At 59.8% G+C, this 52,497-nt stretch carries 39 protein-coding genes; 24 read left to right on the top strand and 15 right to left on the bottom strand.

Features of this window, described 5'->3' with window-relative positions; genetic code table 11:
• Positions 1–213: 213 nt before the first annotated feature.
• Positions 214–2,106: a penicillin-binding protein 2 gene (gene mrdA, locus AC4IHP_RS24180; protein ID WP_490832928.1), complete on the top strand. Its 1,893-nt coding sequence runs from the start codon at positions 214–216 to the stop codon at positions 2,104–2,106.
• Between the two features lie 45 nt (positions 2,107–2,151).
• Here mrdA and AC4IHP_RS24175 read toward each other — a convergent pair whose 3' ends face one another.
• A complete protein-coding gene (locus AC4IHP_RS24175; RefSeq protein WP_460120436.1) occupies positions 2,152–2,556 on the bottom strand; it encodes a lysozyme inhibitor LprI family protein in 405 nt (134 codons plus the stop codon).
• Between the two features lie 39 nt (positions 2,557–2,595).
• Entirely contained in the window at positions 2,596–3,510 is a 915-nt protein-coding gene (locus AC4IHP_RS24170; protein ID WP_460120434.1) for an ADP-ribosylglycohydrolase family protein, read from the bottom strand.
• Positions 3,511–3,686: 176 nt separating this feature from the next.
• Here AC4IHP_RS24170 and AC4IHP_RS24165 point away from each other — a divergent pair, with 176 nt between their 5' ends.
• Positions 3,687–4,175 carry an SRPBCC family protein gene (locus tag AC4IHP_RS24165; RefSeq protein ID WP_016775506.1) on the top strand — a complete coding sequence of 163 codons (489 nt, stop codon included), beginning with the start codon at positions 3,687–3,689 and terminating at the stop codon, positions 4,173–4,175.
• A 314-nt stretch (positions 4,176–4,489) separates the two neighbouring features.
• Here the strand turns inward: AC4IHP_RS24165 and acnA are convergent, their stop codons facing one another.
• Positions 4,490–7,231, bottom strand: coding sequence for an aconitate hydratase AcnA (acnA, locus tag AC4IHP_RS24160; RefSeq protein ID WP_490832927.1), 2,742 nt, complete (start codon positions 7,229–7,231; stop codon positions 4,490–4,492).
• Positions 7,232–7,453: 222 nt separating this feature from the next.
• On the opposite strand from acnA, the gene rlmM reads away from it, so the two are divergent.
• Together rlmM and tusA are read left to right on the top strand one after the other, a co-directional pair.
• Entirely contained in the window at positions 7,454–8,527 is a 1,074-nt protein-coding gene (gene rlmM, locus AC4IHP_RS24155) for a 23S rRNA (cytidine(2498)-2'-O)-methyltransferase RlmM (RefSeq protein ID WP_490832926.1), read from the top strand.
• 164 nt (positions 8,528–8,691) lie between these two features.
• Positions 8,692–8,943 carry a sulfurtransferase TusA gene (gene tusA / locus AC4IHP_RS24150; protein ID WP_460120427.1) on the top strand — a complete coding sequence of 84 codons (252 nt, stop codon included), beginning with the start codon at positions 8,692–8,694 and terminating at the stop codon, positions 8,941–8,943.
• A gap of 131 nt (positions 8,944–9,074) precedes the next feature.
• Here tusA and AC4IHP_RS24145 read toward each other — a convergent pair whose 3' ends face one another.
• Positions 9,075–10,484 (bottom strand): MATE family efflux transporter, encoded by a 1,410-nt coding sequence (locus AC4IHP_RS24145; protein ID WP_038862250.1) that lies wholly within the window; start codon positions 10,482–10,484, stop codon positions 9,075–9,077.
• Positions 10,485–10,644: 160 nt separating this feature from the next.
• Between AC4IHP_RS24145 and pdxB the strand changes: the two genes are divergently transcribed.
• On the top strand, positions 10,645–11,790 hold the full coding sequence (gene pdxB, locus AC4IHP_RS24140) for a 4-phosphoerythronate dehydrogenase PdxB (protein WP_460120423.1): 1,146 nt from the start codon (positions 10,645–10,647) through the stop codon (positions 11,788–11,790).
• Positions 11,791–11,944: 154 nt separating this feature from the next.
• Here the strand turns inward: pdxB and AC4IHP_RS24135 are convergent, their stop codons facing one another.
• Positions 11,945–12,124, bottom strand: coding sequence for a PA1571 family protein (locus AC4IHP_RS24135; protein ID WP_024013646.1), 180 nt, complete (start codon positions 12,122–12,124; stop codon positions 11,945–11,947).
• 258 nt (positions 12,125–12,382) lie between these two features.
• Here AC4IHP_RS24135 and AC4IHP_RS24130 point away from each other — a divergent pair, with 258 nt between their 5' ends.
• Entirely contained in the window at positions 12,383–14,155 is a 1,773-nt protein-coding gene (locus AC4IHP_RS24130) for an ABC transporter transmembrane domain-containing protein (RefSeq protein ID WP_490832925.1), read from the top strand.
• A gap of 91 nt (positions 14,156–14,246) precedes the next feature.
• Here the strand turns inward: AC4IHP_RS24130 and AC4IHP_RS24125 are convergent, their stop codons facing one another.
• Positions 14,247–16,175 (bottom strand): transglycosylase SLT domain-containing protein, encoded by a 1,929-nt coding sequence (locus AC4IHP_RS24125; RefSeq protein WP_490832924.1) that lies wholly within the window; start codon positions 16,173–16,175, stop codon positions 14,247–14,249.
• A gap of 214 nt (positions 16,176–16,389) precedes the next feature.
• Between AC4IHP_RS24125 and AC4IHP_RS24120 the strand changes: the two genes are divergently transcribed.
• Positions 16,390–18,312 (top strand): ATP-binding cassette domain-containing protein, encoded by a 1,923-nt coding sequence (locus AC4IHP_RS24120; RefSeq protein ID WP_039760799.1) that lies wholly within the window; start codon positions 16,390–16,392, stop codon positions 18,310–18,312.
• 191 nt (positions 18,313–18,503) lie between these two features.
• Here AC4IHP_RS24120 and AC4IHP_RS24115 read toward each other — a convergent pair whose 3' ends face one another.
• A complete protein-coding gene (locus AC4IHP_RS24115) occupies positions 18,504–18,941 on the bottom strand; it encodes a universal stress protein (RefSeq protein WP_016775498.1) in 438 nt (145 codons plus the stop codon).
• A 103-nt stretch (positions 18,942–19,044) separates the two neighbouring features.
• On the opposite strand from AC4IHP_RS24115, the gene AC4IHP_RS24110 reads away from it, so the two are divergent.
• The 7 genes from AC4IHP_RS24110 to AC4IHP_RS24080 all read left to right on the top strand — a co-directional run bounded on the left by AC4IHP_RS24110 (position 19,045) and on the right by AC4IHP_RS24080 (position 27,447).
• Positions 19,045–19,482 (top strand): hypothetical protein, encoded by a 438-nt coding sequence (locus AC4IHP_RS24110; RefSeq protein WP_460120418.1) that lies wholly within the window; start codon positions 19,045–19,047, stop codon positions 19,480–19,482.
• A 525-nt stretch (positions 19,483–20,007) separates the two neighbouring features.
• On the top strand, positions 20,008–22,155 hold the full coding sequence (gene fadB / locus AC4IHP_RS24105; protein WP_024013640.1) for a fatty acid oxidation complex subunit alpha FadB: 2,148 nt from the start codon (positions 20,008–20,010) through the stop codon (positions 22,153–22,155).
• Between the two features lie 29 nt (positions 22,156–22,184).
• Positions 22,185–23,360, top strand: a complete 1,176-nt coding sequence (fadA, locus tag AC4IHP_RS24100) for an acetyl-CoA C-acyltransferase FadA (RefSeq protein WP_016775495.1) — start codon at positions 22,185–22,187, stop codon at positions 23,358–23,360.
• A 93-nt stretch (positions 23,361–23,453) separates the two neighbouring features.
• Complete coding sequence (locus tag AC4IHP_RS24095) at positions 23,454–23,690, top strand: DUF1653 domain-containing protein (RefSeq protein WP_460120416.1); 237 nt, start codon at positions 23,454–23,456, stop codon at positions 23,688–23,690.
• A 114-nt stretch (positions 23,691–23,804) separates the two neighbouring features.
• Positions 23,805–26,438, top strand: a complete 2,634-nt coding sequence (gene topA, locus AC4IHP_RS24090; RefSeq protein ID WP_129999684.1) for a type I DNA topoisomerase — start codon at positions 23,805–23,807, stop codon at positions 26,436–26,438.
• A 144-nt stretch (positions 26,439–26,582) separates the two neighbouring features.
• A complete protein-coding gene (locus AC4IHP_RS24085; RefSeq protein WP_490832923.1) occupies positions 26,583–27,107 on the top strand; it encodes a DUF6586 family protein in 525 nt (174 codons plus the stop codon).
• Positions 27,108–27,213: 106 nt separating this feature from the next.
• Positions 27,214–27,447: a hypothetical protein gene (locus tag AC4IHP_RS24080; RefSeq protein ID WP_007953047.1), complete on the top strand. Its 234-nt coding sequence runs from the start codon at positions 27,214–27,216 to the stop codon at positions 27,445–27,447.
• 96 nt (positions 27,448–27,543) lie between these two features.
• On the opposite strand, the gene sulA is transcribed toward AC4IHP_RS24080, so the two are convergent.
• Positions 27,544–28,017: an SOS-induced cell division inhibitor SulA gene (gene sulA, locus AC4IHP_RS24075; protein ID WP_460120412.1), complete on the bottom strand. Its 474-nt coding sequence runs from the start codon at positions 28,015–28,017 to the stop codon at positions 27,544–27,546.
• 10 nt (positions 28,018–28,027) lie between these two features.
• Positions 28,028–28,636 (bottom strand): transcriptional repressor LexA, encoded by a 609-nt coding sequence (lexA, locus tag AC4IHP_RS24070; protein WP_016775490.1) that lies wholly within the window; start codon positions 28,634–28,636, stop codon positions 28,028–28,030.
• Between the two features lie 229 nt (positions 28,637–28,865).
• Between lexA and AC4IHP_RS24065 the strand changes: the two genes are divergently transcribed.
• The 4 genes from AC4IHP_RS24065 (at position 28,866) to AC4IHP_RS24050 (ending at position 34,795) form a co-directional block, all read left to right on the top strand.
• Positions 28,866–29,573, top strand: a complete 708-nt coding sequence (locus tag AC4IHP_RS24065) for a TetR/AcrR family transcriptional regulator (protein ID WP_042609037.1) — start codon at positions 28,866–28,868, stop codon at positions 29,571–29,573.
• Between the two features lie 170 nt (positions 29,574–29,743).
• Positions 29,744–30,742, top strand: a complete 999-nt coding sequence (nagZ, locus tag AC4IHP_RS24060; RefSeq protein WP_490832929.1) for a beta-N-acetylhexosaminidase — start codon at positions 29,744–29,746, stop codon at positions 30,740–30,742.
• A 12-nt stretch (positions 30,743–30,754) separates the two neighbouring features.
• A complete protein-coding gene (locus AC4IHP_RS24055; protein WP_490832922.1) occupies positions 30,755–31,492 on the top strand; it encodes an S-methyl-5'-thioinosine phosphorylase in 738 nt (245 codons plus the stop codon).
• Positions 31,493–31,501: 9 nt separating this feature from the next.
• On the top strand, positions 31,502–34,795 hold the full coding sequence (locus tag AC4IHP_RS24050) for a DEAD/DEAH box helicase (RefSeq protein WP_490832921.1): 3,294 nt from the start codon (positions 31,502–31,504) through the stop codon (positions 34,793–34,795).
• 122 nt (positions 34,796–34,917) lie between these two features.
• Here the strand turns inward: AC4IHP_RS24050 and AC4IHP_RS24045 are convergent, their stop codons facing one another.
• Genes AC4IHP_RS24045 through mfd form a run of 3 tightly spaced genes read right to left on the bottom strand, consistent with a single transcriptional unit; the run spans position 34,918 to position 41,661 of the window.
• Complete coding sequence (locus AC4IHP_RS24045) at positions 34,918–37,608, bottom strand: SNF2-related protein (RefSeq protein ID WP_490832920.1); 2,691 nt, start codon at positions 37,606–37,608, stop codon at positions 34,918–34,920.
• Between the two features lie 11 nt (positions 37,609–37,619).
• Positions 37,620–38,201 (bottom strand): CsiV family protein, encoded by a 582-nt coding sequence (locus AC4IHP_RS24040; protein ID WP_490832919.1) that lies wholly within the window; start codon positions 38,199–38,201, stop codon positions 37,620–37,622.
• 10 nt (positions 38,202–38,211) lie between these two features.
• Entirely contained in the window at positions 38,212–41,661 is a 3,450-nt protein-coding gene (gene mfd, locus AC4IHP_RS24035; protein ID WP_024013632.1) for a transcription-repair coupling factor, read from the bottom strand.
• Between the two features lie 354 nt (positions 41,662–42,015).
• Between mfd and AC4IHP_RS24030 the strand changes: the two genes are divergently transcribed.
• Positions 42,016–43,479, top strand: coding sequence for a glyceraldehyde-3-phosphate dehydrogenase (locus tag AC4IHP_RS24030; protein ID WP_016775482.1), 1,464 nt, complete (start codon positions 42,016–42,018; stop codon positions 43,477–43,479).
• A gap of 172 nt (positions 43,480–43,651) precedes the next feature.
• Here the strand turns inward: AC4IHP_RS24030 and AC4IHP_RS24025 are convergent, their stop codons facing one another.
• A complete protein-coding gene (locus tag AC4IHP_RS24025; protein ID WP_490832918.1) occupies positions 43,652–44,950 on the bottom strand; it encodes an MFS transporter in 1,299 nt (432 codons plus the stop codon).
• Between the two features lie 75 nt (positions 44,951–45,025).
• On the opposite strand from AC4IHP_RS24025, the gene AC4IHP_RS24020 reads away from it, so the two are divergent.
• Together AC4IHP_RS24020 and sthA are read left to right on the top strand one after the other, a co-directional pair.
• Positions 45,026–46,072, top strand: a complete 1,047-nt coding sequence (locus AC4IHP_RS24020; RefSeq protein WP_490832917.1) for an FAD:protein FMN transferase — start codon at positions 45,026–45,028, stop codon at positions 46,070–46,072.
• Positions 46,073–46,273: 201 nt separating this feature from the next.
• Positions 46,274–47,668, top strand: a complete 1,395-nt coding sequence (gene sthA, locus AC4IHP_RS24015; RefSeq protein ID WP_016775479.1) for a Si-specific NAD(P)(+) transhydrogenase — start codon at positions 46,274–46,276, stop codon at positions 47,666–47,668.
• 42 nt (positions 47,669–47,710) lie between these two features.
• Here sthA and AC4IHP_RS24010 read toward each other — a convergent pair whose 3' ends face one another.
• Positions 47,711–48,433, bottom strand: coding sequence for a glycerophosphodiester phosphodiesterase (locus AC4IHP_RS24010; protein ID WP_490832916.1), 723 nt, complete (start codon positions 48,431–48,433; stop codon positions 47,711–47,713).
• 15 nt (positions 48,434–48,448) lie between these two features.
• On the bottom strand, positions 48,449–49,030 hold the full coding sequence (locus AC4IHP_RS24005; RefSeq protein WP_350570859.1) for a PilZ domain-containing protein: 582 nt from the start codon (positions 49,028–49,030) through the stop codon (positions 48,449–48,451).
• Positions 49,031–49,124: 94 nt separating this feature from the next.
• Between AC4IHP_RS24005 and AC4IHP_RS24000 the strand changes: the two genes are divergently transcribed.
• The 3 genes from AC4IHP_RS24000 to AC4IHP_RS23990 all read left to right on the top strand — a co-directional run bounded on the left by AC4IHP_RS24000 (position 49,125) and on the right by AC4IHP_RS23990 (position 52,374).
• Positions 49,125–50,375, top strand: coding sequence for a lipoprotein-releasing ABC transporter permease subunit (locus AC4IHP_RS24000; protein ID WP_041477329.1), 1,251 nt, complete (start codon positions 49,125–49,127; stop codon positions 50,373–50,375).
• Complete coding sequence (gene lolD / locus AC4IHP_RS23995) at positions 50,368–51,066, top strand: lipoprotein-releasing ABC transporter ATP-binding protein LolD (RefSeq protein ID WP_485623338.1); 699 nt, start codon at positions 50,368–50,370, stop codon at positions 51,064–51,066. Before AC4IHP_RS24000 ends, lolD begins: the two co-directional genes overlap by 8 nt.
• Before the next feature lie 63 nt (positions 51,067–51,129).
• On the top strand, positions 51,130–52,374 hold the full coding sequence (locus tag AC4IHP_RS23990; RefSeq protein WP_490832915.1) for a lipoprotein-releasing ABC transporter permease subunit: 1,245 nt from the start codon (positions 51,130–51,132) through the stop codon (positions 52,372–52,374).
• Positions 52,375–52,497: the final 123 nt, after the last annotated feature.

The raw sequence follows: 52,497 nt of genomic DNA, 5'->3' as shown, positions 1-52,497 counted from the left end.
AGAGTAGGTCATCGTCAAGATTAAATTCCGAAACCCCAATTGCGAAAGCAGTTGGGGTTTTGTTTTGCCTGCGAGAACGTTTTTCAGGGTGCCATCAGGGAAATTCATCCTGAAGTGCACGGCCAGTTTTGGTATGGTGCAGCTCGTTTTTTAACGGACTGATGTCCTGCCCACGGATCGGCACTCATTTTATGTCAAAGAGTTGCTGTAGAAATGCCTGAACCAATCCCGATCAAGGACCATGAAAAAGAGACGCGGCTGGTCAATAAACGATTGATTGCCTGTGCTCTGTTCGTCTTCGCCATCAGTTGTGCCCTGGTGGTGCGCCTGTACATCCTTCAGGTCGTGGAATTCGACTACCACTCGACCATCTCCGAAAACAATCGCGTCCATGTCCTCCCGATACCGCCAACGCGTGGATTGATCTACGACCGCAACGGTGTGTTGCTCGCCGACAATCGCCCCAGCTACAACCTGACCATCACCCGTGAGCGTGCCACCGACGTCAATCAAGAATTGGACGAAGTCATCAACTTGCTGCACTTGCCTGCTGAAGACCGCACGGTATTCGATAAGGCGATGAAGCAATCCCGGCATCCGTTCACACCGGTCACCCTGTTTTATGAGCTGACGGAGGAGCAAATCGCCGTGTTGGCGGTTAACGAGTTCCGTTTGCCAGGCCTTGATGTCGAACCGCAGTTTGTCCGGCACTATCCCCTTGGTGCACATTTCGCTCATTCGATCGGTTATGTCGGCCGGATCAATGAAAAGGAATCGAAAACCCTCGACTCCGTGGAGTACCGCGGCACGCAATCCATCGGTAAGACCGGTATCGAGCGCTTCTATGAAGCGCAGCTGCATGGCCATGTCGGTTACGAAGAAGTCGAAACCAACGCTCAAGGCCGAGTGCTGCGGGTACTCAAGCACACCGATCCGGTGCCTGGCAAAAACATCGTTCTGAGCCTCGACGTGAAATTGCAGGAAGCCGCCGAAGCCGCGTTGGGCGATCGCCGTGGAACCGTGGTTGCTCTTGATCCATCCACCGGAGAAGTGCTGGCCATGGTCAGCAACCCCAGCTTCGATCCGAATCTGTTCGTCACGGGGATCAGCTCAAAGGAATACTCGGCGCTGCGCGATTCCATCGACCGGCCGCTGTTCAACCGTGTATTGCGCGGCCTGTACGCCCCAGGCTCGACGATCAAACCGGAAGTCGCAATTGCAGGCCTGGACGCTGGCGTGGTGACCCCACAAACCCGGGTCTTCGACCCCGGCTACTACCAACTACCGGATTTCGACCACAAATACCGCAACTGGAACCACAGCGGTGACGGCTGGGTGGATATGGACGCGGCGATCATGCGCTCCAACGACACTTACTTCTACGACCTGGCGCACAAGCTTGGCATCGATCGTCTGCACGATTACATGGCGATGTTCGGCCTCGGTGAAAAAGTCTCGCTGGACATGTTTGAAGAATCCCCCGGTCTGATGCCATCGCAGGCTTGGAAGCGCGCGACGCGGCGGCAGGCCTGGTATCCCGGTGAAACCGTTATTTTGGGCATCGGCCAGGGCTACATGCAGGTCACACCCCTGCAATTGGCCCAAGCTACGGCACTTATCGCCAACAAAGGGATATGGAATCGGCCGCACCTGGCCAAATCGGTCGACGGCGTAGCGCCGGTTGACGAACACCCGATGCCGAACATCCTGCTCAAGGATCCGCGCGATTGGGAGCAGGTCAACCACGGCATGCAGATGGTCATGCACGATGCTCGAGGCATTGCCCGTGCGGCCGCTGCGGGTGCGCAATACCGCATCGCCGGCAAGAGTGGCACGGCGCAAGTGGTGGCGATCAAGCAGGGGGAGCGCTACAACCGCGAGAAAACCCTGGAGCGCCACCGTGACAACGCACTGTTTGTAGGATTCGCACCGGCCGAACATCCGAAGATCGCCATCTCGGTAATGATCGAAAACGGCGAGGCGGGTGGTCGTGTTGCCGGTCCAGTCGTGCGGCAGATCATGGACGCCTGGTTACTCGATCAGGATGGCCACCTCAAGCCGCAATACGCGGCGCCGAGCAAAGCGCCGGGGGATCCTCACGTCTGAGTGTAACGGTTTCACAGCACAGGCTCCCGCAAGCGGAGCCTGTGACTACGAGCCGGGTACCGGGCAACTCATATCACCTTCCTCACATTTCAAATATTGCTTGAGCGACTCGATGCGCGTTTTGGTCATGTCCGTCAGGCAATCGCTGTAAATCAATGGATAAACGCTCCCGCCGTCCACCCCGGATGCCGAAAACTTGCACTCGGCATCCCGAAAGCTGACCCACGCCCGCTGCGCGTTGACCAGCAGCTTCTTTCCGTCCGGGTTGTCTTTAAGGCGCGCGGTGATCTGCTGATAGAGCGTATTCAACTCCTTGTCTGCCGCTTTGAATGCTTGCCCCGCGCACTGATTCATCGTCGCCTGATCGTTGGCGTTGGCGCAATCGACGGCGGCATGGGCGAAAGGGGAAAACAAAAAGGGCGCAGAGGCCAGAAGCAGACGCGCTGACATAAGGTTCTCGCTGTATCCAGTGGAAAAGTGAATCGATAATTATGTACGTAGCCGGGAGGCCTCAAGCAAGCGATCCGCAGTGGCGGTGATTTCCTCGCCTTCATGCAGCCGCTCCAGCCAGTGCTCGGGAATTGCCCGAGCTCCGTAGTAAGCACCTGCCAACTGACCCACAATAGCAGCAGTTGTATCCGCATCATCACCGAGATTGGCCGCTTTCAACACCGCGTCGGCGTACGTCTGCGTCTGGTGAAAGCACCATAAAGCGGCTTCCAGCGATTGCAGGCAATAACCGCTGCCTTTGATTTCGTTTTCCGCTTTGCCCAGGTAGTCACCTCGCGCAAGCGCAACCACCTTGGGCTGGGAAAGCTGGAGCAGCTGCGACCGGCGAAGCTGTGTTTTCGCCGCACCCTCAAGCGCTCTTGCGATCAGATCAGCCAGCAATAGACAGCACTCAATTGCCTCCGGCGCCGCATGGGTTGTGCGGGAACTGTCGGCAGCAAAGGTCTGGATCTTTCGAAGGTCGGGAAAATAGAACAGCACAACGGGCGCCAACCGCATCAGTGACCCGTTACCAGCTGTCAACGGATCAGTCGACCCTGCGAAAGGCTCCCCGGTTCGCTGATACTGTTCCAGCGCTCGGCTGACGGTCATGCCGATGTCGAAACATTCACCGGTGGAGCTCAGGTATCCCCATTTCCACCAATTGAGATAGCGGCCCATCTGATCAGCCGCGTCGAAACCGTTTCTGCTCAGCAGGCTCTCGGCCAGACAGAGTGCCATTGAAGTGTCATCGGTCCATTGCCCTGGCTTGAGCTGGAACGGACCACCGCCGACCATGTCGCTCAGCGGCTGGAATGATCCTCGCGGTTGGAACTCAACTGTTGTGCCGACCGCATCGCCGCAAGCCAGGCCGAGGAGGGCGCCGCGATACCGATCGGCGAGAGAGGGCTGCATGATTCGTCCTTGTTACTGCGGATTCGCTGGAAAGATAACAGGTCAAGCGGCGCCGATCACAGAGCGCAAACTACCGCAGGATGTGTCCGCTCGAATCGATGTTTGCAGCGCCTGGATACAACTTCGTATTGGACATGTGGTCATACAAGCCTAGTGTTCAGAACAGGAGGTGACGTATGAAACCAGTACCTAACAGTTTCGAACGCAAGATCACGCTCAAGGCGTCGCGTTCCCACGTCTGGCGTGCACTGGTCGATGCCGAAGCGTTTGGCCAGTGGTTCGGCGTGGCGCTCGAGGGGAGGCGATTCATCGCCGGCGAATGGACGCAAGGTCAGGTCACGTACCCCGGTTATGAACACGTTTTGTGGAATGTGCTGATCGAGCGGGTCGAGCCGCAGCAGTTATTTTCTTTCCGTTGGCACCCGTATGCGGTCAACCCGAAAATCGACTACTCACAGGAGCCGACCACACTGGTCAAATTCGAATTGCAGGACTTCGAAGACGGCACTCTACTGAAGGTCTCGGAATCCGGCTTCGCGCACATCCCTGATATCCGTCAGAAAGAGGCGTATTACATGGACAGTCGCGGCTGGGAGGAGCAGTTGAGCAGGCTTGAACAGTTTCTCGCCGAGAGCGCCAGGGCTCGTGAAAGCGGCGGTGCCTGACGGGCCTAAGGGTTTTCGGAAGTGTCTGTATGGCGAATGTCTTACACGCATTGGTAGCTTTTACGACTATTGCTGATTGGATCCACTGGGTAATCTACACACATCAACTGAGACACAGGGAGTGTTTCAGGATCATGGACGATCGACCATCGCAAGGATCGCTGCCGACAGGGAGTCGATAATGGTCTTGGGAAAAACCCGCTTCGGCGGGTTTTTTTTCGTCTGAATGTAGGAGCCGCCGAAGGCTGCGATCTTTTGATCCTGCTTTTAAAAGCCAAGTCAAAAAGATCACAGCCTGCGCGAATGTCATCCCGTCACGAAGCAATCAACTGCCGCAACACATAATGCAGGATCCCCCCCGATTTGAAGTACTCGACCTCATTCAGCGTATCAATGCGGCACAGGACTTCGATCTTCTCCTGACGCCCATCCTCGCGAGTGATGATCAACGGCAGGTTCATTCGCGGCGTCAGCTCGACGCCGGTTAATCCCAAAATCTCGAACGTCTCTTTGCCGGTCAGATTGAGACTCTTGCGATTCTGATCAAGCTTGAACTGCAACGGCAGCACACCCATCCCGACCAGATTGGAGCGGTGAATACGTTCGAAGCTCTCCGCAATCACGGCTTTGACACCCAGCAGATTGGTGCCTTTCGCCGCCCAGTCACGGCTCGATCCGGTGCCATACTCCTGACCGGCAACCACTACTAATGGCGTGCCCGACGCCTGGTATTTCATGGCTGCATCGTAGATGGCCATTTTTTCCCCGGTGGGGATGTAAATCGTGTTGCCACCTTCCTCGCCACCCAGCATCTCGTTGCGAATACGGATGTTGGCAAACGTGCCGCGCATCATCACTTCATGGTTACCACGACGTGAACCGTAGGAGTTGAAGTCGCGCGGCTCGACACCTTTCTCCTGCAGATAGCGCCCAGCGGGGCTGTCGACCTTGATATTGCCGGCGGGGGAGATGTGGTCTGTGGTTACCGAATCACCGAGCAAAGCCAATACCCGCGCACCTTTGACGTCTTTCACTTCCGGCAGAGGGCCGGAAATGTCGTCGAAGAAAGGTGGATGCTGAATGTAGGTCGAATCGTCCTGCCAGACGTAAGTCGCCGCTTGCGGCACCTCGATGGCCTGCCATTGCTCATCACCGGCAAATACTTCGGCGTATTCCTTGTGAAACATCGCCGTATTGACCTGATTTACCGCCTCGGCGATTTCCCGGCTGCTCGGCCAGATATCGCGCAGATACACCGGATTGCCCTGTTGATCCTCGCCAAGCGGTTCGCTGCTGATATCGGTGCGCACGCTGCCGGCCAATGCGTAGGCGACAACCAGCGGTGGAGAAGCCAGCCAGTTGGTCTTTACCAGCGGGTGTACGCGACCTTCGAAGTTGCGGTTGCCGGACAGGACTGATGCGACGGTCAGATCGGCCTTCTGAATGGCTTTCTCGATCGGCTCCGGCAGGGGCCCGGAGTTGCCGATGCAGGTGGTGCAGCCATAGCCGACTAATGAAAAACCGAGCTGATCGAGGTACTGCGTCAGGCCGGCAGCCTTGTAATAGTCGGTGACGACTTTCGAACCGGGGGCCAGCGAGCTTTTGACCCACGGCTTGCGTGTGAGACCTTTCTCTACAGCCTTCTTCGCCAGCAACCCCGCCGCCATCATCACGCTCGGGTTGGAGGTATTGGTGCAGGAGGTAATCGCGGCGATGACCACGGCGCCGTTCTTCAGGCGATAGGTCTTGCCCTCGTATTCGTAGTCTGTTTCGCCGACCAGATCGGCGTTACCCACGGCGACGCCGCCACCGCCCTCGCTTTCCAGACGTCCTTCTTCCTTGCTGGTGGGTTTGAATTGCAGGTCGATGAAGTCACTGAAAGCCTGCGCGACGTTCGGCAGTGAGACGCGATCCTGCGGACGTTTCGGCCCGGCCAGACTGGCTTCGACGCTGCCCATGTCCAGCGCCAGGCTGTCGGTGAACACTGGCTCCTGACCCGGCAGCCGCCACAGGCCTTGAGCCTTGGTGTACGCCTCGACCAATTTCACTACTTCCGGCGGCCGGCCAGACAAGCGGAGGTATTCCAGCGTGACATCATCGACCGGGAAGAAGCCGCATGTCGCTCCGTACTCTGGAGCCATATTAGCGATCGTTGCACGGTCGGCCAGAGGCAGGTCGGCGAGGCCGTCGCCGTAGAACTCGACGAATTTGCCGACCACGCCTTTTTTGCGCAGCATCTGCGTCACGGTGAGCACCAGGTCGGTAGCGGTGATGCCTTCCTTGAGTTTGCCGGTCAGTTTGAAGCCGATCACTTCCGGAATCAGCATCGACACCGGTTGCCCGAGCATCGCCGCTTCCGCTTCGATCCCGCCAACGCCCCAGCCGAGCACGCCGAGACCGTTGATCATGGTGGTGTGGGAGTCGGTGCCGACCAGCGTGTCCGGGAAGGCGTAGGTGCGGCCATCCTCTTCTTTGGTCCACACGGTGCGCCCGAGGTATTCAAGGTTGACCTGGTGGCAGATGCCCGTGCCCGGGGGTACCACGCTGAAGTTATCGAACGCACTCTGGCCCCAGCGCAGGAAGGCATAGCGCTCGCCGTTGCGTTGCATTTCGATATCGACGTTCTGTTCAAACGCACTGGCGCTGGCGAACTTGTCGACCATTACCGAGTGGTCAATCACCAGATCCACCGGCGACAACGGGTTGATCCGCTGCGGGTCGCCACCAGCCTTGGCCATTGCCGCGCGCATGGCGGCGAGGTCGACTACGGCGGGGACCCCGGTAAAATCCTGCATCAATACTCGGGCAGGGCGGTACTGGATTTCCCGATCGGAGCGGCGCTCCTTGAGCCACGCGGCGATGGCTTTGAGGTCAGCGCCGGTGACGGTTTTTTCATCTTCCCAGCGCAGCAGATTTTCCAGCAGGACCTTCAACGACATCGGCAGCTTGTCGAGGTCGCCCAGGCTTTTGGCGGCTTCCGGCAGGCTGAAATAGTGGTAGGTCGTGGCGTCGATCTGTAGGGTTTTCAGTGACTTCAGACTATCGAGGGACGGCATTACGATCACTCCTTTGAGTCCGCACGGCAACGGACTGAGGGGACGGGCAGAGCACTAAACCTAGCCCTGTTTTGAGTAGCTGGCTAATAACTGGACTCTATGGACGGAACCAAGGTTCCGACTTCGGCTATCATGCGCCGGTTTTCGTGACAGGCATTGCGGTAACGCAAGGCTTGAGCATCGCGCAGCGGCCGAATGATCGACCGTTGCCCAGGAGTAAGAATGAACACCCTATTCATGCATTGCCGGCCCGGCTTCGAAGGCGAAGTCTGTTCGGAAATTTCCGACCTGGCCGCCCGTCTCAATGTGGCCGGTTACGCCAAAGCCAAAACGGCGGCGGCCTGCGCCGAGTTTGTCTGCACTGAAGCGGACGGCGCCGAACGCCTGATGCGCGGTCAGCGTTTCGCCGAATTGATCTTCCCGCGGCAGTGGGCGCGCGGCTTTTTCATCGATCTGCCGGAAAACGACCGGATCAGCGTGATCCTCGCGCACATGGCCGATTTCCCGGTGTTTGGCAGCCTTTGGCTGGAAGTGGTCGATACCAATGACGGCAAGGAACTGTCGAATTTTTGCAAAAAGTTCGAAGGCCCGCTGCGCAAGGCACTGACCGCCGCCGGCAAACTGGTGGAAGACGCCAGCAAGCCGCGTTTGTTGCTTACCTTCAAAAGTGGCCGCGAGGTGTTTCTCGGCATGGCCGATGCCGGCAATTCGGCGATGTGGCCGATGGGCATTCCGCGCCTGAAGTTTCCTCGCGAGGCGCCCAGCCGGTCGACCTTGAAGCTGGAGGAAGCGTGGCATCACTTCATTCCACGTGATCAGTGGGAAGACCGCCTGCACGGTGACATGACTGGCGTTGACCTCGGCGCCGCGCCGGGCGGCTGGACGTGGCAACTGGTCAACCGGGGCATGCTGGTGACGGCGATCGACAACGGCCCGATGGCTGAAAGCCTGATGGAAACCGGGCTGGTCCAGCATCTGATGGCGGACGGTTTTACCTTCAAGCCGAAGCAGCCGGTGGACTGGATGGTTTGCGACATCGTCGAGAAACCGGCGCGCAACGCGGCGATGCTGGAAGAATGGATCGGCGAGGGGCATTGCCGCGAAGCAGTGGTGAACCTGAAGCTGCCGATGAAACAGCGTTATGCCGAAGTGAAACGTCTGCTCGAGCGCATTGCCGATGGTTTCAAGGCACGTGGGATCAAGGTTGATATCGGCTGCAAGCAGCTGTACCACGACCGCGAGGAAGTGACTTGCCATCTGCGCCGGCACGACAGCAAAAAACCCAAATCCCGCTGAAGCAGAGCGAACTCTTGTGGGAGCGAGCCTGCTCGCGAAAGCGTCTTGTCAGCCGACATCAATGTTGGATGAAACACCGCATTCGCGAGCAGGCTCGCTCCCACATGGGTTGGACGATATCCCGAGCAATGCGCGACAATGCCGGCCAGTTTCTGGAGTGAACCATGAGTGAAATGATCGATACCCCGGTCGATGGCACCCTCGACGCCACCGGCCTCAATTGCCCGGAACCGGTGATGATGCTGCACCAGCACATTCGCGACCTGGTGCCCGGCGGCCTGCTCAAGGTGATCGCCACCGATCCCTCGACCAAGCGCGATATCCCCAAGTTCTGCGTGTTTCTTGACCACGAACTGGTCAGCCAGCAGGAAGAGGCCGGTACTTATCTGTACTGGATTCGCAAGAAGCACGCCTAGCAGTAGCTAGACATAAAACAACTGTGGGAGCGAGCCTGCTCGCGAAAGCGGAGTGTCAGTCGACATTAGCTCTGACTGGCACAGCGCATTCGCGAGCAGGTTCGCTCCCACATTTTTGTTCTGAGTAAGTCTTAGCCCGCCGAACGGCTGATCCGAATCCGCTTGCGCGCGCTGCGTGTCAGCCGGATTGACAGCATCAGCGCCGCGCAGCTCAAGCCGACGATCAAACCCTGCCACAAACCGCTCGGACCGCGTGGCTCGCCGAGCCAATCGGTCAGGCCCAGCGCATAACCGACCGGCAGACCGATGCCCCAGTAGGCGAAGAGAGTCAGGATCATCGTCACACGAGTGTCCTGATAGCCACGCAGTGCGCCGGCGGCGGTCACCTGGATCGCATCGGAAAACTGGAACAGCGCCGAATAGACAATCAGCATCGCGGCAATGTGAATCACCGTTGGATCAGCGGTATAGATCGCCGCAATCGGCTCGCGCAGCGCCAGCATCAGGCTCGCCGACAGGCAGGCGTAGGCCAGCGCCGTGCCCATGCCAACTCCAGCGGCAAAACGCGCTTCACGCGGTTCCTCGCGGCCCAGCGCCTGGCCGACACGCACAGTGACCGCCATGCCCAGCGAATAGGGAATCATGAACACCAGCGAGCTGACGTTCAGCGCGATCTGATGCCCGGCCACTACCGTCGCGCCGAGGCTGCCGATCAGCAGCGCAATCACTGCGAAAATGCTCGACTCGGCAAACACCGCGATGCCGATCGGCAAACCAATCGACAGCAGACGCTTGATCACCGCCCACTGCGGCCAGTCGAAACGGCTGAACAATTCGCTCGAGCGATAGGCCGGTGCCCAGCGTTCGTACCCGGCCAGGCCCAGCGCCATTACCCACATCACGATCGCCGTGGCCCAACCGCAGCCGACGCCGCCCATGGCCGGTACGCCGAAGTGGCCATAGATGAAGATGTAGTTCAGCGGGATGTTCAATGCCAGACCGCACAGGCCCAGCACCATGGCCGGGCGGGTGCGGCCGATGCCGTCGCTGGTGCAGCGCAGCACGTGATAGAAGGCCACCGCCGGCAAGCCGCTGGCGATGCCGTGCAGATATTGCATGCACGGGCCGATCAATTCGGGATCGACCTTCATCAGATGCAGCACCGGCTCGGCGGCGACCAGCATCGAGGTGGCGATCAATCCGACTACCAATGCCAGCCACAACGCCTGACGCACAATCGGGCCAATTTCGCTGTGCTTGCCTGCGCCGAAGCGCTGCGCGACTTTTGGCGTGGTGGCCAACAGGGTGCCGGTCATCAACAAAAACACCGGAACCCAGATCGAGTTGCCCAGCGCCACTGCCGCCAGGTCCTTGGGCCCGACGCGTCCGGCCATTACCGCATCGACGAAGCCCATGGCCGTGGTCGCCAGTTGCGCGATGATGATCGGCAGGGCCAGAGCGAGCAGATTTTTCAGCTCCAGACGAATCCGCGCAGGGCGGCTCAGCGAGACGGCGACAGGTTGGTCAGTTACAGGGTTCACAGGCAAAGCGTCCAGAAAGTATTGATGCGCAACGCGGCGCATTCTACGCCGCTGACGCCTCGGTCAGGAAAAATCCTCTGTTACGTATTTGTAAGCGCAAACCCTGCTGGCTGATCGGCGCGTCTGCACCTAAACTGCCGATCCGCCCAAGGAGCCCGCCATGCTGATTGTTGCCGACGAAAATATCCCGCTGCTCGATGCCTTTTTTGCCGGTTTTGGCGACATCCGCCGAGTGCCGGGCCGCTCCATTGACCGTGCAACGGTCGAGCAGGCCGATGTGTTGCTGGTGCGTTCGGTGACCAACGTCAATCGTGCGCTGCTTGAAGGCAGCAAGGTGCGCTTTGTCGGCACCTGCACCATCGGCACCGATCATCTGGATCTGGATTATTTCAACGAGGCCGGGATCTGCTGGTCGAGCGCGCCGGGTTGCAATGCCCGTGGCGTGGTCGATTACGTTCTGGGCAGTCTGATGACGCTGGCCGAAATCGAAGGCGCGGATCTGACTCAGCGTACTTACGGCGTCGTCGGCGCCGGTGAAGTGGGGGGGCGTTTGATCAAGGTCCTGAAGGGCCTGGGCTGGAACGTCAAGGTTTGCGATCCGCCACGTCAGGCTGCCGAGGGCGGCGATTATCTCAGCCTTGAGCAGATCATCGAGCAGTGCGACGTGATCAGTCTGCATACGCCATTGACCCGCAGCGGCGACTCTGCAACCTGGCACCTGTTCGATCAACAGCGTTTGCAGCAACTCAAGCAGGGTGCCTGGCTGATCAATGCGGCGCGCGGCCCTGTGGTGGATAACGTTGCGCTGCGTGAGGTGCTGCTGGAGCGCGAGGACCTGCAGGCAGTGCTCGATGTCTGGGAAAAAGAACCCGAAGTTGATGTTGCGCTGGCCGAGCTCTGCGTATTGGCCACGCCACATATTGCCGGTTACAGCCTCGACGGCAAGCAACGCGGGACCGCGCAGATCTATCAGGCCTACTGTGCTTTCAGCGGCCAACCTGCGGTTATCCAGTTGAGTGATCTGTTGCCAGCGCCGTGGTTGTCGGAAATTTCCTTGCACGGTGACAGCGATCCGGCGTGGGCGCTGGCGATGCTGTGCCGGGGTGTGTACGACCCGCGCCGGGATGATGCGGATTTTCGCCGCAGCCTGGTGGGAAATGTCGCTGAACAGCGTACGGCGTTTGATGTGTTGCGCAAGCAGTATCCGGTGCGACGCGAGATCGAAGGGCTGAAGGTGCGGATTGAAGGGGAGTCGCCGGTGTTGCGGCAGATTGTGGCGGCGCTTGGGGCAATCCGTGTCTTGTAGGAGCTGTCGAGTGAAACGAGGCTGCGATCTCTTGATCTTGCTTTTTGAAGATCAAAAGATCGCAGCCTTCGGCAGCTCCTACACGATTTGCAGCTAAATCAGGAGCATAAAAAACCCGGCCAATCAGGGCCGGGTCAGGAAGACGGTGGCTACATCATTCTTGTTCGGCAGGCTTGACCAATCGCTTCTCCAGCTCGCGGCAAGCGTCCTGGATCATGTCTTCAGTGATCGGTACTTCGCGGCCCTGCTCATCGATAATCGAGCAACCCAGAGACTGGTCGGGTTTGGTGCGGATCACTTCAATCTTGTCTTCGCTGCTGTGTTGCAAGGACATGGCCTGTCTCCTCTTCAGGTTGTGTGCCTAAGTTAAAACCGCCACGTGACCAGGCTGTGACAACTCCCTGCGGTCTGTCGGCGGGCGGCATCTCTACTCAAACAGAATTGACCGCCGGTCTCAACCGCAACCTTAGACCAATCGTTTCTAGCATCCGGACATCCCGGGCATATTTAACCTGACTCATTGTGATTTACAGAGTTCCACCCCATCTGAACCTGTAGGCTGGCCCGATCCATCTGCGCAGACGTGAACTCCATGATCTCCATGCTTTCTTCCCGACACCGGCGCGCCCTGCGCCTGACCAGTCATTTTCTCCTGCCGTACCGCTGGCATGCCTTCGGCGCTTTACTCGCGCTGATCGTCACCGCCGGCATTACCCTGTCGATGGGGCAGGGCATCAAGTTGTTGGTCGATCAGGGTTTCATGACCCGGTCGCCACATCTGCTCAATCAGTCCATCGGCATTTTCATGCTGCTGGTGCTCGGGCTGGCACTGGGCACTTTTGCGCGGTTCTATCTTGTTTCGTGGATTGGCGAGCGCGTGGTCGCCGACATTCGCCGTCAGGTGTTCAATCACTTGGTGTATCTGCATCCGGGCTTTTATGAGGACAACCGCAGCTCGGAAATCCAGTCGCGCCTGACCGCTGATACCACGCTGCTGCAATCGGTGATCGGCTCGTCGCTCTCGCTGTTCCTGCGCAACCTGCTGATGGTCATCGGTGGTGTGGTTTTGCTGTTCATTACAAATCCCAAACTCACCAGCATCGTTGTGATTGCGTTACCGCTGGTGATCGCGCCGATCCTGATTTTCGGCCGCCGCGTGCGCAATCTGTCGCGCCAGAGCCAGGACCGCATCGCCGACATTGGCAGCTATGTGTCGGAAACCCTCGGCCAGATCAAAACTGTGCAGGCCTACAACCACCAGGTGCAGGACGAGCAGCGTTTCGCCTCGACCGTCGAGCAAGCGTTCGAAACCGCGCGTAAAAGGATCTTCCAGAGGGCGTGGTTGATCACCCTAGTGATCGTGCTCGTGCTGGGCGCGGTGGCGGTGATGTTGTGGGTCGGCGGCATGGATGTGATGGCGGGGCGGATATCAGCCGGTGAGTTGGCGGCATTCGTTTTCTACAGCCTGATCGTCGGCAGCGCGTTCGGCACGCTGAGCGAAGTGATCGGCGAACTGCAGCGTGCTGCTGGCGCAGCAGAACGCATCGCAGAGTTGCTGCGTTCGGAAAACATCATCCAGCCACCGTTGACCGGACTGGTCACTTTGCCAGCGCGAGTCAAAGGTGAACTTGAACTGCGCGACGTGCGCTTTTCCTACCCCTCGCGTCCGGAAAGCTACGCCGTCGATGGCTTGAATCTGACAGTGAGGGCGGGCGAAACCCTGGCGTTGGTGGGGCCCTCGGGCGCGGGTAAGTCCACGGTCTACGACCTGTTGCTGCGCTTTTACGATCCGCGCGAGGGTCAGATCCTGCTCGATGGCGTGCCGCTTACCAGCCTTGACCCGCTTGATCTGCGCCGCTGTTTCGCGCTGGTCTCGCAAACCCCGGCGCTGTTTTTCGGCAGTGTGGAGGAGAACATTCGCTATGGCTGCCCGACCGCCACGCTTGCGCAAGTCAAGGAAGCTGCGCGAATTGCCCACGCCCACGACTTCATCGAACAAATGCCGGACGGCTATCAAACTCATCTGGGAGATGGCGGCCTCGGGTTGTCCGGCGGTCAGCGCCAGCGCTTGGCCATTGCCCGCGCCTTGCTGGTGGACGCGCCGATCCTGTTGCTGGACGAAGCCACCAGCGCCCTCGACGCACAGAGCGAACATCTGATCCAGCAGGCCCTGCCAACGCTGATGGAGAACCGCACCACGCTGGTGATCGCTCACAGGTTGGCCACGGTGAAGAACGCTGATCGGATTGCGGTGATGGATCAAGGCAAGCTGGTAGCGGTGGGGACACATCAGCAATTGATCGCCAGTAATCCGCTGTACGCGCGGCTGGCGGCGTTGCAGTTTAATGATGGTCAGCCTGATTAACCGACCCAGTAAACGACCCAGTAATCCGCCATAAAAAATGCCCGTATCTCACGATACGGGCATTTTTCATTCTCCGGCGGTCGCTGCCTGCTCATTGATCATCAAAATACCGCTCATGCCAATCCACCAAAGGTTGCGGCGAGTTTAGCTTTTGCCCGTAGATCACCGAGTACGACAACACGTTCTGCACATACTGGCGGGTTTCATCGAACGGGATGCTTTCCACCCAGACGTCAAAGCTCAGGTGATCGGCGCCGCGCAGCCACTGACGCACGCGGCCGGGGCCGGCGTTGTAAGCGGCGGAGGCGAGCACGCGGTTGCCGTTGAACTGGCTGTGTACCTGGCTGAGGTAAGCAGCGCCGAGCTGGATGTTCTTGTCCGGATCGAGCACTTGCTGCGGTGAGGCCAGGGGGATGCTGAACTTGCGCGCGGTTTCCTTGGCCGTGCCAGGCATCAATTGCATCAGACCGCTGGCGCCGACGCCGGAGCGCGCGTCGTCCATGAAGGCGCTTTCCTGCCGGGTGATGGCGAACACCCAGCTCGAATGCAGGCCGCGAACCTTGGCTTCACGCACGAGTGTATCGCGATGAGCCATCGGGAAGCGGATGTCCAGATCGTCCCAGTACTGCGCCTGACTGATCGTGCGGATCGCCGGGAAGTACCATTTCAGGTCGTAGGCCAGTTTGGCCTGGGCGACCATTTCATCGCGGTTGAAATGACGGCTGACGTGATACCACTCGCGGCGCCCATCGACGATCTGCCCGCGTGCATGGAACTCCAGCGCGCGGCGCACGCCGGGGGTGTTACGAACCTTGTTGATCAACGCTTGGCTGAGCACCAGCGGCTTGTTGTTCAGCGAGTAAGGCGATTGCGAGCGATCAGCCGCGAGGAAGCCGTAGAAGTCACGTTCCCGCGCCAGATTCTTGTACAGGGTCAGCGCTTGCGGATTCTGCGGCTGGGCCAGTTCCAGGCTGCGCGCCTGCCAGTAGCGCCAACGGTTGGTGGTGGCAAGGTCTTGCGGCAGGCGTTTGGTCAGCTCGTAGGCATCATTCCAGCGTGCCAGACGCAGCAGCAGGCGCATGCGCCATTCCGAGACGGTGTTGTCGCGCAGCTCCGGATCGTATTTGGTCATGACATCCAGCGCGCGGCTGTCGAAACGGCGCGCCAGGGTCAAGCCGATCTCGCGGGCGATCGCGACTTTTTCATCGCGAGAGAAATGCATGCTGCTGGCGTAACCGTCGAGCAGAGCCATGGCCTTGTCCGGGTCCTGCCGAGCAAGGCGTCGCAGGCCGAGGCTGACGACGCCGGACATCGGCTCATCGGCCGGGGTGAAGCGCGACGGCTGGTTGAGCAGTTCGGGTTTCTGCGCCACGTCGACCAGCAAACGACCGCGTGGGGCGAGGGTGGTCAGGCCGTTGATCAGGCTGTTGGCCAGCGGATAGTTGCGGGCCTGCGCGGCAAGTTTGGTGCGCTCCCAGCGTTTCTGCTCGGTTAGCTGGCCATCGGCGGCCCAGATGCCGAATAGGGCGTCACACGCAGCCGGTTGCGATTTGCCGGTCAGCCAGAGTTTTTCCGCACTGGCATAGCCTTCGGCTTTCTTGTCGTGGCTGATCTGGTACTGCGCGTTGAGGCAGTCGAGTTCGGTGAAATTCAGTTTCGGATCGTAATACTTGACGAAGGTCGCCCAGTCGCCGCGGTCGGCGAGCCAGCGCAACCAGCGCAGCTTCATCCAGTTGGCTTGCGGCAAATCACCGTGTTCGGCGAGGAACTTCTCGATCTCCGCGTTGCTCGCGGTTTTCAGCCGCGCGGTCAGTTCGTCGTAGGCCAGGTATGGTTCCAGCGGATAATCGGCCAGCGCCTGGCTGTAGCGGAAATACGGGCCGGTATCGCCTTTGGCCAAGGCGCGCTTGGCTTCATCGTAATATTGGCGCTGGGTAGAAAGGTCCACCGCCTGGACGGATTGAGCGGCAGTGGCGGTGAGAAACAAGCAGGACAAAACACTGAAAAGGCGACTGCGCATGAGACATCCGGGCAGAGAAATCATGACAAGTGCCGATCGGAATCCGCACTGAATTGCCTGTAGCTTAGCCTTTTGCCAGCAAGCGGCGAAAGCTTTGCGCGCCTCGCTGCACAAGTTCGCAACAATTGTTGTGCAGAGTGCTTCGACAGACAAATTGCCGGCCTGCTGGAGCCTCAAGTCAGGTAGAATGCGCGCCCGGTTTTTGGAGAAGCTCATGACCCTGCTCAAATTCAGCGATGTGTCCCTTGCGTTCGGCGCTATGCCGTTGTTGGACAAGGTGTCCTGGCAGATCGCCCGTGGTGAGCGGGTGTGCATCATCGGCCGCAACGGCACTGGCAAGTCCAGCATGATGAAACTGGTCAAGGGCGACCAGAAGCCTGATGACGGCTCGGTGTGGCGTGCCCCCGGTCTGAAAATCGGCGAATTGCCGCAAGAATTGCCGGTGGCCGACGACCGGACGGTATTCGATGTGGTGGCTGAAGGCCTCGACGGTGTTGGCGCCTTGCTCGCCGAATACCACCATCTGAGCCAGAACATCGTCACCGACGCTGATCTGGACAAGCTGATGCACGTCCAGCACGATCTCGAAGCCCGTGACGGCTGGCGCTTGCAGACGCTGGTCGACAGCACCCTCAGCCGCCTGCAACTGCCGGCCGACAAGACCCTCGCCGAGCTGTCCGGTGGCTGGCGTCGTCGCGTGCTGCTGGCGCAGGCGCTGGTGTCCGAACCGGATCTGCTGCTGCTCGACGAACCGACCAACCACCTGGACATCGGTGCGATTGCCTGGCTCGAAGAGGCGTTGAAAGATTTCCAGGGCGCCGTGCTGTTCATCACGCACGACCGTTCCTTCCTGCAAAACCTCGCCACGCGCATTCTTGAACTGGATCGCGGTGGACTGATCGACTGGAACGGCGACTACGCCAGTTTCCTCGTGCACAAAGAAGCTGCGCTGGCCGCTGAAGAAACCGCCAACGCGCTGTTCGACAAGCGTCTTGCTCAGGAAGAAGTGTGGATCCGTCAGGGCATCAAGGCCCGGCGTACCCGTAATGAAGGTCGCGTCCGCGCGCTGAAAGCCCTGCGTGTTGAGCGCAGTGAGCGTCGCGAGCGTACCGGCAAAGCCAACATCCAGCTGGAAACCGCGGACAAGTCCGGCAAACAGGTGATGGTGCTCGAGAATGTCAGCTTTGCGCATCCGGGCGGGCCTTTCCTGATCAAGGATTTCTCCATGGTCCTGCAGCGCGGCGACCGTATCGGCCTGCTCGGCGCCAACGGTACCGGCAAGACCACGCTGTTGAAACTGATGCTCAGCGGTTTGCAACCGACCAGCGGTAAAGTGGAAGAGGGCACGCGCATCGACGTGGCGTACTTCGATCAGTTGCGCCATCAGCTGGATCTGGAAAAAACCGTGATCGACAACGTCGCCGAAGGTCGCGACTTTATCGATATCGACGGTCAGAGCCGCCATGTGCTGAGTTACCTCGGTGACTTCCTGTTCAGCCCGCAGCGTGCGCGTACGCCGGTCAAGGCATTGTCCGGTGGTGAGCGTGCGCGTCTGTTGCTGGCGAAGCTGTTCAGCAAACCGGCGAACTTGCTGGTCCTCGACGAACCGACCAACGACCTCGATGTGGAAACCCTCGAGCTGCTCGAAGAAGTGCTGCTGACCTTCAACGGCACCGTGCTGATGGTCAGCCACGACCGGGCATTCCTCGATAACGTGGTGACCAGCACCCTGGTCTTCGAAGGTGAAGGCAAGGTTCGTGAATACGTCGGTGGCTATCAGGACTGGATCCGCCAAGGCGGCTCGCCGCGTCTGCTGGGCGTGACTGAAAGCAAATCGGGCAAGGCTGACCTGAATTCGGCGGTGGTTACCGCGGAGCCGGCTCCAGTGGCTGCGCCTGCCGCTGCCGCTCCGGTTGCCAAGAAGAAACTGAGCTACAAGCTGCAGCGCGAACTGGAAGCCTTGCCGGGCGACATCGACGCCAAGGAGCAGCAGATCGCCGCGGTTGAAGCGGAAATGGCTGAAGCCGGTTTCTACCAGCGTCCGCCGGCGGAAACGGCCAAGGTGATTGCTTCGCTGGAGCAATTGCAGGCCGAGCTGGATGCGTTGGTGGAGCGTTGGGCCGAGCTGGATGCCTGATTGCTGCTGATGTGAAAAAGCCCGGCGCTCAGTGATGAGCGCCGGGCTTTTCATATGTAATGCGATCTACAGGCGGGAGCAGGTCAACTGTGGGAGCGAGCTTGCTCGCGAAAGCGGTGTGTCAGGCAGCACTCATATTGATGTGCCGACGTATTCGCGAGCAGGCTCGCTCCCACAAAGAGCAAGACAGATCAGCGTTTGACCAGGTGCACCGCCAATACATCGCATGGCGCGCCATGTAGCACATCATTCGCGGTCGAGCCGAGCAGCAGCGCCAGGCCATGACGGCCATGGCTTCCGACCACGATCAGATCGCACGCTTGTTCCTTGGCGAAATGATGGATTTCCTGGCGTGGCTGGCCGTAGGTCAGATGGCAATTGGCGCCTTCGAGCTCGGGGTATTTCGATTTGAGTTTTTCAAGACGCTCCTTGGCCTGATCAAACTGCTGTTGTTGCAGTTGTGACAGGTCCATTGGCACGTCGCCACCGAAGGCCATGGCCATAGGTTCAACGATATGCACCAGCGACAACTTCGCAGCGTTGCTCACCGACAGCTCGCGGGCGCGGTGGATCACAGGGTCGCACTCTTCGGTCAGATCTACGGCGACCAGTATGTGGTGGTAGGGCATGAGGTGCTCCTCCTGAGGGTTCGATATTGGTAAGTATGGCTGGTTTCAAGCGCATTGGTTCGCTAGTGACACAATGGGCTCATCAAAAATCGGGAGTACAGATATGACGGTCTGGCTGGTGGTGTCAATCCTGCTGGTAGTTTTAAGTCCATTGGCTTGGTTACGCCCATCGCGCACGCAGAGCGGGCGCATGGCCTTGCGCATGGAGGCGCGACGCATCGGCCTGGCCATGCAGCTGGCGCCGCAGGAGTGGCCGCATTGGCTGCTGCCGGAGCCGCCGAATCCCTGCGCCCAGTACCACCGGCCGCGGCGTGGCAGTCAACCTGCGTGCTGGACCTACTGGCAGAAAACCCCGGGCGTTTGGGTCAATCAATGGCAGGAAGTCTGCGATGAGCGGGCGCTGCTCGATTATTTCGAAAAATTGCCGGGTAATGTTTTCAAAATCGAAGCGGACAAGCAGATGATCGCGTTGTATTGGGGCGAGAAGGGCGAGGCGACGGTTCTGCAGGATATCGACACGACGTTGAAAGCGCTGGCGTGAAGCGGCGATTTTTCTCACTGCAACGGTGCGGAGCGTCTGGCAGACGCGCAATAAAAAGCCCGACATGATTCGTCGGGCGGGTTGGCCAGGCAGGCCGGTAATCTTTTTTGCCGCAGGCGCTTTGATTGCCTCGGCAAATTTCCTCGCTGTCCACCCAGCGTAGCCTTCTGCACAGGGCTCGGCGGAAATTAGGGCGACTTTTCTAACTATTGATTCTATGAATGGTTGAACATCGGGGCGAGTGTTGCTGCTCATTATGGTGCAGAAATGACTGCAAAGTCGCGTTTCAGCCCGAATTTAGGGCGATTGACAATTGTCGGAAATTCCGTGAAGGTGACGTACCCGAATCAAACGGGCGTATGAATTGAGCGTTTGTCTTACAGACTGCTCCTACAGAATCCCGACTATCGCGTTGGCGGGTGTGCCAGGCGGACGGTGTCAGCATCGACGAACAAAGCGTCCTTCTGAGCCATAAGCCTGCGTCCGACGTGTACTGTTCAGCTTCCATATCGTGGAGATCAGTTGATGATTTACGAAGGTAAAGCCATCACGGTTAAAGCTCTTGAAAGTGGTATCGTCGAATTGAAATTCGACCTCAAGGGTGAGTCCGTCAACAAGTTCAACCGTCTAACCCTGAACGAACTGCGTCAGGCCGTAGACACCATCAAGGCAGATGCTTCGATCAAGGGTGTGATCGTCAGCAGCGGCAAGGACGTATTCATCGTCGGCGCCGACATCACCGAATTTGTCGACAACTTCAAGCTGCCGGATGCCGAGCTGGTTGCTGGCAATCTCGAAGCCAACAAGATCTTCAGCGATTTCGAAGACCTCAACGTGCCAACTGTCGCGGCCATCAACGGCATCGCCCTCGGTGGCGGTCTGGAAATGTGCCTGGCGGCCGACTATCGCGTCATGTCCACCAAGGCCAAGATCGGTCTGCCGGAAGTCAAACTGGGCATCTACCCAGGCTTCGGCGGTACCGTACGTCTGCCACGCCTGATCGGTGTCGACAACGCCATCGAGTGGATTGCCGCCGGCAAGGAAAACCGTCCTGAAGACGCGCTGAAAGTCAGCGCCGTCGACGCTGTGGTCGCCCCTGAGAAGCTGCAGGAAGCTGCCCTTGAGCTGATCAAGCGCGCCATCTCTGGCGAGTTCGATTACAAAGCCAAGCGTCAGCCGAAACTTGAAAAACTCAAGTTGAACGCCATTGAGCAAATGATGGCTTTCGAAACCGCCAAAGGTTTTGTAGCTGGTCAGGCCGGTCCGAACTACCCGGCGCCGGTCGAAGCGATCAAGACTATCCAGAAGGCCGCGAACTTCGGTCGCGACAAAGCGCTGGAAGTGGAAGCAGCAGGCTTCGTCAAACTGGCGAAAACCTCTGCCGCGCAGAGCCTGATCGGCCTGTTCCTGAACGATCAGGAACTGAAGAAAAAGGCCAAGGCCTACGACGAAATCGCCAAAGACGTGAAGCAGGCCGCTGTACTGGGCGCCGGTATCATGGGTGGCGGTATCGCCTACCAGTCGGCTTCCAAAGGCACGCCGATCCTGATGAAGGACATCAACGAGCACGGTATCGAGCAGGGTCTGGCTGAAGCCGCCAAGCTGCTGGTCGGCCGCGTTGACAAGGGTCGCATGACCGCCGCGAAAATGGCTGAAGTGCTCAACGGCATTCGTCCGACGCTGTCGTACGGTGACTTCGGTCACGTCGATCTGGTTGTCGAAGCTGTGGTCGAGAACCCGAAGGTCAAGCAAGCGGTACTGGCTGAAGTCGAAGACAAGGTCAAAGAGGACACCATCCTCGCGTCCAACACCTCGACCATTTCCATCAGCCTGCTGGCCAAAGCCCTCAAGCGTCCGGAAAACTTCGTCGGCATGCACTTCTTCAACCCGGTGCACATGATGCCGCTGGTGGAAGTGATCCGTGGCGAGAAGTCCAGCGAGCTGGCGATCGCGACAACCGTTGCCTATGCGAAGAAAATGGGCAAGAACCCGATCGTCGTCAACGACTGCCCGGGCTTCCTGGTCAACCGCGTGCTGTTCCCGTACTTCGGCGGTTTCGCCAAACTGGTCAGCGCCGGTGTCGACTTCGTGCGTATCGACAAGGTCATGGAGAAATTCGGCTGGCCAATGGGTCCTGCGTACCTGATGGACGTGGTCGGCATCGACACCGGCCACCACGGTCGTGACGTGATGGCTGAAGGTTTCCCGGACCGCATGAAGGATGACCGTCGCTCGGCCATCGACGTGCTGTACGAAGCCAAGCGCCTGGGCCAGAAGAACGGCAAGGGCTTCTACGCCTACGAGGCCGACAAGAAAGGCAAGCAGAAGAAAGTCGCCGATCCGTCGGTACTCGAAGTGCTCAAGCCGATCGTTTACGAGCAGCGCGAAGTCACTGACGAAGACATCATCAACTGGATGATGATCCCGCTGTGCCTGGAAACCGTGCGTTGCCTGGAAGACGGCATCGTTGAAACCGCCGCCGAAGCCGACATGGGTCTGGTCTACGGTATCGGTTTCCCTCCATTCCGTGGCGGTGCGCTGCGCTACATCGATTCGATCGGTGTTGCCGAGTTCGTTGCCCTGGCTGACCAGTACGCTGATTTGGGCGCGCTGTACCACCCGACCGCGAAGCTGCGCGAAATGGCCAAAAACGGCCAGAGCTTCTTCGGTTAAGCGCCCCCAACTAGAGTGAGAGTGAACTTATGAGCTTGAATCCTAGAGACGTCGTGATTGTCGACTTCGGTCGTACTCCGATGGGCCGCTCCAAGGGCGGCATGCACCGCAATACCCGCGCCGAAGACATGTCGGCGCACCTGATCAGCAAACTGCTGGAACGCAACAGCAAGGTCGACCCGGCGGAAGTCGAGGACGTGATCTGGGGTTGCGTCAACCAGACCCTGGAGCAGGGCTGGAACATCGCACGCATGGCGTCGCTGATGACTCAGATCCCGCACACCTCCGCAGGCCAGACCGTCAGCCGTCTGTGCGGTTCGTCGATGAGCGCGCTGCACACTGCTGCGCAAGCGATCATGACCGGCAACGGTGACGTGTTCGTGGTCGGCGGCGTCGAGCACATGGGCCACGTGAGCATGATGCACGGTGTCGATCCGAACCCGCACATGTCGCTGTACGCGGCGAAAGCCTCGGGCATGATGGGTCTGACCGCTGAAATGCTCGGCAAGATGCACGGCATCACCCGCGAGCAGCAGGATGCCTTTGGCGTGCGTTCCCACCAGTTGGCTCACAAGGCAACCGTGGAAGGCAAGTTCAAGGACGAAATCATCCCGATGCAGGGTTACGACGAGAACGGTTTCCTGAAACTGTACGACTACGACGAAACCATTCGTCCGGAAACCACCCTGGAAAGTCTGGCGGCGCTCAAGCCGGCTTTCAATCCGAAGGGCGGCACCGTGACTGCCGGTACTTCGTCGCAGATCACTGACGGTGCTTCGTGCATGATCGTGATGTCGGCGCAGCGCGCCCAGGACCTGGGTATCCAGCCTATGGCAGTAATCCGTTCGATGGCGGTGGCGGGTGTGGATCCGGCAATCATGGGCTATGGTCCAGTGCCGGCGACACAAAAAGCCTTGAAGCGTGCGGGCCTCGGCATCAACGATATCGACTTCTTCGAGCTCAACGAAGCTTTCGCCGCACAGGCTCTGCCAGTGCTGAAAGATCTGAAAGTGCTCGACAAGATGAACGAGAAGGTTAACCTGCACGGCGGCGCAATCGCCCTGGGTCACCCGTTCGGTTGCTCCGGTGCGCGTATTTCCGGCACCCTGTTGAACGTGATGAAGCAGAATAGCGGCACCTTCGGGGTGGCCACTATGTGCATTGGTCTCGGCCAAGGCATCTCCACCGTCTTCGAACGCGTTTAAGCGTCTCGTCGATGGAAGCCGGGGCCCAGTGCCCCGGTTTTTGTTTTTGGGTTTTTTATTTATTTTTGAAAAGATTTCAGTGAGGGCCGAAGCATGCCGATACAACCTGGGCTCTACCAACATTACAAAGGTCCGCAATACCGTGTATTCAGTGTTGCGCGGCATTCCGAAACCGAAGAAGAAGTGGTCTTTTACCAAGCCCTGTATGGCGATTACGGCTTTTGGGTGCGCCCGTTGAGCATGTTCGCCGAGTCGGTCGAGGTTGACGGCGAGCAGGTGCCGCGCTTTGCTTTGGTGCAAGCCGAACCGAGCCTTTTTGACAAGGTTTGAGGCAACTGCGCAAAGAACCCTGCGCTTGACCTCACCTTGTATCAACTATATATAGCGGTGCCGCGTCAGGCGCCAACCGCCTTTCACTTCTAGAATTCAGGAATTTTCTGATCCATGGGCAAATCGCTGGTCATTGTGGAATCCCCGGCTAAGGCCAAGACCATCAACAAGTATCTGGGTAACCAATACGTGGTGAAGTCGAGTATCGGCCATATCCGAGACCTGCCCACCAGCGGTTCGGCTAGCGCCAGCAAAGAGCCAGCCGCCAAGCGTGGCAAGGCTGCTGCGGGCGAAGGTCCGGTGCTCTCGCCGAAAGACAAAGCGCGCAAGCAGCTGGTCTCGCGTATGGGCGTCGATCCCGAACACGGCTGGAAGGCCAAGTACGAGATCCTTCCCGGCAAAGAGAAAGTCATCGAAGAGCTGCGCCGGCTCGCCAAGGATGCTGACACCATCTATCTCGCAACCGACTTGGATCGCGAGGGGGAAGCCATTGCCTGGCACCTGCGCGAAGCCATCGGTGGTGACGACAGCCGCTACAAGCGCGTGGTGTTCAACGAGATCACCAAAAAGGCGATCCAGGAAGCCTTCTCCGAGCCGGGCGAACTGGACATTGATCGTGTCAACGCCCAGCAGGCGCGTCGCTTCCTCGACCGCGTGGTTGGCTACATGGTGTCGCCGTTGCTGTGGGCCAAAATCGCCCGTGGGCTGTCCGCCGGTCGCGTGCAATCGGTTGCCGTGAAGCTGGTGGTCGAGCGTGAGCGAGAAATCCGTGCGTTCATTCCTGAAGAATACTGGGAAGTGCACGCTGATCTCGGCACTGCCAAAGGCTCGACCGTGCGTTTCGAAGTGGCTCGCGAAAAAGGCGAAGCCTTCAAGCCGCTGAACGAAGCCCAGGCCATGGCCGCGCTGGAGAAACTCAAGTCTTCCAGCTACAGCATCGTCAAGCGTGAAGACAAGCCGACCAGCAGCAAACCCTCGGCGCCGTTCATCACGTCGACCTTGCAGCAGGCTGCGAGCAACCGCCTCGGTTTCGGCGTGAAGAAAACCATGATGATGGCCCAGCGTCTGTACGAAGCCGGCTACATCACTTATATGCGTACCGACTCGACCAATCTCTCGGCCGACGCCGTGGCGATGGCGCGCACTTACATCGAGGACGAATTCGGCAAGAAGTACCTGCCGGAAACGCCGAACGTTTATAGCAGCAAGGAAGGCGCGCAGGAGGCCCACGAAGCGATTCGTCCGTCCGACGCCAATACCACGCCAAGCAAGCTGGCGGGCATGGAGCGCGATGCTGAGCGTCTGTACGAGCTGATCTGGCGTCAGTTCCTCGCCTGCCAGATGCTGCCGGCGCAATACCTGTCGACCACCGTCAGCGTCGGTGCTGGCGACTTCGAGCTGCGCGCCAAGGGCCGTATCCTCAAGTTTGACGGTTACACCCGTGTGATGCCGCAAATTGCCAAGCCCGGCGATGACGACGTGCTGCCGGACATGGCCCAGGGCGATGTGATGAAGCTGATCAAGCTCGATCCGTCGCAACACTTCACCAAGCCACCGGCGCGTTACTCCGAAGCCAGTCTGGTCAAGGAAATGGAAAAACGCGGCATCGGTCGTCCTTCGACTTACGCTGCAATCATTTCGACCATTCAGGATCGCGGTTATGTGACCTTGCACAACCGTCGTTTCTACTCGGAAAAGATGGGTGACATCGTCACCGAACGTCTGTCCGAGAGCTTCTCCAATCTCATGGACTACGGCTTCACCGCCGGCATGGAGGAGAATCTCGATGACGTGGCGCAGGGCGAACGCGACTGGAAAAACGTGCTCGACGAGTTCTACGGCGACTTCAAAAAGAAACTCGAAGTAGCGGAAAACCCGGACAGCGGCATGCGCGCCAACCAGCCGGTCATGACTGACATTCCGTGCACCACCTGCGGTCGTCCGATGCAGATTCGTACCGCATCGACTGGCGTGTTCCTCGGCTGCTCGGGCTACAGCCTGCCGCCGAAAGAACGTTGCAAGGCCACGGTCAACCTGGTGCCAGGCGATGAAATCGCCGCGGACGACGAGGGAGAATCGGAGTCGCTGGTACTGCGTGGCAAGCATCGCTGCCCGATCTGCAGCACGGCGATGGACGCTTACCTGCTGGACGAAAAGCGCAAGTTGCACATCTGCGGCAACAACCCGGATTGCGCCGGTTACGAAATCGAAGAGGGCAGCTATCGCATCAAGGGCTACGAAGGTCCGAGTCTTGAGTGCGACAAGTGCGGCAGCGAGATGCAGCTCAAGACCGGCCGTTTCGGCAAGTTCTTCGGTTGCACCAACCCTGAGTGCAAGAACACGCGCAAACTGCTGAAGAGCGGTGATGCAGCGCCGCCGAAGATGGATCCGGTGAAGATGCCTGAGCTGAAATGCGAAAAGGTCAACGACACCTACATCCTGCGGGACGGTGCCTCCGGGCTGTTCCTGGCCGCCAGTCAGTTTCCGAAAAACCGCGAGACCCGCGCCCCGCTGGTGATCGAGATTCTGCCGCACAAGGACGAGATTGATCCGAAATATCACTTCCTGTGCGAGGCTCCGCAAAAGGATCCTGACGGCCTTCCAGCGGTCATCCGCTACAGCCGCAAGACCAAGGAGCAATACGTGCAGACCGAAGTCGACGGCAAGCCTACGGGCTGGAAGGCGTACTACGATGGCGGCAAGTGGACAGTTGAAGACAAGCGCAGCGCAAAGGCCAAGGCTGAGTAAGCGTTAGTCTCAACAACAAAAAGGCCGCATGAAACCTTCGGGATTTCATGCGGCCTTTTTGTTTTGTGCTTGCGCTGGCATCGGCTGATCCATGACACTGCCGGGCCTGTGTGAAGCAATTATTTCGTTGTGGAGGCTGCCGTCATGGCCCACGAACTCTATACCCGCACCAACCAGAAGATCTATTTCGCCGGCCTGTCACTCGAAGCTCTGGCTCGTGCTGAAGAGGGGCGGGCGATGAATTCTCTGGCGCTGATCCAGGCCGGGCGTGAGTCGGCGTTGTTCCACTTATACGGCGCACTGCTGGGTTTGTGCCATGAGATTGCTGGCTTCTATCGTCTGCCGCAGGCCCAATCGCCGCGGGCAGAGGAGTTGTTGAAGCGCGAAGTGCTGGAATCGATAGCGATCCCGGAGCTGGCCGAAATGGTCGAGCTGGCCGGTAATCCGGAAACCTGGCTGGCGAAACTGCTGGCGGCGCACGCAGCACTGTTTCAGCCACCGAGGGCACCACGCAAGCCGAAAGGCGACGTAACGCAGCCGCTGATTCAAGCGATTAATCTTGATGAAGAAGAGCCGCCAGAAGAGCTAAGTCGAGAGGAGTTGGAGAGCTGGCGGCAGAACCTCAAAGGTCTGGCCCTGCGTTTCCGGGAAGGCTTGAACGAGTGCTGAGGTAGTTTGGCGCAGTGGCAATCTGAAACATGCTGCTGGTCAAGATCCCGAGCGAAGCTCGAATGATGTCTATATAATCGCTGCCTTTCGTGGAGAACAGACCTATATGCCAACGTCCTTTCTAGAGATTGTCGAGTTACCAGACGGCCGAATCGAACTGCGCAGGGCTGAGGACGAAGGTTCTCTGGTGACGCTGGATTTCTCCGAGGACGCCAAAGCGTTCCTGCAAGGCCAGCACGTTGAAATCGCCAAAGCGATGTTGAGCGTTGGCGTGCAGATGGCAGGTCGCATGGTTGAAGGTGAGTTTGATAAGGATGAGGGGCCGCGGGTTCTTCATTGATCGCGCCTTGGCCGTTTCTCGGTCGTTTGCGCTACAGATCGGCTTCTCTGTCCCTGGAGAAGCCCTGCGCTTCACACAGCGCGCATTATCCAGCAATCAACCCAAACGAATATTCAGACTCTGAGCTTCGCCCGTCCGCGCGGCGCTGATCAGTTGTTGCCGTGAATTGGCATTCAGCGGGTTGAGCCAGGTGACTACGGTATGGCTGCGACCCAGGCGCAACGCTTCGCAGGCCAGTTGCTGGGCACTTTGAGTGCCGCGCGGTTGCAGCAGCAGGATGCGCTCGCGGTTCAGGCCGGCATCGCGTAGCCATGCTTGTGTAAGGCTGGCGGGTGGAGCGATCAGCGTCAGCCAGCGCGCATCCTGATCTTCGCTGAGCTCACGCAGGATCGGCGCGAGCAGGTTCAGGCAGTTCCCGGCCGCACCCCGCAGTGACAGCTCACTGAAGGCGTCAGGTTTGGCATTCCAGTCACGCTCGACCACGTCTTTCAGAATCGGCGCTATCGGCTGCGCCAGAAACGCTTCGAATAAAGGCAGTTGTGTTTGCTGAGGTGTGTGTGGGAACTGCATGGAGCCTCCTTTAGCGGCGAATGACGCCGACACTCAAGCCTTCGATCACCAGTTCCTGATCTTTCAGGTCGACTTCGATAGGGGCGAACTCGGGGTTCTCGGCGATCAGCCAGACTTTGCTGCCTTCGCGCTTGAAGCGTTTGACCGTCACTTCGTCGCCGATACGGGCGACCACAACCTGGCCGTTACGCGCTTCGCGAGTGGTGTGCACTGCCAGCAGGTCACCATCGAAAATACCGATGTCCTTCATGCTCATGCCGTGCACGCGCAACAGGTAGTCGGCGCGAGGATGGAAGAAGGTCGGATTGATGTTGCAGGATTCTTCGATGTGCTGCTGGGCGAGGATCGGCGCGCCGGCAGCCACTCGACCAATGATTGGCAGGGTGGAGTCATCGGCCTTGGCTTCGAAGCCGGGAATACGGATGCCGCGGGAAGCGCCCGGGGTCATCTCGATCGCGCCTTTGCGGGCGAGGGCCTTGAGATGTTCTTCCGCCGCGTTTGGCGATTTGAAACCCAGTTCCTGAGCGATTTCCGCACGGGTGGGCGGATAGCCGTTGTCTTCGAGGCAACGTTTGATAAAGGCCAGAATCTCGGCTTGGCGTGGCGTCAGCTTTAGCATATTGATCGCTCTGTCTTTTTATACAGTGACTGGGATTATATACAGTGAAGCAATCTTGGCAATGGGCGTTTTTTTGCCGCCCGCCGAGCGGTCACGATGAGCGTTTATTAATGCCAGCGCGTTGTATGGTTAAATAGCTGACCGACCATTCCCAAAACGAACCGGCAGGCTTGACAAGGCACAGGCTGAAACGTATGTTTCAAACAAGTGTTTGTCAGGCGGAGTAGCCATGGCCCAGTCGGAAACCGTTGAACGCATTCTTGATGCTGCCGAGCAGTTGTTCGCGGAGAAAGGATTCGCTGAAACCTCATTGCGTTTGATCACCAGCAAGGCTGGCGTCAATCTGGCTGCGGTGAATTATCACTTCGGCTCGAAGAAGGCGCTGATCCAAGCGGTGTTTTCGCGTTTCCTCGGACCGTTCTGCGTCAGCCTCGACAAAGAGCTGGAGCGCCGTCAGGCCAAACCGGAAAACAAGCCGACGCTCGAAGAGCTGCTGGAAATACTCGTCGAGCAAGCACTCGTCGTGCAGCCTCGCAGCGGTAACGATCTGTCGATCTTTATGCGCTTGCTTGGCCTCGCGTTCAGTCAGAGCCAGGGCCACTTGCGACGTTATCTGGAAGACATGTACGGCAAGGTGTTTCGCCGCTACATGCTGCTGGTCAACGAAGCGGCGCCACGCATTCCGCCGATCGAGCTGTTCTGGCGCGTGCACTTCATGCTCGGCGCCGCAGCGTTCAGCATGTCCGGGATCAAGGCCCTGCGCGCGATTGCCGAAACTGATTTCGGCGTCAATACCTCCATTGAGCAAGTCATGCGCCTGATGGTGCCGTTCCTCGCGGCCGGCATGCGCGCCGAAACCGGCGTTACCGATACAGCCATGGCCAGCGCGCAATTGCGTCCGCGCAGCAAGTCCACGCCGGTCGCCGCCAAGGTTTGACCGCGCACGGGTGGGCGCGGCAGCTGCTATCCGCTAAGCTAGCCGGCCATGCCGACTCTCGTACTGAACCCGATCTGCATGAATTCTGCTGACCGTCCGGGCACTGCCCAGGGAAGCAGGTGCATGCCGATCGGGTTTTTCGTTTTCAAGGAATCTCTATGACTGCTGGCCTGCAAGGCTCGTTGATGGTGGACGTCGCCGGTACCTGGCTGACGGCCGAAGATCGCCAATTGTTGCGTCAGCCCGAAGTGGGCGGCCTGATCATTTTCGCCCGCAACATTGAGCATCCACGTCAGGTGCGTGAACTCAGCGCCGCGATCCGCGCGATTCGCCCGGATCTGCTGCTGGCGGTGGATCAGGAAGGCGGGCGCGTGCAGCGCTTGCGTCAGGGTTTCGTCCGTCTGCCAGCGATGCGCGCCATCGCAGATAACCCGAATGCAGAGTATCTCGCCGAGCAATGCGGCTGGATCATGGCCACCGAAGTGCTGGCCGTCGGGCTCGACTTGAGTTTCGCCCCTGTATTGGACCTGGACTATCAGCGCAGCGCCGTGGTCGGCACCCGTTCCTTCGAAGGGGATCCCGAGCGCGCAGCCTTGCTCGCCGGTGCATTCATTCGCGGCATGAACAGCGCCGGCATGGCCGCTACCGGCAAACATTTCCCGGGCCATGGCTGGGCCGAAGCCGACTCCCACGTGGCGATCCCGAACGACGAGCGCAGTCTTGACGAGATCCGCGCCAACGATCTGGTGCCCTTCGCCCGTTTGAGCAAGCAACTGGCCGCCGTGATGCCGGCCCACGTCATCTATCCGCAAGTCGATTCACAACCCGCCGGTTTCTCCCGACGCTGGCTGCAGGACATCCTGCGCGGCGAATTACAGTTCGATGGCGTGATCTTCAGCGATGATCTGTCGATGGCCGGCGCCCACGTGGTCGGCGACGCTGCCAGCCGCATCGAAGCCGCGCTCACTGCTGGCTGCGACATGGGCCTGGTATGCAACGACCGCGCCGCTGCCGAACTGGCGCTCAGCGCGGCGCAGCGCATGAAGGTCAAGCCTTCGGCACGTATTGCCAGGATGCGCGGTCAGGCCTTCGCCAGCACCGATTATCGTCAGGACCCGCGTTGGCTCACCGCCCTCGGCGCGCTCAAAGACGCTCAACTGATCGATTAAGGATTTTTCGTTATGACCGTTTACGCAATCATCGGTGGCACCGGCCTGACTCAGCTCGAAGGCCTGAGCATTCGCCAGTCGCTGGCAGTCGACACCCCGTACGGCGTGCCTTCGGCCGAGGTGCAGATTGGTGAGTACGCCGGCAAGGAAGTGTTGTTCCTCGCCCGTCACGGTCACCCGCATCGCTTCCCTCCGCATAAGGTCAACTACCGCGCCAACCTCTGGGCGCTGAAGCAGGCCGGTGCCGAAGCGATCATCGCCGTTAACGCGGTGGGCGGGATCCACCCGGCCATGGGTACCGGGCATTTCTGCGTGCCGCACCAGATCGTCGACTACACCAGCGGGCGCGAGCACACCTATTTCGCCGATGATCTGGAACACGTCACGCACATCGATTTCAGCTTTCCCTACAGCGAGCCGTTGCGTCAGCAATTGATTGCCGCAGTCGCCGCCGAAGGCTGCGAATACAGCGATCAAGGCGTGTACGCCTGCACTCAGGGTCCGCGTCTGGAAACGGTGGCCGAGATCGTTCGACTGGAACGTGACGGCTGCGACATCGTCGGTATGACCGGCATGCCGGAAGCGGCGCTGGCCCGTGAGCTGGATCTGGATTACGCCTGCCTGGCGCTGGTGGTGAATCCGGCTGCGGGCAAGACCACCGAAGTCATCACCATGGCCGAAATCGAGCAGGCCCTGCACGACGGCATGGGCAAGGTGAAATCAACGTTGGCCCGGGTGCTGGCCAGCTAAGTACTGTCCATGAGCATTTTCATCGAGCGGCTCAAAGGGCTGACATGGACCCACGCATTCAGTAGCAAGGCGTTGGCCAAGGCCCGGGCTTATGTCGCCGATGACCGGGTCGAGATCCTCGAGATCGATGACAAGAAGATAGAGGCGTTCTGCGTCGGATCGCAACTTCAGGCGTATGAGCAAACCATTTACCTGTCAGAAGATCGGTTGGGATCGGTTAGCTTGCGATGTCTGTGCAGCTGTCCGGTTGCACTGGACTGCAAGCACAGCGCGGCGGTGCTCTATCACCTGCTGGGCACGGGTGAGGATGCGTCTGGAAGTGATGCGCAGACCCCGTTGGGACGAGCGCTGGAGCATTGGCTTTCAACAATTCCCGTGCCGGCCAAGCCCGCTGAACAAAGTGCGCAAACCGCAGGCACGCGTCTGTTTTACAAGCTCAAAGCCACGTCTGCGAACGGCAAGTGGCTGCTCGATATTTTCAAGGTCAATCAGCTCAAGAGCGGGGTCTTACGCGAAGTCAAACCGATGTACTCGCTCTCGGAAATGCTCATGCGCCAGCCGGGCTACCTGTCCGAACTGGATCTGCGCATCGCCAGGCTGTTGGTCGCGATGCATTCCCATCACGCCTATTACAGCGGCTATCCGCTGGAAGGCAGCAGCGGCGCCGAACTGCTGGACATGCTCCTGCGTACTTCGCGTCTCTTCCTCGACTTCGAAGACCTGCGGGCGCTGACACCGGGCGCGAAACGCGTGGGCCGGTTCTCTTGGGCTGAGCAGGCCGATGGCGGATTCCGCGCGCAATGGAGCAGTGCCGAAGCCGCGCAGGAAACCGTGCTGGCGCTGGAGCCGCTTTTTTACCTCGATCGTGAGCTGCGACAGGTTGGCCCTCTGTTCACTGAACTGGAAGAAAAGCTCGCCTGCCACTTGACCCTGGCGCCAGACATTTCGGCGCGGCAAGCCATGCAGTTCAGTCATCGCATGAGCGCGGCGACCAACATTGCGCCACCGCACAAACTCACCGAACGGATCATCGATGACGTGCTGCCGCAGCCACAACTGACCCTGGTCAGTGGTCGCGAGCGCTCGCGCTGGGAATACGTGCTGGAGCACCGCGCCGCTCTGCTGTTTACCTACAACGGTCATCCGGCGGTGGATCGCAACCCGGAAGTGATGATCCTCAACGGCAGCGAAACCCAGCGCATTCAGCGTCAGCCTGCGCTGGAAAAGAAGCTGCGCCAGAACCTGCAAAAACATGGCTTCAAGAAAGCCACGCGCAAGAGTGCAATGGACCGTCCTGGCGAGATGTTTACCTTGCCGGATGATTCCGCCTGGCTCGGATTCATGCATGAAGGGCTGGCTACACTGCGCGCCGCGAACTGGGAAATCGACATCAGTCCCGGCTTTCATTTCAATGTGCAGCCGGTTGAGCAGTGGTACGCCGAGGTTGAAGAAGAGGCCGGGCATCAGTGGTTTGATCTGCAGTTGGGCATCGTCGTCAACGGCGAGCGCTACAGCTTGTTGCCGATTCTTCTGCACCTGTTGCGGACCCAGCCGCGCTTGCTCGACCCGGTCAATCTGGCGGAGCGCAGCGATGATGAAAAACTCCTGATCGAGCTCAAGCCCAGCGGTTTTGGCGACCCGGCGGGCGCCAAAGTCGCGTTGCCGCTGAGTCGGGTCAAACCGCTGATGGCAACGCTGGGTGAGCTGTACCTGGGCGGCCATCAGGGCGACACGCTGCGCTTGACCGCTCCAGACGCCGCGCGTCTGAGTATGCTCGATGGCGTGCCGTTGGACTGGCAGGGTGGCGAACGCCTGCGCACTTTTGCCAAGCGTCTGCAGAATTCCAGTCACGCACAGGTTGCTGCGCCGGCCGGCCTCAATGCGCAGCTGCGCCCGTATCAGCTCGAAGGCCTGAACTGGATGCAGACTCTGCGCGAGCTGGAGGTCGGCGGCATTCTGGGCGATGACATGGGCCTGGGCAAAACCCTGCAAACCCTGGCTCATCTGCTCACTGAAAAACACGCCGGGCGTCTCGATTGCCCCGCACTGGCGGTGATGCCGACCAGTCTGATTCCCAACTGGCTCGACGAGGCCGAGCGCTTCACGCCGCAGTTGAAGGTCCTGGCGCTGCACGGCACCGGGCGGCACAAAGACTTTGCCAATCTGGGCGAATACGACTTGGTGCTGACCACTTATGCATTGCTGCCCAGAGATCTGGAGATTTTGCAGCCGCAGTCATGGAGCGTGCTGATTCTCGACGAAGCGCAGAACATCAAGAACCCGCTGAGCAAAGCCGCGCAGGCCGCCCGTGATCTGCAGGCCCGTCAGCGCTTGTGTCTGAGCGGCACGCCACTGGAAAACCACCTTGGCGAGCTGTGGTCGCAGTTCCATTTCCTGATGCCCGGCTGGCTCGGCGACAGCAAATCCTTCAACCGCGATTACCACACGCCGATCGAGAAGCACGGCAATGTGCAGCGCATGCAACACCTGACCGCGCGCATCAAGCCGTTTTTGCTGCGGCGCAAGAAGGATCATGTCGCCACCGAGTTGCCGCCGAAAACCGAGATTATCCACTGGGTCGAACTCAGCGATGGTCAGCGCGACGTCTATGAGACGGTGCGCGTGGCGATGGATAAAAAGGTCCGCGACGAAATCGCCCGCAGTGGCGTGGCGCGCAGTCAGATCATCATCCTCGATGCGTTGCTCAAGCTGCGCCAGGTCTGCTGCGATCTGCGCCTGGTCAATATGCCGCTCACGGCGAAGGCGTTGCGCTCGGGCAGCGGCAAGTTGATCAGCTTGATGGAGATGCTCGAGGAATTGCTCGGCGAAGGTCGGCGCATCCTGCTGTTCTCTCAGTTCACCTCGATGCTGGCGCTGATCGAGCAGGAGTTGCAGCAGCGCGGGCTCGGTTATTCGCTGCTGACCGGCGACACCACCGACCGGCGCACGCCGGTCAAGGACTTCCAGGGTGGCAAGGTGCCGTTGTTCCTGATCAGCCTCAAGGCCGGCGGTACCGGTCTGAACCTGACGGCGGCGGACACGGTGATCCACTTTGACCCGTGGTGGAACCCGGCAGTGGAGAATCAGGCGACCGATCGGGCTTATCGGATCGGGCAGAACAATCCGGTGTTCGTCTACAAGTTGATTGCCAAGGGTACCGTGGAGGAGAAGATCCAGGCGTTGCAGCAGGAGAAGGCTGCGCTGGCGGGGGCGGTACTGGAAGGTGGCACGACGGGGGGATTCAAACTGGAACAGGGTGATATCGAGGCGCTGTTTGCGCCGTTGCCGGTTTCCAGGGGTTGAAGGGTTTGAATCGCGGTGTGGCCATTCGCGAGCAGGCTCGCTCCCACAATTGATCTTCAGTGAATCTGGATCGTGTGGCAGCGAGCCTGCTCGCGAAAGCTATCTAACCAGCAACGCCGATTTCAGCGCTTATCGCTCTTGTCCGGCAACGGCGCAAACAGCGCTTCAATATCATCGCTCTGCAACTTCCAGTCCCCGGCCTTGCGCCCATCGAGCACGCCCGCCGCCAGGTCGGACTTTTCCTTTTGCAGGTGCTGAATTTTCTCTTCCACCGTGCCCCGGGCAATCATCTTGTAGACGAACACCGGTTTTTCCTGACCGATCCGGTACGCGCGGTCGGTGGCCTGATTCTCGGTCGCCGGGTTCCACCATGGGTCGTAGTGAATCACCGTATCGGCTTCGGTCAGGTTCAAGCCGACACCGCCGGCCTTCAGGCTGATCAGAAAAATCTGACGCGTGCCGCTCTGGAATTCCTTCACTGGTGTGCGTCGATCGCGGGTCTGGCCGGTGAGGAGGGCGTAAGCGATCTTGCGTTTTTTCAGTTCCTCTTCAATCAATGACAGCATCGAAGTGAATTGCGAGAACAGCAGAATCCGCCGGCCTTCCTCGAACAACTCCTCCAGCATTTCCATCAGGCTGTCGAGCTTGCCCGAAGTGCTGCCGCGCGCGGGCAGGGTGGCGTCGTTGACCAGGCGCAGATCGCAGCAGACCTGGCGCAGCTTGAGCAGCGCTTCGAGAATGATGATCTGGCTGCGCGCCACGCCTTTGCGGGTGATCTCGTCGCGGACCTTCTTGTCCATCGCCAGGCGCATGGTTTCGTACACGTCGCGCTGCGCTTCGTTGAGTTCGACCCAGTGAATGATTTCGGTTTTCGGCGGCAGCTCAGTGGCGACCTGCTCTTTGGTGCGGCGCAGCAGAAACGGTTTTATCCGACCGTTGAGGTGCTGCAATCTGACTTCACTGCCGCGCTTTTCGATCGGCACGCGGTAGTCGGCATTGAAGCTTTTCACGTCGCCGAGCCAGCCGGGCAGCAGGAAGTGGAACAGCGACCACAGCTCGCCCAAGTGGTTTTCCAGTGGCGTGCCGCTAAGGCACAGGCGCTGGCGCGCATTCAGCTCGCGCGCGGCCTGGGCGGCTTTGCTATTGGGGTTCTTGATGTATTGGGCTTCGTCCAGCACCAGCACGTGCAGCGGCTGTTTGGCCAGGCGCTCAACGTCCTTGGACAGCAGGGCGTAGGTGGTGAGGATCAGATCGAAGTCGGCCAGATGGTCGAAGTGCTTTTTGCGCGTGGCGCCATACAGTGCGAGCACTTTCAGCTGCGGGGTGAAGTGTGCCGCTTCATCGAGCCAGTTCGGAATCAGGCTGGTCGGCATCACTACCATGCACGGACGATCGAGGCGTCCGGCGTTCTTCTCGCTGAGAATATGCGCCAGGGTCTGTAGGGTTTTGCCCAGGCCCATGTCATCCGCAAGAATCCCGCCGACTTCCAATTGCCGCAGCGATTGCATCCAGCTCAAGCCTTCGAGCTGATACGGGCGCAGCGTCGCGTTCAAACCTTGCGGCGCTTCGGCGCTGAAATCGCGGATGTCGCGCAGGCGCTGCGCGAAGGTGCGGATCTGCTCGCCGCCTTCCCACAACAGCGGCAGGCCTTCCAGTGAATTGAGCCTGGTCGCGTCAGCCTTGCTCAGGCGCAGCGTTGTTTCGCCCGGCTCCTGCAAATAGAACTCGCCCAGCGTCATCAATACCGGCTTCAAGCGGCCGAGCGGCAGCGCCACTTGCAGCGGCCCGTGCTCGCTGGTGCGTTGCGGAATGTTCACCAGAATCAGCTCGTCATCGCGACGGCGGGCGAGGCGTTCCGGGTTGAGGATCTCGGTGTGCGAGCGCATCAGATTGAGCAGGATCGGCAGCAGGCTGAGGCGTTCGCCGTTGACGATGATGCCCAGCTCCAGATCGAACCAGTCGCGCTCCGGCGCCTGTTCGACCGTGGCGTACCAATCGTCGACGGCGGTCAGGTCGAAGCCGAATTCCTCATCGATCTGCAACTCCCAGCCTTGGCTGCGCAACTTCGGCAAATCATTCAGAGTGAAGGTCAGCCAGGCGCTGTCGTTGACCATTTCATACAGTTCGCCGGCGCTTTCCGGCAGCGCTTTGCTCTGCCGGGTGGCGATGCGGAAACCGAGGATACGTAACTGTTCGCGGTACGACTGTTCGACATCCGGGTGACGTTTTATCCGCAGGGTCTGGGCTTCCTGACGGATCAGGATATCGCTGTTTTTTTGCCCGCTGACGTATTCGTCCAGATAGCTGAACGACAGCGCCGCGCGATGCTGAATGTAGCGCTGCATCTTGCCGTTGCGCGGCTCGAAGGCGCTGAACTCGACGCTCGCCAGCCATAGGCGCGGCACCGGCTGCACATTGTCCACCAGCACTTGCGGTGGCGCTTTCGGGCTGCGGTTTTCCAGCACGGCCTGGAGCTTTTCCAGCAGCTCGGCATCTTTCGCGGCGGCGGGGTAGTCGAGGGTCTCCTGGATTTTCAGCAGCACCGCAGCACAGTGTTTGCAGTTGCTGCGCACCGGGCAGGTGCAAGTGGCGTCGACCAGCAGCAGGGTGGCTTTGGCTGACTCACGCAGATGGATGGTCTGCCGGTAAACGCTACCGCCGGAGCCTTCGCAACTGGCGGTGATGGTCGCATCGCCGACCTGGGCGATGCGCACCCGATTCTCCAAAGCGTAGCGGCGGCCGCGCTCCAGGCTCTGTTCTTTGAATCGGCTGACCCACGACGGGGCCAGCGGTTTGCTCAGGGGTGGCGGCATAAGGACTTCGGTCAGTCCGGCACGACTTCAGGCGCTTCACGCGGCGCTGGTGCGGTGAGGGAAGTGATCTTGATCAGCAGGGCCAAGTGGCCGTTGTCGAGGTAGTTGAGCTGGCCGTTCTTGGTGTGGCTGTCCTGGCGCAGGCGCTCGCTGGCGGTGACCAGACCGTTGGCGTCGATCTGATTGACCCAGAAATCGGCGGTCACGTCGGTGAAGCGGCCGAGTTTCATTTCCAGCGTGCCCTCGATCGGGAACTGGCCGAACTGTTCCTGACCTTCGCTCACAGCGACTTTCGCCGGCGCTTCGCCGAGGCTCTGCTGCCAGGCTTTGTGCATCAGCACGGTGTACTCGCCGCTGGCGGTGAGTTTGCTCACTACATCATTCAGCGCTGGGGTGCGCTGACTGTCGTTGCCCAAACGCTGGGCGCCCGCCGCCCAGTCTTCCGGGGCGGCGCGGCTGACGATTGCTGGCACGGCATTCTGGCGCACCAGAATCATTTCGACCTGATAGGTGTCATCGGCAAACGCCACTGGTGCTGCCACTGTCATCAAGAGCGGAGTGAGCAACAAAGTCAGAGAGCGGAACAGGCGCATTGGGCGTCCTTCAAGCGGATTTCGGGATGAGACGCTCAAACAGCGCCTCGACAGTATTGAAACGTTCTTCCGGGCGCTCCATCGGCACCTGGAATTTGAACATCGTCGCGCCTTCGAACTTGTAGCGCTTGGGCTGCGTCTGGATCAGCTTGATCAGGGTCATCGGGTCAACCGGCGTCTGCGCCTCGAATTCGATACGTCCGCCTTGCGGCCCGCCGTCGACCTTCTTGATGCCGAGCTTTTCCGCTTGCAGTTTCAATGCGGTGATCCGCACCAGGTTCTTGGTTGGCTCCGGCAACAGGCCGAAACGGTCGATCATCTCGACCTGCAGATCCTTGAGGCCTTCCTCGTCGGTGGCCGAGGCGATGCGTTTATACAGAATCAGCCGAGCATGCACATCCGGCAGATAATCTTCCGGAATCAGCGCCGGCACCCGCAGGTTGACTTCCGGGCCGCCGCCCAGCGGTTGATCGAGGTTTGGCTGCTCGCCCTTGCGGATCGACTTCACCGCGCGCTCGAGCATTTCCATGTACAGGGTGAAGCCGACGGCCTGAATCTGCCCGCTCTGACCGTCGCCGAGCAGTTCGCCAGCGCCACGGATTTCCAGGTCGTTGGTGGCCAGCACAAAACCTGCGCCGAGGTCCTGGGTATTGGCGATTGCCTCCAGACGCTTTTCCGCGTCCGAGGTGATCTGCTGGCGCGGCGGCGTCAGCAGGTAGGCGTAAGCCTGGTGGTGACTGCGGCCGACGCGGCCACGCAATTGGTGCAGCTGCGCCAGGCCGAACTTGTCGGCGCGTTCGATGATGATGGTGTTGGCGCTCGGCACGTCGATGCCGGTCTCGATGATGGTCGAGGCGATCAGCACGTTGAAGCGCTTGTGGTAGAAGTCGCTCATCACCTGTTCGAGTTCACGTTCGCGCATCTGCCCGTGGCCGATACCGATGCGCGCTTCCGGCACCAGTTCGGCGAGGTCGGCGGCGCACTTTTCGATGGTCTTCACATCGTTGTGCAGGTAGTAAACCTGACCGCCGCGCAGCAGTTCACGCAGCAGGGCCTCTTTGACCGTGCTCTTGTTCTGCTCCATAACGAAAGTGCGCACCGACAGGCGTCGCGCCGGCGGCGTGGCGATGATCGACAGGTCGCGCATGCCCGACACTGCCATGTTCAGCGTGCGCGGAATCGGCGTCGCGGTCAGGGTCAGGATGTCGACCTCGCTGCGCAGGGCCTTGAGTTGTTCTTTCTGGCGTACGCCAAAACGGTGTTCTTCATCGATGATCACCAGCCCGAGGTTTTTGATCTTCACATCGTCGGACAGCAGCTTGTGCGTGCCGATGACAATGTCGATCTTGCCTTCCGCCAGATCGGCGATCGCCGCGTTGACTTCCTTGGCCGACTTGAAGCGACTCATCACTTCCACCGTCACCGGCCAGTCGGCGAAGCGGTCGCGGAAACTGTTGTAGTGCTGCTGGGCGAGCAGGGTGGTCGGCACCAGAATCGCCACCTGACGACCGCCGTGCACGGCGATGAACGCGGCGCGCATGGCCACTTCGGTCTTGCCGAAGCCAACGTCGCCGCAGACCAGGCGATCCATCGGTTTCGGCGCGAGCATGTCTTCGCGCACGGCCTCGATGGTCGCTTGCTGATCCGGCGTTTCTTCGAACGGGAAACCGGCGCTGAAGGTGGCGTAATCGGCCTTCGGGTCGGCGAAGGCATAGCCTTCACGGGCGGCGCGACGGGCATAAATATCGAGCAATTCGGCGGCGACGTCACGCACCTGCTCGGCGGCTTTGCGCTTGGCTTTCTGCCAGGTTTCCGAGCCGAGGCGGTGCAGCGGCGCGAGCGAGTCGTCGCTGCCGGTATAGCGCGCGATCAGGTGCAGGTTGGCCACCGGCACGTAGAGCTTGGCATTCTCGGCGTATTCGAGGGTGAGGAATTCGGCGGCCTGATTATCGATTTCCAGAATCGTCAGGCCCAGATAGCGCCCGACCCCGTGGTCGATATGCACCACCGGCGCGCCCTCGCGCAGCTCGGTGAGGTTCTTGATTACCGCATCGTTGCTGACGTCGCTGCGCTTCTCGCGACGACGACGTTGCATGACTCGTTGGCCGAACAGCGGACTTTCCGCCACCAGCGCCAGCGCCGGGTCGTCAAGCAGCAGACCTTCGTCGAGCGGGGCAATGGTGATCGCCAGACGATCCTTGCTGGCGACGAAATCCGGCCAGCTGTCGACGGTTTTCGGCCGCAGCTTCAGGCGTTCCAACAGTTCCAGCAGGACTTCGCGACGGCCCGCCGATTCGGCGGTGAACAGCACGCGCCCAGGGAACTCTTCGAGGAAGCCGGCCAGCGCCGCCAGCGGTTGCGTGGCCTTGGCTTCGATGGCCAGATCCGGCAGCGCATGTGCCGGGAAGCGTTCACGGCCGACGCCGGATTCAACGTCCTGTTGACTGGCAACGACCCGTGGCCAGTTCTTCAGGCGCGCGAAGCAGTCTTCCACCGGCAGGAACAGTTCGGCCGGTGGTAATAAAGGACGCGATGGATCGACCCGGCGTTCTTCGTAACGATTGCGCACGTCGTTCCAGAAGTTTTCCGCCGCCTGCTCGATGCCCGGCAGCGAGAACACCTGGGTGTCCTGGGGCAGGTAATCGAACAGCGTCGAGGTTTCGTCGAAGAACAGTGGCAGGTAGTACTCGATGCCGGCCGGAGTGATACCGCTGCTCAAATCCTGAAAGATCGGGCAACGGCGAAAATCGACGTCGAAGCGTTCACGGAAGCGCGCCTTGAAGCGGGTCACTGCGTCTTTCTGCAGCGGGAACTCGCGGGCCGGCAGCAGCTTGACCGACTCGACCTTGTCGATCGAACGCTGGGTTTCCGGATCGAAGGTGCGCAGGGTTTCGATCTCGTCATCGAACAGGTCGATGCGATATGGCAGCTTGCTGCCCATCGGGAACAGGTCGATCAACGCGCCGCGTACGGTGAACTCGCCGTGCTCGTAAACAGTGTCGACATAGCGATAGCCGCTGGCTTCGAGCCGTGCGCGCATCTGTTCGACGTCGAGTTTCTGGCCGATATCCAGCACCAGGCTGCTGCCGAGGAGGAATTTGGTCGGCGCCAGGCGATGCAGGGCAGTGGTGATTGGTACCACCAGCACGCCGTGGGCCAGTTCCGGCAGGCGATAGAGGCTGGCGATGCGCTGGGAGATGATGTCCTGATGCGGCGAGAACAGGTCGTAGGGCAGGGTTTCCCAGTCGGGGAAATGCAGCACGGGCAAATCCGGGGCGAAGAAACTCAGCTCCTGTTCCAGCCGTTCGGCGCTTTGGCTGTCGGCGGTCAGCAGCAGGGTAAAGCGCTTGGCAGCGCTGGCAGCCTCGGCAATCGCCAGGCTGAGGGCGGCACCGGGCAGATTGCCCCAGTGCTGTTTACCTGCCTCGGCAGGGAGTAGCGGTAGACGCAGAACAGGCACGGAAGGTTGAGCTCCAGGCGTTGCGACAAAGTCGGTAATTGTAGCGGCCTCCGGTGCCGCCTGTCAGTTGCAGACTGCGTCTATCTTCACGGTTTGGACGAAATGTAGTGGTAACCATAAAAACGGGCACTTTTTTCAGGGTTATGTAGTGCCGAAACCGGGTGGTGTTACGGAGGGTTACAGACATCGTCTAACAGTCGTCGAAAAATTGACTGCGCTGAAAGCCCCGGTTTTACTGGGCTGGAGAAAGGCGTAAATTTTTTGAACGGAATTTTGTTACCGATTGCGCGACAAGCGCGCATTGCTGAAAGGGCTTCTCGGCGGCATAATGTAGCCCCTTTTTTCTGCCCCTACATGTGGAAGGTTACCGTGACTCAGAAGCCCGACCAGTGTCTTGGTGAATGGATCGACCGTGAAGCACTCGCAGAAGCGATGATCCCGCTTATCGGTCAGCTCTACCGCAATAACAACGTGGTTAGCTCGATCTATGGCCGCAGCCTGATCAACCAGTCTGTCATCGCGATTCTCAAAGCTCACCGCTTTGCTCGCCACCGTTCTTCCGACGACAGCGAACTCTCCGTCCACGAAACATTCCCACTGCTCAAGGCCATGAGCGAGCTCAAGCTCGGCGCGGCGTCGGTGGATCTGGGCAAGCTGGCGTTCAAATTCCGCAATGAAGGCAACGGCCGCAGCGCCGAGCAGTTCGTGCGTGAAGAGATGGCTGACGTGGTTGGCCAGCAGAACGCCTCGGCCCGCAAGGGCACCGACGTTGTTCTTTATGGCTTCGGTCGTATCGGCCGTCTGCTGGCGCGCATCCTGATCGAGAAAACCGGTGGTGGCGACGGCCTGCGTCTGCGTGCCATCGTCGTGCGCAAAGGTGCCGAGAACGACCTGACCAAACGCGCCAGCCTGCTGCGCCGCGATTCGGTACACGGTTCGTTCAACGGCACCATTACCATCGACGAAGAAAACAACACCATCACCGCCAACGGTAACCTGATCCAGGTGATCTACGCGAAGAACCCGACCGAGGTGGATTACACCCAGTACGGCATCAAAGACGCGCTGCTGGTGGACAACACCGGTGTATGGCGTGACGCCGATGGCCTGGGTCAGCACCTGGCCTGCCCAGGCATCGACCGCGTTGTTCTGACCGCGCCTGGCAAGGGCAAGCTGAAGAACATCGTTCACGGCATCAACCACGGTGAAATCACCGCTGACGACAAGATCGTCTCGGCAGCTTCCTGCACCACCAACGCCATCGTGCCGGTGCTCAAAGCGGTCAACGACAAGTTCGGCATCATCAACGGTCACGTCGAAACCGTTCACTCGTACACCAACGACCAGAACCTGATCGACAACTTCCACAAGGGCGATCGCCGTGGCCGCAGCGCCGCGCTGAACATGGTGATCACCGAGACCGGCGCCGCTACCGCTGCTGCCAAGGCTCTGCCTGAGCTGGCCGGCAAGCTGACCGGTAACGCGATCCGCGTTCCGACGCCAAACGTGTCGATGGCCATTCTCAACCTCAACCTTGAGAAAGCCGCCACTCGCGAAGAGATGAACGAATACCTGCGCTACATGGCGCTGCACTCCGAGCTGCACAAGCAGATCGACTTCGTTAATTCGCAGGAAGTGGTGTCGACCGACTTCGTTGGCTCGCGTCACGCTGGTGTGGTCGACGCTGAAGCGACCATCGTGCAGGATAACCGCGTCGTTCTGTACGTTTGGTACGACAACGAGTTCGGCTACAGCTGCCAAGTGGTTCGCGTGATGGAAGACATGGCTGATGTGAATCCGCCAGCGTTCCCGCGCTAAGCTTCAGGCTTGAATGAAAACGCCCCGGCATTTTGTCGGGGCGTTTTTGTTTATGGGCCTGTTGGATCTTCGGTGTCCTTGCCGGCCTCTTCGCGAGCAGGCTCGCTCCCACACTGGATCAGTGTCGTTCACAATCTTCTGTGGGAGCGAGCCTGCTCGCGAAAGCATTCTGTCAGGCGCCGCTGGCTAGCGAAGCCTGCGCCGTGCGCAACTCATGCCGGTTGCCACGGAACAACACCAGTGTCGCAATCAATCCCAACAACGCCGCGCCGCTGAGCCAGATCCCTGGTGCAGCCTTGTTGTCCAGCACATGAATCAGATAGGTACACGCCGCCGGCGTAAAGCCGCCGAACGTCGCTGTCGCCAGGCTGTAGGCCAGAGAGAAACCGGTCGTGCGCACTTCCACCGGCATGATCTCGGTCAGTGCCACCACCATCGCGCCGTTGTACGAGCCATAGAGGAACGACAGCCACAGTTCGACAATCAGTAAATGGCTGAAGCTCGGATTCGCTACCAGCCACGACAGCGCCGGATAGGCCGTCAGGATTGCCAGAATCGTTGCCGTCAGCAGTAAGGGTTTTCTCCCGATCTTGTCGGATACGGCGCCCATCACCGGCAGCCAGAAGAAATTCGACAGGCCGATGCACACCGTCACCAGCAGCGCATCCAGATCAGACAGATGCAGCTCGGCCTTGCCGAACGTCGGCGTGTAAGCGGTGATCAGGTAGAACGACACCGTGGTCATCACCACCAGCGCCATGCCGGCAATGACGATGCCGAAGTTCTGACCGATCGAGCGGACGATCTCGCCGAGGGTAGGGCGGTGGGTCCGCGCCTGGAATTCCGGAGTTTCTTCCAGCGAGCGCCGGATGAAAAAAATCACCGGCACGATCATGCAGCCAATCAGAAACGGCACGCGCCAGCCCCATTCGCCCATTTGCTCCGGACTCAGCCAGTGATTCAGAGCAACACCGAGCAAGCCGGCGAAGACCACCGCAGCCTGTTGGCTGGCCGACTGCCAACTGACAAAGAACCCTTTGCGGCCGGGCGTTGAAATTTCCGCCAGATACACCGACACGCCGCCCAGTTCCACGCCCGCCGAGAAGCCTTGCAGCAGGCGGCCGAACAACACCAGTAGCGGTGCTGCTACACCGAGCGTCGCGTAGCCGGGCACGCAGGCAATCAGCACCGTACCCGCAGCCATCATCGCCAAGGTGATGATCAAGCCTTTGCGCCGTCCGTGACGGTCGATATAGGCACCGAGGAAAATTGCCCCGAGTGGGCGCATCAGGAAGCCGGCACCGAAGGTCGCCAGCGAGAGCATCAGCGAAGCGAACGCGCTGTCGGTGGGAAAGAAGGTTTTGGCGATGGCCGTGGCATAGAAGCCGTAGACCATAAAGTCGAACATTTCGAGGAAGTTGCCGCTGACAACGCGAAAGATCGCTTTGCCTTTGCCCGTGGTGGAGGACATGGGAGGTACTCACTGTTCAATTTTGTATAAAGGCGTTGCAGCCATGGGGAAGCGAGCGGGCGCTTGTAGTTCATAATGGCCGCCGTGGTTTTGCGGGGAGATGAAGAATTGTTAACTGGACGCTGGTGGGGGCCTGTGGTGTTGGCGGTGGCGATCGGCGGCTGCGGCAACGGCGATCCCCTGGAACAGGTCGGCGGCTCGACCATGGGCAGCACCTGGTCGGTCAAGTACGTACGCCATGCCGGGGTCGCCGATCCTGCACGAGTGCGCGGTGAAGTGGAGGCCATCCTCGGCGAAGTTGATCAACAGCTGTCGACTTACCGCAGTGACGCCGCCATCGAACGTTTCAACGCGTTGCCCGCCGATAGCTGCCAAGCCATGCCGGCAGCGGTGCTCGAATTGGTCCGCATCGGCGAACAGCTTTCAACGCAAAGCGAAGGCTCCTACGACCTGACCGTAGAGCCGCTGCTGGACCTCTGGGGGTTTGGCCCGCAAGGACGCGAAGAAAAGGTCCCGGATGCGGCCGCTCTGGCCGAGGTCATGCAGCGGGTCGGTCATCAGCACCTGCGCATCGACGGCGAGCAGTTGTGCAAGGATGCCGCCGTCGAAGTCGACTTCAACAGCATTGCCGCCGGTTACGCCGTGGATACCATCGCCGCCAGATTGCAGGACATGGGCATCGACAATTATCTGGTCGAAGCCACTGGCGAACTCAAAGCCCGGGGCAAGAAGCCGGATGGTTCCGCGTGGCGCATCGCTCTCGAAGAGCCTCGCGATGACCAGCAAGTGGCCGAGCGGATTATTGGTGTCGACGGCTATGGCGTATCCACCTCCGGCGACTACCGCCATTATTTTCTGCAGGACGGTCGGCGTTATTCCCACACCTTCGATGTACGCAGCGGGCGACCGGTCCTACACGACCTGGCGTCAGTCACGGTGATTCATCCTTCAGCGTTGATGGCCGATGGACTATCGACGCTGTTGCTGATTCTGGGGCCGGAAAGGGCGCGGGACTATGCCCAAAAGCATGACATTGCTGCATTCTTTGTCTTGCGTGCCGATACAGGTTTCGTCACCCGCAGCAGTCCGGCATTTGCGCAGCTTGTCGGTGAAAAAAACTGACTGAGGACAATACGAAAGCTGGCGTTGTAGTGCAGGCAAAAGTAGCCTACGACGCGACCAAGGGTTAATGTGCGCGGCGTTGACGCTTCTATAGACTGTGTCCGGGTTCTTAACTGGCCCCCAATTGTTCCTTCGCGCCGCCGTTCGGCGTGATTTAGCCGCCGGTGCTGCTGGCACCGCGGCCTGTTCTGAGGAGTACGCATGGCTGTCTACAACTACGACGTGGTGGTACTGGGTTCCGGCCCGGCGGGAGAAGGCGCGGCAATGAACGCCGCCAAAGCGGGGCGCAAGGTCGCGATGGTCGACAGCCGTCGCCAGGTCGGCGGCAACTGCACCCACCTCGGCACCATCCCGTCCAAGGCACTGCGTCACTCGGTGCGGCAGATCATGCAGTTCAACACCAACCCGATGTTCCGCGCGATCGGCGAGCCACGCTGGTTTTCCTTCCCGGACGTGTTGAAAAGCGCCGAAAAAGTCATTTCCAAACAAGTCGCCTCGCGCACCGGCTACTACGCCCGTAACCGCGTCGACGTGTTCTTCGGGACCGGCAGCTTCGCCGACGAGCAAACCATCGAAGTGGTCTGCGGCAACGGCGTGGTCGAGAAGCTGGTGGCCAAGCACATCATCATCGCCACCGGTTCGCGTCCGTATCGCCCGGCGGACATCGATTTCCACCACCCGCGCATCTACGATAGCGACACCATCCTCAGCCTCGGTCACACCCCGCGCAAACTGATCGTTTACGGCGCTGGTGTGATCGGCTGCGAATACGCATCGATCTTCAGTGGTCTGGGTGTGCTGGTCGAACTGGTCGACAACCGTGGCCAGTTGCTGAGCTTCCTCGACTCGGAAATTTCCCAGGCGTTGAGCTACCACTTCAGCAACAACAACATCACCGTGCGTCACAACGAAGAGTACGACCGTGTCGAAGGCGTGGACAACGGCGTGATCCTGCACCTTAAATCCGGCAAGAAGATCAAGGCCGACGCCTTGCTCTGGTGCAACGGCCGTACCGGCAACACCGACACGCTGGGTCTGGAAAACATCGGGGTCAAGGTCAACAGCCGTGGCCAGATCGAAGTTGACCAGAACTACCGCACCTGCGTGGAGAACATCTACGGCGCCGGTGACGTGATCGGCTGGCCAAGCCTGGCCAGTGCCGCCCACGACCAGGGTCGTTCGGCCGCTGGCAGCATCGTCGACAATGGCAGCTGGCGCTTCGTCAATGACGTACCGACCGGCATCTACACCATTCCGGAGATCAGCTCGATCGGCAAGAACGAGCAGGAGCTGACCCAGGCGAAAGTGCCGTACGAAGTCGGCAAGGCCTTCTTCAAGAGCATGGCGCGGGCGCAGATTGCCGGCGAGCCGCAGGGCATGCTGAAGATCCTCTTTCATCGCGAAACGCTGGAAGTGCTCGGCGTGCACTGCTTCGGTTATCAGGCGTCGGAGATCGTTCACATCGGTCAGGCGATCATGAACCAGCCGGGCGAGCTGAACACCCTGAAGTATTTCGTCAACACCACGTTCAACTACCCGACCATGGCCGAAGCCTATCGGGTAGCGGCGTACGACGGCCTCAACCGGCTTTTTTGACGGGCTCCGGCCGGTGGCCTGAGCCGGCCGGGGAGACCGATTTCAGCAATTCTCAAGGGTGGCAGTGGCCAAACCGGGAAAGTCTGTAATCAGGCTGTCAACGCCGAAGTCGGCGAGTCTGCGCATCAGTGCAGGCTCGTTGACGGTCCACACCGACACATGCAGGCCCTGACGCTGCGCCTTCTGCAGGCGTTCCGGCGTACACAGCGTCCAGTTCAAGGCGAGAATCTCGCAGCCGTAGCTCGCCGCCACCTTCAGCGGATCGAGCCAAGCGTATTCGGCCACCAGGCCACGGGATACGTCCGGTACCAGATCCTGCGCTGCCTTCAAGACTTCCCGCGAACTCGAGGTGATCGTCACTTTGTCGAGCAGGCCGTGGCGCTGAGCCATTTCTCGAATCGCCAGCACGGTAGTCGCCGCGCGGGTGCGTGATGCGCTTTTGACTTCCAACTGCCAGTGCTCGAAATCACATTGCTCGAACAGCTCTTCCAGTGTCGGAATCGGGCACGGCTTGATCCAGCCCGGGCCACCCTTGCGCGCGTCGTAGGTGATCAGTTCGGCGGCGGTGTGCTCGACGACCTTGCCGCGACGCTCGGTGGTGCGCTTGAGGGTCGGGTCATGAATGACCATCAGCTCGCCGTCCTTGGACAGGTGCAGATCCAGTTCGCAGCGGCGCACGCCGTGCTTGAGGCATTCCTGAAAGCTGCTCAGGGTGTTTTCCGGTGCTTCGCCCTTGGCGCCGCGGTGGCCGTAGATGAGGGTCACGGTGCTTCCTTAAAGTTAAATGCCGGATTCGTTCTGTTCGCGGGCCAGACGGCGTTCCTGAGCCTGCTTCTGCAAAATGTAGCGAGCGAGCAATTGGCGCTGGGCATCGGTCGGACGCTCGAACTCGGTGCCGACGTCATAGCCATCGCCCTTGGGGTCGCAATGGGTGACCCGGGCGCGCAGCAGCAGGCCCAGCGCCTGCGGCATCAGCACCAGCTTCACCGACAGGTGTGCGCCAGTGGCAATCGGGGTCGGGTACTGAAAGTCGATCCCACCCTCGGAGATAATCACCGGCTGCGGCTCGCCGATTTGGCCGAGCACGGTCAGGGCGATCACCTGGCTGAGCAGGTCGATGCGTTTGTTCTGCGATTTGAGGAAGGCCGCGATGGCGCGGTCGCGCTCGCTGATCTGCCGCAACAGGTGCTGCGACTCGAATTCGCTCAGGTGCAGTTCGCTGAGCAGGTTGAAGAGCGGGGAAGCATCCTGCAACACTTCCTGGCCTGCGGCTTCGGGAGCGGACAGGGGCCGAATTTCCAGTGCGATCGTGTCCTCGATACGGTAGTATTCGCGGCGATCTTCTTCATCTAATGTCGACATGGCGAACCCATGGTAGCGGCGGTGGTCTGAGTGTAAAGCTGGTTTTCGACCCCCGCCACAAGGACGTTCCTTTTCCCTCCGAACAAGCCCCGACATGTTCAGACCTCTCTTCGTATTTATCGGCACGCGTTATACCCGTGCAAAGCGTCGCAATCATTTTGTGTCATTCATTTCCCTGACTTCGATGATCGGGCTCGCCCTTGGCGTGGTCGTGATGATCGTTGTGCTGTCGGTGATGAACGGCTTCGACCATGAGATGCGCACCCGCGTGCTGGGCATGGTGCCCCACGCTACTCTCGAGACCGGCGAGCCGATCAATGACTGGCAAAGCCTGGCCGACAAGGTCAGGCAGAACCGGCAGGTGACGGCGGTGGCGCCGTTCACCCAGATGCAGGGCCTGCTGACCAACAACGGTCAGGTTTCCAAGGTGCTGCTCAATGCCATTGATCCTGCGCTCGAGCGCAATGTGTCGATCATCGACAACTTCATGAAGCAGGGCAAACTCGATGACCTGACGCCGGGCAGCTTCGGCATCGTCATCGGCGACAAGGCGGCGACCAAGCTCGGCGTCGGCATCGGTGACAAGGTCACCTTCGTCGCGCCGGAGGTCAGCGTGACCCCGGCCGGGATGTTCCCGCGCATGAAGCGCTTCACCGTGGTCGGGATTTTCCATGTCGGCGCCGGTGAGCTCGACGGCTACCTCGGCGTGACCAATCTGCAGGATCTGGCGAAAATGCACCGCTGGAAAGCCGATCAGGTGCAGGGCCTGCGGCTGAAGTTCGACGACCTGTTCCAGGCCCCGCGCGAGGCGTGGAACATCGCCCAGCAGCTCGGCGAGGATCGTTACTACGCCCGCGACTGGACCCGCACCCACGGCAACCTGTATCAGGCGATCCGCATGGAAAAAGCCATGATCGGCTTGCTGTTGCTGCTGATCGTCGCCGTCGCCGCGTTCAACATCATTTCCACGCTGGTGATGGTGGTCAACGACAAGAAGGGCGACATCGCCATTCTGCGCACCCTCGGCGCGACACCGGGCACGATCATGCGCACGTTCATGGTGCAGGGCACGGTGATCGGCGTGGTCGGCACGGCCATTGGCGCGGTAGTCGGGATCCTCGCGGCGCTGAATGTCAGTGCGGCCATTTCGGCGCTTGAAGGGCTGATCGGCCACAAGTTCCTTAATGCTGACGTGTATTTCATTGATTATCTTCCTTCGCAGGTACAGAGCCAGGACGTCGTCATGGTCTGCGCCGCTGCGTTGGTCCTGAGTTTCCTCGCCACCCTGTATCCCGCCTGGCGTGCCGCGCGCACCCAGCCGGCGGAGGCGTTACGTTATGAGTGAGTCGGGCATGAGTGAACAAGCAATTCTGAGCTGCCGTAACCTGGGCAAGTCCTATGAGGAGGGCCCGGAGTCGGTACAAGTGCTGGCCGGCCTGCAACTGGAGCTGCACCCGGGCGAACGTGTAGCGATCGTGGGCAAATCCGGTTCCGGCAAGAGTACTTTGCTCAACTTGCTCGGCGGTCTCGATACGCCGAGCAGAGGCAGTGTCTGGCTCGACGGCGAAGAGCTGTCGGCATTAAGCGAGAAAAAGCGTGGCCTGCTGCGCAATCGCGCGCTTGGTTTCGTTTATCAGTTTCACCATTTGCTGCCGGAATTCACCGCGCTGGAAAACGTCTGTATGCCGCTGCTGATCGGCAAGACCGCCATCCCGGAGGCGCGTCAGCGTGCCACGGCATTGCTGGAGCGCGTCGGTCTCGGCCATCGTCTGGAACACAAACCGGCCGAGCTGTCCGGTGGTGAACGTCAGCGCGTGGCCATCGCCCGCGCCCTGGTCAACAACCCGGGGCTGGTGATGCTCGATGAGCCAACCGGCAACCTCGACCTGCACACCGCCGAAGGCATTCAGGATCTGATGCTGGAGCTGAGCACTTCGATGCGCACGGCGTTCCTGGTGGTGACGCACGACATGAACCTGGCTCGCCAGATGGACCGCGTCCTGCAATTGCAGGAAGGTTGCCTCACTCCCATCTGACTGGCTGAAACCCGGCGCCCGTAACGGCGCCGGGTCTTTTATTTCTATACGGTGCCCCAGCGAATGTTCAGACCGTTATCGATCTTTATCGGCACGCGCTATACCCGCGCCAAGCGCCGCAATCGCTTTGTTTCGTTCATTTCGATGACCTCGATGATCGGCCTCGCCCTCGGCGTGCTGGCGATGATCGTGGTGCTGTCGGTGATGAATGGCTTCCAGCGCGAGATGAGCTCGCGCATCCTCGGCATGGTCCCTCACGCCACCATCGTCGGCGTCAAGCCGATCGACGACTGGAAGCCAGTGGCCGCCGCTGCGATGAAAAATCCCGAAGTGACGGCCGCCGTGCCGTTCACCGAGATGGAAGGCATGCTGTCCTACAAGGGTTCGATGCAGCCGATTCAGATCAGCGGCGTTGATCCGGCCCAGGAAGGCAAGGTGTCCATCGTTGCCCAGCACATCGTCCAGGGGCGTCTCGATGCCTTGAAGCCGGGCGAATTCGGTGTGGTGATCGGTGAGATCACCGCACGGCGTTTCCGCCTCAATGTCGGCGACAAGATCACCCTGATCGTTCCGGAAGTCAGCACCGCGCCGGGCGGGATCACTCCGCGCATGCAGCGCCTGAATGTGGTGGGCGTGTTCAAGGTCGGCGCCGAGCTGGACGGCTCGATGGGCCTGATCCACGTCGCCGATGCTGCGACCATGCAGCACTGGCAGCCGAATCAGGTGCAGAGCGTGCGTCTGGCGGTCAAGGATCTGTACGCGGCACCGAAAGTGTCTGCGGACATCGCCAGTGGCCTTGGCGCCGAGTTCAAGGCTGACGACTGGACCCACACCCAGGGCAGCCTGTTCAGCGCGATGAAAATGGAAAAAACCATGATCGGCCTGCTGTTGCTGATGATCGTCGCGGTGGCGGCGTTCAACATCATTGCGACACTGATCATGGTGGTGAACGACAAGGGCGCCGACATCGCGATCCTGCGCACCATTGGCGCTACGCCCCGGCAGATCATGGCGATCTTCATGGTCCAGGGCACGGTGATCGGTATTGTCGGCACGATCATTGGCGGTGTGCTGGGCGTGATTGCCGCGCTCAACGTCAGTGAGCTGGTCGGCTGGGTCGAGCGTGTGACCGGCCAGCATATCTTCAGTTCGGACGTGTATTTCGTCAGCAATCTGCCCTCGGAACTGCAGGGTGGGGATGTGCTGTTGATCTGCTCGGCGGGGTTCATTCTGAGCTTTTTGGCGACGGTGTATCCGGCGTGGCGGGCGGCGAAGATCGAGCCGGCGCATGCGTTGAGATATTCGTAACCTTTAGACCGCCTTCGCGAGCAGGCTCGCTCCCACAGGGGAGCGTTTCCTCTGCAGAGAGCAGGCTTGATATCACAGGGGAGCGCTTCCTCTGCAGAGAGCAGGCTTGATGTCACAGGGGAG

The organism is Pseudomonas sp. UF-293 (genome assembly GCF_058245595.1).
The sequence above is the reverse complement of the archived record's forward strand: the minus strand, read 5'-3'. Positions and strand labels throughout refer to the sequence as shown.

What these genes read in the sequence shown, in the direction of transcription:
- mrdA (WP_490832928.1), top strand. Translation starts at nt 214, where the DNA reads ATGCCTGAACCAATCCCGATCAAGGACCATGAAAAAGAGACGCGGCTG.
- AC4IHP_RS24175 (WP_460120436.1), bottom strand. Translation starts at nt 2,556, where the DNA reads ATGTCAGCGCGTCTGCTTCTGGCCTCTGCGCCCTTTTTGTTTTCCCCT.
- AC4IHP_RS24170 (WP_460120434.1), bottom strand. Translation starts at nt 3,510, where the DNA reads ATGCAGCCCTCTCTCGCCGATCGGTATCGCGGCGCCCTCCTCGGCCTG.
- AC4IHP_RS24165 (WP_016775506.1), top strand. Translation starts at nt 3,687, where the DNA reads ATGAAACCAGTACCTAACAGTTTCGAACGCAAGATCACGCTCAAGGCG.
- acnA (WP_490832927.1), bottom strand. Translation starts at nt 7,231, where the DNA reads ATGCCGTCCCTCGATAGTCTGAAGTCACTGAAAACCCTACAGATCGAC.
- rlmM (WP_490832926.1), top strand. Translation starts at nt 7,454, where the DNA reads ATGAACACCCTATTCATGCATTGCCGGCCCGGCTTCGAAGGCGAAGTC.
- tusA (WP_460120427.1), top strand. Translation starts at nt 8,692, where the DNA reads ATGAGTGAAATGATCGATACCCCGGTCGATGGCACCCTCGACGCCACC.
- pdxB (WP_460120423.1), top strand. Translation starts at nt 10,645, where the DNA reads ATGCTGATTGTTGCCGACGAAAATATCCCGCTGCTCGATGCCTTTTTT.
- AC4IHP_RS24135 (WP_024013646.1), bottom strand. Translation starts at nt 12,124, where the DNA reads ATGTCCTTGCAACACAGCAGCGAAGACAAGATTGAAGTGATCCGCACC.
- AC4IHP_RS24130 (WP_490832925.1), top strand. Translation starts at nt 12,383, where the DNA reads ATGATCTCCATGCTTTCTTCCCGACACCGGCGCGCCCTGCGCCTGACC.
- AC4IHP_RS24125 (WP_490832924.1), bottom strand. Translation starts at nt 16,175, where the DNA reads ATGCGCAGTCGCCTTTTCAGTGTTTTGTCCTGCTTGTTTCTCACCGCC.
- AC4IHP_RS24120 (WP_039760799.1), top strand. Translation starts at nt 16,390, where the DNA reads ATGACCCTGCTCAAATTCAGCGATGTGTCCCTTGCGTTCGGCGCTATG.
- AC4IHP_RS24115 (WP_016775498.1), bottom strand. Translation starts at nt 18,941, where the DNA reads ATGCCCTACCACCACATACTGGTCGCCGTAGATCTGACCGAAGAGTGC.
- AC4IHP_RS24110 (WP_460120418.1), top strand. Translation starts at nt 19,045, where the DNA reads ATGACGGTCTGGCTGGTGGTGTCAATCCTGCTGGTAGTTTTAAGTCCA.
- fadB (WP_024013640.1), top strand. Translation starts at nt 20,008, where the DNA reads ATGATTTACGAAGGTAAAGCCATCACGGTTAAAGCTCTTGAAAGTGGT.
- fadA (WP_016775495.1), top strand. Translation starts at nt 22,185, where the DNA reads ATGAGCTTGAATCCTAGAGACGTCGTGATTGTCGACTTCGGTCGTACT.
- AC4IHP_RS24095 (WP_460120416.1), top strand. Translation starts at nt 23,454, where the DNA reads ATGCCGATACAACCTGGGCTCTACCAACATTACAAAGGTCCGCAATAC.
- topA (WP_129999684.1), top strand. Translation starts at nt 23,805, where the DNA reads ATGGGCAAATCGCTGGTCATTGTGGAATCCCCGGCTAAGGCCAAGACC.
- AC4IHP_RS24085 (WP_490832923.1), top strand. Translation starts at nt 26,583, where the DNA reads ATGGCCCACGAACTCTATACCCGCACCAACCAGAAGATCTATTTCGCC.
- AC4IHP_RS24080 (WP_007953047.1), top strand. Translation starts at nt 27,214, where the DNA reads ATGCCAACGTCCTTTCTAGAGATTGTCGAGTTACCAGACGGCCGAATC.
- sulA (WP_460120412.1), bottom strand. Translation starts at nt 28,017, where the DNA reads ATGCAGTTCCCACACACACCTCAGCAAACACAACTGCCTTTATTCGAA.
- lexA (WP_016775490.1), bottom strand. Translation starts at nt 28,636, where the DNA reads ATGCTAAAGCTGACGCCACGCCAAGCCGAGATTCTGGCCTTTATCAAA.
- AC4IHP_RS24065 (WP_042609037.1), top strand. Translation starts at nt 28,866, where the DNA reads ATGGCCCAGTCGGAAACCGTTGAACGCATTCTTGATGCTGCCGAGCAG.
- AC4IHP_RS24055 (WP_490832922.1), top strand. Translation starts at nt 30,755, where the DNA reads ATGACCGTTTACGCAATCATCGGTGGCACCGGCCTGACTCAGCTCGAA.
- AC4IHP_RS24050 (WP_490832921.1), top strand. Translation starts at nt 31,502, where the DNA reads ATGAGCATTTTCATCGAGCGGCTCAAAGGGCTGACATGGACCCACGCA.
- AC4IHP_RS24045 (WP_490832920.1), bottom strand. Translation starts at nt 37,608, where the DNA reads ATGCCGCCACCCCTGAGCAAACCGCTGGCCCCGTCGTGGGTCAGCCGA.
- AC4IHP_RS24040 (WP_490832919.1), bottom strand. Translation starts at nt 38,201, where the DNA reads ATGCGCCTGTTCCGCTCTCTGACTTTGTTGCTCACTCCGCTCTTGATG.
- AC4IHP_RS24030 (WP_016775482.1), top strand. Translation starts at nt 42,016, where the DNA reads ATGTGGAAGGTTACCGTGACTCAGAAGCCCGACCAGTGTCTTGGTGAA.
- AC4IHP_RS24025 (WP_490832918.1), bottom strand. Translation starts at nt 44,950, where the DNA reads ATGTCCTCCACCACGGGCAAAGGCAAAGCGATCTTTCGCGTTGTCAGC.
- AC4IHP_RS24020 (WP_490832917.1), top strand. Translation starts at nt 45,026, where the DNA reads ATGGCCGCCGTGGTTTTGCGGGGAGATGAAGAATTGTTAACTGGACGC.
- sthA (WP_016775479.1), top strand. Translation starts at nt 46,274, where the DNA reads ATGGCTGTCTACAACTACGACGTGGTGGTACTGGGTTCCGGCCCGGCG.
- AC4IHP_RS24005 (WP_350570859.1), bottom strand. Translation starts at nt 49,030, where the DNA reads ATGTCGACATTAGATGAAGAAGATCGCCGCGAATACTACCGTATCGAG.
- AC4IHP_RS24000 (WP_041477329.1), top strand. Translation starts at nt 49,125, where the DNA reads ATGTTCAGACCTCTCTTCGTATTTATCGGCACGCGTTATACCCGTGCA.
- lolD (WP_485623338.1), top strand. Translation starts at nt 50,368, where the DNA reads ATGAGTGAGTCGGGCATGAGTGAACAAGCAATTCTGAGCTGCCGTAAC.
- AC4IHP_RS23990 (WP_490832915.1), top strand. Translation starts at nt 51,130, where the DNA reads ATGTTCAGACCGTTATCGATCTTTATCGGCACGCGCTATACCCGCGCC.